Source organism: Mesorhizobium sp. ES1-1 (assembly GCF_020164785.1).
In the GTDB taxonomy this organism is placed as follows: domain Bacteria; phylum Pseudomonadota; class Alphaproteobacteria; order Rhizobiales; family Rhizobiaceae; genus Mesorhizobium.
The window spans coordinates 1-57,671 of sequence record NZ_JAIUGX010000015.1; the positions used below are offsets into that span (position 1 = coordinate 1).

The following is a 57,671-nucleotide window of genomic DNA, read 5'->3' on the forward strand; positions in this document are numbered from 1 at the left end:
CCGGTGGCACGGTAACGCTGCGACCACTTCACCACAGAGGAAACTGCAACGCCAAAGCGCGAGGCAACCGACCGACAGGTCTCCCCCTCGCCAACTGCGGCCACCGCACGCTCACGAAGATCATTTGAAAGCGCTCGCGTCATCAGATGCTGGCCTCCAATCCAGCCAGCATCTTGAATCACAAACAAGCCTCGATGGGAATCCTACGATTCTCCCAAAACAGGAAACGCTCTAGGTGGCCGCGCGTAGCGCCATGCAGACGGCCGGATGGAGGTCGAGAACTGCTTAGGCCTGAAAAGCATATCGGCTGCGCCGCTGGCGCCCGAAAATCGACCTCCCCGACGTCAGCGCCGGCAGGCAGCAGCCTGACAGCCTCGCAGCGCTAAACCAGCAGGTTCTCGATCCGGATGGGAAGATCGCGGATGCGTTTGCCGGTGGCATGATAGACCGCGCTGGCGATGGCCGCCGCGGTTCCCACATTCCCCAGTTCGCCCAGACCTTTCACGCCAGCTGGATTGACCTCCATGTCCACTTCCGGAACCAGGATGACGTCCACCTTTTTGATGTCCGCGTTCACCGGCACCAGATAGTCCTGCAGGTCGCGGTTCACATACCTTGCGTGACGCTGGTCGATCTCGGTCGCTTCGTGCAATGCATGACTGATGCCCCAGATCATGCCGCCCATCAGCTGGCTGCGTGCGGTGCGCGTATTCATGATCCGCCCCGCCGCAAAGGCACCGACGATCCTCGGAACGCGGATTTCTCGGGTGTAGCTGTTGATGCGAACTTCGACGAATTCGGCGCCGAAGGCATATTTGACGGAATCCTTGTCCTCTTCTCCGCCGTGGAACTCGGGCTGTCCGGCATAAAGCTTCTTCAGCGCCTGCCCGGTCGAACCCTTGGGCGCGAACTCGGCATATTCCTCGATGGCGCCGACCTGCATCGACTTGAACACGTCGGCGATGGCTGCGGATTTTCCACCGGCTGCCACAACCTTCCCGTCCTGCATGTCGAGCTTCTCGTTGCCCGAACCTGACAATGGCCCGCCTTCGGCTACGGCCGCTGCGAACAGCTTGGCACGCACCGCATCGGCGGCCTTCAGCACCGCCGAGCAGACACTTGCCGTCGAAATCGATCCACCCGAAACCGGCGCAGGCGGCAAGGCGCTGTCTCCCATTTCGACACTGACCTTGTCGATGTCGACCGCCAGCCGCTCGGCAGCCATCTGCGCTGCCACGGTGCGCACCCCGGTGCCGATTTCGTGAGAGCCGCATTGGACGCGGACCTGGCCGTCATCGGTCAGGCGGATGCGAGCCGCGCATGGCGCGACGCTGCTGGGATAAATGGCAGTCGCGCATCCCATGCCGACAAGCCAATCGCCATCGCGCATCGAACCGACGGCAGCGTCCCGCCGCGACCAGCCAAAGGCTTCGGCTGCCTGGTCGTAACATTTCAGTAGCGAGCGGCTGGAGAATGGTCTGCCGCCGATCGGTTCCTTTTTCGGCTCGTTGACGCGCCTGAACTCCACCGGGTCCATTCCCAATGCCACCGCCATCTCGTCCATGGCGTTTTCGAGCGCATAGACATAGGGCGTTTCGGGCGGCGAGCGCATGTAGCCCGGCGTGTTGCGGTCGGCGTGCACGATCGAGACGTGGGTCAGCACGGAGCCATAATCGTACATCCGCCCGGTCGCCGACGTGCCGCCGACGACATAGGGATCCGGGCGCGACGTCACTTCCCATCCTTCATGACCGAACGCGGAGATTTTGCCGTTTCTGTCAGCCCCCATCCTGATTCGGTGGCGGGTTTCCGCCCGATAGGTCTGCGTACCGAAGGACTGCATGCGGCTGACCACGCAACGGACTGGCCTGCCGACACGGCGCGCCGCGAGCGCGACGATCGCGGTCCGCGCCGTCATCGGGCCCTTCGAGCCAAAGGCGCCCCCGACATAAGAGCTGATGATGCGTACATTGGCGGGATCGATCTTGAGCTGACGCGCGAGTTCAACCTTCCAGCCAGTAACGTTCTGGCACGGCTCGTGGACGGTGAGCTGGTCGCCCTGCCACATCGCCGTCGTCGAAAAGAGTTCAATCGGATTGTGATGCTGGGTAGGCGTCGAGTATTTCTGGTCGATCTTAACCGCTGCGGCTTCAAAGGCGGCATCGAAATCGCCAGCCTTGACGTCTTCCTTGAACATCGGGCTCTTGCCGGCGGCGGCCTCGGTCTCAGCGCCCTTGGAGTCGAAGCTCGCGCTAGGTGTTTCCTCGGCATAGTCGGCACGGATCAGCATGGCGGCCTCCTCGGCCGCTTCGAACGTGTCGGCCACGACCAAGGCGATGATCTGACCGTCGTGGAAGATTTTCGTGTCATGCAGCGGGCCGATCGAACTCGCGCCCGTGTTGCCGAATTTCGGCTTGTCGATCGAGCCGACGTCGCCGGCGCTGATGATGTCGAGCACGCCCGGCACCGCCCGGGCACGGTCCAGATGGAGCGCCCTAATCGACCCTCGGGCGATCGTGCTGGTGGCCAGAACGCCATAAGCGACGTTGGCGGCGGCAAAATCGGCCGGATACGGAGCCTGGCCCGTCACCTTCAGCCTTGCATCGACGCGTGGAAGCGGAGCTCCCATGTTTTCCTTCGGGGCGGGGGCGGCTTCGTTCATGGTCAGACCTTCATGTCGCGGGTTTCGAGCAGGGCACGCACCAGCGTGCTCTTGCCGAGCGGGATCTTGAACGCATTGTGCTCGCGCGGCCTCGCATCGGCGAAGGCCGCCTCGGCGGCAGCGTGAGCGGCGCCTTCGTTCAGCACCTTGCCGAGCAGAGCCTCCTCTGCCTTCTTCGCTCTCCACGGCACGGTGGCGACGCCGCCAAGCGCGATACGCGCGTGCCTGACCGTGCCGCCATCCATATCCAGTGCGACCGCAGCCGAGGCCAGGGCAAAGGCGTAGGATTCGCGGTCCCGGATCTTCAGGTAACGCGAGCGTCCGCTCCAGGGGCCGAGCGGCACCTCGATAGCGACGATGATGTCGGCGGGGCCAAGCACCGTCTCGATGTTCGGGGTATCGCCGGGCAGACGATGCAAATCCGCAAACGCAATCTTTCGCGAACCGTGCTGACCCTCGACAACGACGCTTGCGTCAAGTGCTATCAGCGCCTGGGCGAAGTCTCCGTGATAGGTTGCGATGCATTGATCGCTGCCGCCAAGTACGGCGTGCTGACGATTGAAGCCGTCCATCGCCGCGCATCCGGATCCGGGCTCGCGCTTGTTGCAGGCCCATGATGTCTCGCGGAAATATTCGCACCGCGTGCGCTGCAGGACGTTGCCGCCAAGGGTGGCCATGTTGCGGATCTGGCCGCTGGCCGCCAGGACAAGGCTCTCGGCGACGAGCGGGCAACGGCGTCGGACTTCTTCATGGGCGGCGGCGTCGCTCATGCGCACCAACGCACCGAAAACGATGCGCTTGTCATCGACCTGGATCCGGCGCAGGCCGGCGTCGTCCAGCCCGTTGAGATCGACCAGCCGTTCAGGCTGCGCGACTCCGAGCTTCATGTAATCGGCGAGGTTGGTGCCACCGCCGATGAACTGCGCGGGCGACTGGGTGGGCGGCACAAGTGGCTTGGCGAGATGCGAGGCCGCGGCGACTGCCGCCTGCACGTTTACAGGCCTTTCATAGGTGAACGGACGCATGTCAGGCCTTTCCTGTTTCGTCGCGGGCCTGGACAATGGCCGCCACAATATTCGGATAGGCGGCGCATCGGCACAGATTGCCACTCATGAACTCGCGGATCTCATCCTCCGATCCGGCATGGCCTTCGTTGACGCAGCCGATGGCCGACATGATCTGCCCAGGCGTGCAGTAGCCACACTGGAAAGCGTCATTGTCGACGAAGGCCTGCTGCATGGGATGCAGATTGCCATCGCTGGAAGCCAGGCCCTCAACGGTGGTGATCTCCCGGTCCTGCGTCAGCACGGCGAAGCTCAGGCAGGAAAGGACCCGCTTGCCGTCGACCAGCACGGTGCAGGCACCGCATTGACCGTGGTCGCAGCCCTTCTTGGTGCCGGTGAGGCCGATATGATCCCGCAAGGCATCCAGGAGGCTGGTGCGATTGTCGAGCGCCAGTTTATGGGACTGCCGGTTGACCCGAAGCGACACTTCGGACAGATCGCGTGGTCCATCCTGTTTGGCCGGTGCGGCTTCGCTCTGCGCAACCTGCGTCAGAAGGGGTGCCGCGGCGACGGCCGAAATCGACCCCGACATGAAGCCTCGTCGGCTCACCTTTTGTGTCGCCTGGGGCGCTGGGTCTGGCATGGCTGGCTCCGTCGCTGGCTGAAAACCTAGCTGCGAAACCCTTGTGCCGAGCCAAGGTTCCAAATTGTCGACGTCGACCCGGAAACGTGAACGCGGCAGCACGTTCTCCCAGCCAGCTCCTAGCTGGCCGCCGTCCAGGCGCCGCGCTCGCGGTGCTGTTGTTAGAAGCCGGAGCTAAGACCCGAGCCGTGCCGGACCGGCAGCGGTCCTGTCATAGGGGCCTCTGAGGTTCAGCCTCTCGGCAAGCAGGCAGAACCGGTCGATCAAAAGGACGAGTTCTTCCCCCTGCTCGGCGACAATCTGCGCGCGGTCGGTTGGGGCCGAGTGAGAGAGAAGGTCCCACAACCGGTCCTGGCGATGACAGATCTCCGCGAATTCGGAGCATTCGCTCGCGGTCAATCTCAAAAGGTCGTCCGCCGTCACCGATCCGATCCCGGGGGGCGTCTTCCCCCCACGCAGGAGATAGTCCGGCGGTACCGTGCCTTTTGCGTTGGTGACCAATTTGCGGCAGATGACATCGAATATCTGGTCGACGGCCTGCATGGCGCCGGCGACGCGCGACGGGTGATCCGTGTCGGCCGCGGCATGGGGCAAAAGTTCGAGCTTGCCGGCGTGCTTCTCGACAAGGTCGAGATAGGGCAGCATCGGCCCGGACAGGCGCCCGGTCGCGGCATCCTTGAAGAGGTCCGCATCGATTGCCGCATGACGGACGCGGCCGCTGGACAGCGCGTCATCGAGCGCCGAAACGTCGACCAGTTCGCCGCGATCGTAGTTCACGAGAACCGCGCACTTTGTCAGCCGCGACAACACCTCCGCGCCAACGAGGCCGGCATTGGCGTAGCGGCCGGTTTGCGCGTCCTGCTTGCCCAGACCGACATGGACCGTCAGCACATCGGCGCCTTCTGCCGCGTCATGGAGGTCTGGTGCATAGGCAAAGCCCTCGGCTTCGATCCAGTCGCGGTGGCGGGGTCGTGCATGGATTGCCACGCTCATGCCGAAAGCGCGGGCGAGCTTGGCCACTTCGCGGCCTATATTGCCGAAGCCGATGATAGCGATCTTCTTGCCTTCGAGCTTCTCGGTGGGGAAATTGCGCAGGTCCCTGCCGGTGTCGAATTCACCTCGCGCGACTCGGTCGTGCAGCGTGTCGACCGGCAGGTCCGGCAACACTTTGAGAATGGCCTTCATTACCATCTGCGCCGTGGCGCGGCTGTTGATGCCTGGCGTGTTCATAAGCACCGCGGTGCCGCCGTCGCCGCTGCCGCCACCCCAGGAGCGCGAGCCCATATTGCCGGTGCCGGCACCGATCCGCACGCCGGCAAGCGGAAAGACCGTCTCGTCGGGCAGGAAGGTCGCGGCGGCGATGACGGCATCATAGCGCCCATCGCTGGCGGCTTCGATCAGCTCTTCACGGGTGCTGAGATCGGGCTGGTAGAAGAAATGCACCCGGCCGGGTTCCAGGGCCGTCTTGTCGACAAGTGCCGCTGCATGAAAGCGGCCGCCCTTGGCTTCGATATGAGCGCGCACTTCACTTGGGTCAGGTTTGCCGTCAGGGCCTATGCGCAGGCCGACCAGATCGCAGATCAGCACGGCGTAGACGCGTTGCGGATCGATCGGCTCCTCGGCCTGTGCGTTGGTGTCTGCAGTCACGTCGTTTCCCTCGTGCAAGAACGGCAGCGCCGCTGCGGCGGCAGCGTAATCAGAACCTATCCGCCCGGAAAGGCGTCAGATCGATCGCCGGCGGCAAACCCGCGGCAAGTTGCGACACGATCTTGCCGGTGACCGCCCCGCCGATAAGGCCCTGATGGCCGTGGCCGAAGGCATAGATGACGTTCTTTGCCCGTGATGACCGGTCGATGACGGGGATGCTGTCGGGCGTGCCCGGGCGATGGCCCATCCAGCGCGACACTTCGCCCACCTGGAGTTTTCTGAACATGGGCCGGGCCTGCTTCAGGAGAACATCCGCCCGGCTCATATTGGCGGGCGCCTTCAGGCCGGCGAACTCGACATTGCCGGCGATCCGCAAACCATCTTCCATCGGCGAGGCGACGAATTTGCGATCGGCGGAGATGGTCTGGATGCGCAGGCCGGTATCGGCGCCCTTGACCATGATGTGGTAGCCGCGCTCGCTCTCCAGCGGGATGCGGTCGCCAAGCTTGCGGGCGAGCTCGCCCGACCAGGCGCCGGCGCATAACACTACGGTCTCCACCGGCAGGCGACCGCCATCTTCAAGCCGCAGCGCCGAGGGGCCCTGGGGGCCCATGTCGAAGCCCGTAACTCTTGCCCTGGTGAAGCGCGCGCCCTGGCGCGCCGCATGTTCGGCGAGCCTGGCGACAAGACGGCCCGGATTAGGGCACTGCCCCTGCTCGGGCAGATAGACAGCACTCTTGAAGATCGGCGCCAGCGCCGGTTCGAGCTGCCGGATCTCGTCGGCACCGAGGATGTCCACCTTGACGCCGTGCTCGCGACGAAGCCCGAGGCCGTAGGCGCCCTTCGACGGACCGTCGGCGGTTTCATGAACGAAGAGCTGGCCACGCTTCTGCAACAGGTCTTCGCAGCCGGCAGCCTTGATCAGCGGCTCGTAGCACTCGAATGTATAGCGGTGCAGCGAGCGCATCGCCGCCGATATTTCCTCGACGCGCGGCCGTCGGCTGGCGGCGAGGAAACGCAGCAGCCAGGGCAGCGCATGCGGCAGATAGGCGAGCCGCACGATCAGCGGGCCTTCCGGATCCATCAGCCATTTCGGCACGTTGCGCAGCACGCCCGGCATCGAATTGGGAATACAGGATCCCGGACAGATGCCGCCGGCATTGCCGAAGGAACACTGCTCCTCCGAGCCGGGCAGCGCAGGATCGACCACCTCCACGGCAAACCCTTGCTCGAGCAGGTAGTTCGCGGTGCAGACGCCGATGATGCCGGCGCCGATCACCGTCACCTTGCCGCGCGGCGCGCTTGTCGATGTCATGGCGATCGGTCGGTGGTCAGGGCGCGATGGCGCTCGGCGTGCCGGCGCGGAACGCCGGAAGCGAGCGCGACACCATCTGCTGCAACATGCGGAAGTCGGAAAGATAGGCCATGAAGCGGTAGCCCAGCTTGCGCATGTCGACGCCATAGGCGACCGAACCGCAATGGATGCCCGGAATGACGCCGGCTTCCTTGCACTTGGCCGCGATGTATTCGATCGCCTCGTAGACGGCGGGATAGCGCGGGTCGAAACCGGGCGCCTCGCCCATGGTCACCGCGAGGTCCGAGGGACCGACGAAGATGGCATCGAGATTGGGTGTCTTGAGGATGTCCTCGAGATTCTTGACCGCCTGCTCGCTCTCGATCATCGCCATGGTGATGATGGTGTCGTTGGCATGCTGGAAGTAGTCCGCGCCTGCATAGAGCGAGGCGCGAAGCGGGCCGACGCTGCGGCCGCCCTTGGGGAAATAGCGGCAGGCCTTGACGAAGGCATCGGCTTCCTCGGCGGTGTTGACCATCGGGCAGATCACGCCATAGGCGCCGGCGTCGAGCACTTTGCCGATGATCGCAGGGTCGTTCCATGGCACGCGCACCATAGGGGTCGTGTCGGTCGTCGAGATCGCCTGAAGCATCGGCACGGCGTCGACATAATCGGTCGCGCCGTGCTGGAGATCGATCGTCAGCGCATCCCAGCCCTGCTGGGCCATCAGCTCCGCCGAGATCGACGAGGGAATGCCGAGCCAGCCCGTCACGACTTCGCCACCGGCCGCCCAGATGTCTTTCACCTTGTTCTTACGCATGGAATTCAGGTCCTTTGCTACTGTCGGGAATTCAAGATCAGGTCAGACGCTTTTTCAGCGATGGCGATGGTCGTGATGTTGGTATTGGCGGCAATGATGGTCGGCATGATCGAGGCGTCGACGACGCGCAGACCCTGAACGCCGCGCACCCGGCACTCGCCATCGAGAACCGCCAAGGGGTCGTTGTCGTTGCCCATCTTGCAGGTGCCCGAGACATGCCAGCCCGACCAGACGGATTGCTTGACCCAATCGGCGATCAGCTCGTCGTCCCTCAGCATCGCGTGGATACGGTCGGTGGTGCCGAACTTGCGCCTGAGCAGGGTCTCGCGGAAAAAGGGCGCATAGTCGAACAGATAGGCGGCGGTCGCGGTCTTGAGCCAATTCGACGGCTTGCGCACGCTGAGCGCGCGCGCCTCGTCGCTGTAGCCGGCCAGGAACCAGGTGTTGACGTGCTGGCGCACGTCAGGCGCTTCCATGATCTTGCAGATGCGTTTGAAGCCATCGACCAGGCGCATCAGGTCGCGGCCGTCGGATGCCAGGTTCAGGTCGACGATCGGTTCGTCGGTCTGGACCGCCGTCTTCAAGGTGACAGTGCCGCGCGAGTAGGATTTGTTGACGCAGACATTGAGTGCGCCCATCGCCTTGCCAAGCGGATGCCATCCGGCCCGGTTGACCGGCATCAAAAGCATGTCCCCGGGGTGGCAGTCGGCGTGATTGGAAGAATATCTGACGCCGAGGAAAATGTGGCGTCGCTGCCCCGGCCGCAGCCGCGCGGATTTCTTGAAATGCGCGCCGACGGCCAAATGCGGGTGATCGGTCAGGTTTTCACCGACGCCTGGGCGATCAGCGATCACACGGATACCAAGCCGTTTCAATTGGGCCGCGGGCCCGATGCCAGCGCGAAGCAGGATGGCCGGCGAATGCAGCGCGCCGGCCGAAACGATGGTCTCGTTGGCATGATAGACCTCGGTCTTGCCAGCGATCGTGACCTCGACACCGGTGATGCGGGTTCCTTCGCTCACCAGCCCCTCGACGAAGGCGTCGGCGAAAATATGCAGGTTCTTGCGCGCCCGCGCACCGGCGTGGAGATAGCCGGTGGCCGTCGACACGCGACGGTCGTTCTCGTTCGACAGTGGCAGCGGGAACGAGCCATCCTCAAAACTGCCATTGTAGTCGGGTCGATAGGGATACTCGACTTCCGTCTGCTTCAGCACGGATTTGGTGAACCCGGCCCAGTCCTGCGGAAACACCCGCCGGATCGGAATCCGGCCGCCCTTATTGTGAAGATCGCCATCGAAGTCGAGGTCGCGCTCCAGCTTCTTGAGGTAGGGCAGCATGCCGTCCCATCCCCAGCCCGCGAGACCGAGCGCCTGCCATTCGTCGTAGTCGTGCGGCAGGCCGCGCACCGCGAATTGGCCATTGATGCTCGAGCCGCCGCCCATCACCTTGGCCTGCTCGAGCTTGGCGGTCTTGACCGGCTGCGTGTTTTGCCTCGGCGAGCGGTTGAAGACGCGCAGCTCCGTCCAATGATATTTCGGGTCGAAGTAGGACAGGCCCGGATAGCTGTCCGAAATCACCTCCGGAACGGCGTCCGGTGGCGTGTCGGGTCCGGCTTCGAAAAGCGCGACCTGCTTGACCCCGTTTTCCGAGAGACGGCTAGCAAGCACGGCTCCGGCCGAGCCGCCGCCAACAATGATGTAGTCGAATTGCATGTGCTTGCGCTCGTTCAGGCGTAATTGGCCCAGATGGCCTTCTGGCGAAGGAACGCCTCGATGCCGGCCCGTCCCATATCCTTGCCGAAGCCGGAGCCCTTGTAGCCGCCGGCCGGATAGGTGAACTCCGGACCGCGCCCATGCTGGTTGATCCAGACCATGCCGGCCTCGATCGAATCCGCCGCCTTGAGCGCCTTCTTCAAATCCGTGGTGTGGACGCTTGCGGCGAGCCCGTAGACCGGATGCGCCGCCTGGGCCAGACCATCCTCGAGGTCGGCAAAAGTGCGCACGGTCAGGACCGGGCCAAAGAACTCCTCCTTGAAGCCGATATTGTCGTCGGCAACATTTTCCAGGATTGTCGGCGCGAAAAAGCTGCCTTCGTTGCGGCCTTCCAGCACCGTCCCGCCGGTCACCACCGAGGCGCCCTCGCTAACGCTGGCGCGGACCATCGTATCGATACGCTCGAGCTGCTTGCGGCTGATGATCGGCGCGAAGGTCGTCGTTTCGTCCCAGGTCGGTCCCGCCTTGATCGCCCTGGTGCGAGCGATGACGCGGTCGACCAACTGATCGGCGATCTTGTCCTCGACGATCAGCCGCGAACCGGCCGTGCAGACCTGGCCGGCATTGTCCATGAACGCGGCCGCGACACGTCCGGCCACTACATCGATATCGCCGGCGTCGGCCAGCACCAGCTGCGGGCTCTTGCCGCCGAGTTCGAGCGTGACCGGCTTGATGCCGGATTGCGCGGCCAGCGTCATGATTGCGGCCCCGGTCTGCGTCGAGCCGGTGAAGGAGATTTTCAGGATATCGGGATGGCGCACGATCGCCGCTCCCGTCGTGTGGCCATAACCGTTGACGACGTTGAACAAGCCGGCCGGAACGCCGGCTTGAGCCGCCAGCTCCGCCAAGGCCAGGAGGCTATGCGGAGTCAGTTCCGACGTCTTCATCACGACCGCATTGCCTGCGGCAAGGGCCGGCGCGAACTTCCAGGCCGCCGTGATCATCGGGAAGTTCCAGGGAACGATCGCGCCGACGATGCCGTAGGGCTCATGCTTGACGATGCTGAGCGCGTTCGCCTCGGTCGCGGTGACCGTGCCTTCGATCTTGTCGCAGAATTCGGCGTAGTAACGCACGACGCCGGCGGTGCGCACAGCGTCGCGCCCGATCGTCATCGAGATCAGCCGGCTCGAGCCCATCGCTTCCAACTGGCCGAGATAGGTCGCGTTCTCTTCGATCAGCGCCGCGAAGCGCATGAGCGCGGCGGTGCGATCGCGTGGGGCGATCTTCGCCCAGCGGCTCTGCGCCAGCGCCTTTTTGGCGGCATCGACGGCTTGCTGAATCGCTGCTTCGCCGCCATCGGTGATCACACCCATCGGCTGGAGATCGGAGGGACGGAGAACCTCGATCTCCGCCCCTGGCAGTTCAACGAATTGCCCGCCAATGTGATGGCCCTTGGGAATGGCGACCGTGGCCGGATCGAAACTCAGTGTCATTATCTCTTCCTTTTGCGACCGGCTCGAAGGGGGCCGCATTCGACGATGTGCGCTTGGCTGTTTTGCGTGAAGCGACGTGCCGTCAGCACGCCTTGTCGGCTTCTCGCGCCTCGAGGAACGGGCGAAGCAGATCCGCCGATTCATGGAAGCGTCCGACGAAACTCTTCAGACGCGGATGTTCTGGATGCAAAAGCACCTTGGACGGCGGCCCTTGTTCGGCGACCACGCCCTGATCGAGGAAAACCACCCGGTCGGCGACCTCGAAGGCAAAGCCCAACTCGTGCGTCACGATCACCATGGTCATGCCGCTCTTGGCCAGGTCGACCATCGCCTTCATGACCTCGCCGACCAATTCGGGATCGAGCGCCGAGGTCGGCTCGTCGAACAGCATCACCTTCGGCTGCATGGCCATGGCCCTGGCGATAGCCACACGCTGTTGCTGGCCGCCGGACAGCTGGCGCGGATATTTTTCCACGTGCTGTGCCAGACCCATGAGATCAAGCAGCCTCAATGCGGTCTGACGCACCTGTTCCTTCGGCTCTTTCTTGACGACGACGGGGCCTTCCATGACGTTTTCGAGCGCCGTCATGTGCGGGAACAAGTTGAACTGCTGGAACACCATGCCGGTCTTCGAGCGGATCCGGTTGACCTCCTGGTTGGGTATATCGGAGCCGGCCTTGCCGTCAGCCTTCCTGTTGAACAGAACCTCGTCGCCGATGACGATGCTGCCGCTGGTAGGAGTATTCAGCAGGTTGATGCAGCGCAGCAGCGACGTCTTGCCCGATCCGCTGGCGCCGATCAGCACGACCACCTCGCCTTCGATGACCGAGAGATCGATGCCGTTCAAAACGCGCTTGTCGCCGAACTTGAGGCAGATGCCATCGAGGCGAAGGACCGGTTTGTCGCTTTTCTCTCCAGCGGAGGCACTCGCATGGGTGATGCTCATTTTACGCTGGCCCCGCTGCGTTCGAGTTTCCGGGACAGCAGCGTCAGCGGCACCAGGATGACCAGGAAGATGACGCCGACAGCGGTGTAAACTTCCATCGGCCGATAGGTGAAGCTGCTGATGTAGCTCGCTTGATAGAGAAGGTCGGGGACCGTGATCATCGACAGCAGCGTGGTGTTCTTCATCTGGATGATCGACTGCCCGGCGAGCGGCGGGATCATCTTGCGGAAAGCCTGCGGCAGGATGATGCGGCGCATGCGCTGGCCATAGGACATGCCAATGGCGGTCGCCGCATCCGTCTGGCCAGGATCGACAGACTGGACGCCGGCGCGCAGGATTTCGGCGTAGAACGAGCCAACGTAACAGCTGAGGCCGATGAAGCCGGCCCAGAACTTCGTGACGTTGATACCGGCGAAGATCGGGAAGGCGTAGTAGACCCACAGCAGCGTCACGAGCAGCGGAATGTTGCGGAAGAACTCGACATAAATCTGGCCGAGGATGACCAGGGGCTTGAACGTGCTCAGCTGGATGAGCCCGATGAAAAGGCCGATCAGCATGCCCGCGCCGATCGTGATCACGGTGAAATAGAGCGTCATCAGGAGGCCCTGCCAGAGCAACCCGATATTGTTGGTTATGACTGTGTAGTCGAATAGCATTTTGCCCTCACTGGTTCGATGCACGTCCAGTGGTGGCCTGACCGCCGCAACAGGCGGCGGTCAGGCTGTTTCGATCAGAAGCTGAAGCCTGCCGGAAGGATCGACAGGTCGATGCCGCGGGCTTCCCAAGCGCGGGCAAGCTTGCCCTGGGCCAGACCGAGCGAACGCTCCTGCAGGATCCAATTGGTCAGGAAGTTAATGAAGCCGGCATTGCCAGGCTTGCGGGCGACGGCGAGCGTGGCGGGGTTGCGCAGGATCGGCTCGGGCAACGACACATTGCCGATCTTCTGGTTGGTGATCTGCAGCGCGTCGAAAACGGAGAAGACGACGCCATCGGCGCGACCGGCCTGAAGTTCCATCAGCGCCAGACCACGGTCTTCCACCGGGGTGATCTTGGCCTTGGGCAGCAAGGCTTCGGCAACGACCTGCATAGTGCTACCCTTCTGCACGACGACGGTCTTGTCCGAAGAATTGAGCTCGGCCCAGGTCTTGACCGGCTTGCCTGGAGGCGTCAGCACCGCCCAGGCGTCGGTGAATAGCGGCTCCCAGAGATAGTCGACGACGAGACCGCGCTTCGGGTTCGGATTGACGCCGATGGCGATGTCGATCTTGTTGGACTGGAAGTCGGCGGCGAGGTTACCCCAGGTCGTCTCGACAGGCTCGAGCTTGACTCCGAGAGCGGTCGCGATCTCGCCGAGGAATTCGTAGTAGAAGCCGCTCCACTGGCCTGTCGCCGGATCCTTGATATAGCCTGGTTCCTCGCCGGTCATGACCGGCACCTTCAGCACGCCGCTGGCGCGGATCTGATCAATGACGGCGGATGGGCTATCGTCCGCCGAGGCGGTGACCGGCGCGGTGAGCAGGCCGAGGCCGATGGTCAAAGCGGCCATGAACGTACGCATTACAGTGAATTTCATGTCATTCCCCTTTTCTGAGTTTTGGTGATTATCGGGCTAGAAATCCCTTCGAGAGAGGGTCGCTCGTCTCGAAGTAGATCGTCTGGGTCGAGGTTATGAATGCCGAGCCTTCGATCTCGATGATCATCGCCCCGCGGCCATCCTCGAGGCGCCGCTGCAGGCGCGCCTTGAACGGGATGCCGAAGATGTTCTTGGCTTCGTAGATCTGGTCGGGGGCGATCAGGCCCTTCTGCAGCAGATATGTCAGACGCGCCGAAGTGCCGGTGCCGCAAGGCGAGCGGTCGAACTTGTTGGATTCCAGCACGAGAAAATGCGTTGCGGAATGCTCGCTGTCGGCGTCGTAAAAAAGCACGCTCGGAGCGGCCGCGCCTGCTAGCAGCGGCAGGTCCATTGTCGATGCCTTGATCGCATCCTTGATCTTGGCGCCGGCACGCATGAGCGCGGATGCATTGTCCGGCACCAGTTCAAGCCTGAGTGGAGCGGCATCCACCAATGCGTACCACATGCCGGCATAGACGATTGCCGCATCGACGTTGCCGAGGCCTTCGACGGACACTGTGAGGTGTTCCAGTCCGACATAGCTCGGAACGTTGGCGATCCGCACGCGGTCGAGGGAACCGTCCTCGTTCCAGACCAGACCGACAGTCACGACCCCGGCCGGTGTTTCCAGGGTGAAGCTGTCGCCGGTTTCGGCAGATATCTGGCCCGTGAACGCCAGCGTCCGTGCAAAACCGATCGTGCCGTGGCCGCACATGTCGAGATAGACGTAGGATGAGATGAAGAAGGCGCCGTAGTCGGCAAGATCCGACGCTACGGGGACGAGGCCAACCATCGCCGAATGGCCGCGTGGCTCATGCAGCAGCGCGGGGCGTAGATGGTCGAATTGCTGCCGGAAATGGTCGCGCTTGTCCCGCACGCTCGAACCGGAAAGGTTGGGGATCCCACTCAGGATGACGCGCGTCGGGTGCCCTGCGGTATGGGAATCGATCACGCTGAAGGCTGAGGAGAAGCTGGACACGACCTAACCCTCTCCGAAGGCGTCGCGAATGCCGGCCCGCATGCTCTGCCAGATTTCCCGAATGAGGTTTTCGGTCATCGCCTTGGCGCTTTCGCCGTCCCCGGCCATGATCGCGTCATAGATCCGGCCCGTATCGTCCAGCGAGAGCTGGATGATTTTCGGATCCTGTTCGTAGGCGTGATAGCGATAGCGCAAGGCCTGCTTTTCCAGGCCTCCGAGCAGTCGCGTGAGGGTCTTGTTGCCTGCCAGCGTATAGGTCAGGAAGGAGCCTCGCACGTCGACGATGAAGAACTGCCGCGCATCGTTGCGAGCCTGAGCCTGCTTCAGCTCCGACAGCAGGCTCTTGAATTCGGCCTTCTTTTCGATGTCGGCGGATTCGGCGGCCTGCTTGGCGACCAGGCCTTCCAGCTCGATGCGACAGGTATAGACCTCATCGAAGTCGCGCTGCGACATGGGCGAAACCCAGATGCCGCGTCTGGCTTCACGCGTCACCAGTCCGTCGCGTTCGAGCAGCCTCAGCGCCTCGCGCACCGGCGACCGGCTCACGCCGTAACGCGCGGCGACCATTTCCTCGGTCAATCTCTCCTGCGACTTGAGGCGACCGAAGATGATCTCCTCCTCCAGCATCTCAGCGAGATTTTCCGGAATGGCGACAGACAATTTTTGAATGCGCGCTAAAAGCATGTCGACACCATATTGTATACAATGTACAGGTCAAGCCATCGCGGACATTTCTTTTGGCGAGCAATATGCCGCTGGCTTCCGCGGGCCAACAACTGTGAAGGGTCCGGACATGTATCCAGAAAAGATCGAGCTGCTGATCGACGGCGTGTGGTGCCAGGGAGCAGACGGCAAGAGCGAAGACCTGCTCAACCCCGCCACCGAAGAAGTGCTGGCAAGCGTGCCGCATGCCACGGAAGCCGATCTCGACCGCGCTCTCGCAGCCTCCGTCAAAGGGTTCAAGCTGTGGAAGGCGATGACCGCCATGCAGCGCTGGGCTATTATGAGCAAGGCCGCCGACTTCATCGAACAGCGCAAGGAAACCATTGCCCGCACTCTGACGATGGAGAACGGCAAGGCGCTGGCCGAAGCAGTCGGCGAGGTGCAGTTCGCAGCCGACGCGACCCGCTGGTATGCCGAGGAAGGCAAACGTGCCTATGGACGCATCGTCCCTGCGCGGTTGCCGGGCGTGCGGCAGATGGTCTTTAAGGAACCGGTGGGGCCGGTCATCGCCTTCGCAGCCTGGAATTTTCCGGCGAGCAACGTGATCCGCAAGATCTCGGGCGCGCTCAGCGCCGGCTGCTCGATTATCCTGAAGCCGGCGGAGGAAACGCCGGGAACCGCGGTCGCTATCGCCCGCTGCTTCCAGGATGCCGGGCTTCCAGCAGGCGTGCTCAACATTGTCTTCGGGGAGCCGGCGCGGATCTCCTCCTATCTCATCGCCTCGCCCATTCCGAAGAAGGTCTCGCTGACCGGCTCGACGGCGGTTGGGAAGCTGTTGCAGAAGCAGGCTGCCGATACGCTCAAGCGCTGCACGATGGAACTTGGCGGCCACGCGCCCGTCATCGTCCATGAGGACGCCGACCTCGAGAGGACGCTCGACACGGTCGTCGCCTTCAAGTTCCGCAATGCCGGCCAGGTGTGCACCTCACCGACGCGCTTCTATGTGCATGAGGCGGTCTATGATCGCTTCGTCGACGGCTTTGCTTCACGCGCGGAAAAGCTCAGGATCGGCGACGGTCTCGATAGCACGGTCCAGATGGGGCCGATGATCGCGGCTCGGCGGCTCGACGCCATGGACGCTTTCGTCAGCGACGCGACGGCACAAGGCGCGAGCGTCGTCACCGGCGGCAAGCGCATCGGCAATAAGGGCTATTTCTACGCGCCGACATTGCTGCGGGACGTGCCGGACACGGCGCGCATTATGCTCGAGGAGCCGTTCGGGCCGATCGCGCCGACAACCGCATTCTCTACCTTCGACGACATGATCGAGCGGGCGAATTCGCTGCCTTATGGACTGGCTTCCTTTGTCTTCACCCGCAATCTCAGCCTGGCGCAGAAGACCGAAGCGGAACTTGAGGCGGGTATGGTTGGCGTCAACCACATGATGGTCTCCACGCCCGAAACGCCGTTCGGCGGCGTCAATGAATCCGGCTATGGCTCGGAGAGCGGCATTGAAGGCCTCGACGCCTATCTGCGGACCAAGTTCGTGACAGAGATGCCATGAGCCGGAACACTGGAAATCTTGCGGAAGGATGGGCTTGCCATTCGCGTCGGCCCATTTGAACTCGGCCGCGCCCGGCCTGCACCATATGTGCTTTGATGTCTGGGTTCGCAGCGCGGGTTGGGATCGTCATTGCGTGGACCTGCGTGCGTCCACTTCATATGAGCTTCTAACTCCGCTCCCCGTGGGCTCGTGATGCCCTGAACCGCCGAACCCGCATGTGGGTCCCGCAACTGGCGTCGCTACACCAGCGGCGATGGCCTCCACGTGAAGAATCAAGGAACAGCCACCCGCAATAGGGGCCGAGACATTCGCGCACGGGGCGTCTGAGCTTGCTTGTCACCAGGAGTTCGGCAGCTTCCAGGGCGACGCGGTCGGCGATGGTGTTCAAGTCACCATCGTCCTTCCACCCCCAGAAGAACTGAGCGCCCGCATGGCAAAGACGCCGGTTTGAAAGGGCTCGGGAGGCCGCCCGGGTGAGATCCGCGCCTTGGGGGGCCGGTGCCGGCTCTCCGGCCGCTTCCGCCTGGAACACGGCGTAGATGGATTCCCGAAGCGCCTTGGCCTCTGCCAGTGCTGCGTCCAGCTCCGCAGCTGCGGATGCCTTGGCCAGACCCGCGCCGACCTCGCTTGTGATCAACCCGACTCGTATCGCCCATTCGATCAGGTCGTCATAGGTCCGCAAGAGATCGGGACCCCATCGATCGCGGCGCGCGTCGACCGTATTGACGAAGTCGAGGACTGGACTGCCCCCCACCAGCCGCATGGTCGTGACCGTTTTTTCGTCGCTCATCTGCGGAGAATGGGTTTGGGGAACTTAAAACGCAAGGCCAAGTTGTAACGTCTTATTGCTATTTTACCCGTTACAATTAGTTTGGGGCCGTGATGACGCAATATCGCAACCTAATCTCGTTTCTTGCCCTCTGCGTGATCTGGGGTAGCACCTGGATCGCCATAAAAGCAGGCATCAGCGCGGTACCGCCCCTCTTGTTTGCCGGGACCCGTTTCACTGCCGCCGGCGCGATCCTGCTTCTCGCGTCATCATTCATTGCGCCCCTGCCCCGAGTTGCCGCGGGCGAGTTGGCCCGGCTTGGGATCGTCAGCATGCTGATGATCCCTCTGTGTTATGGGCCGTTGTTTTGGGGCATGTTGTACGTCAACTCGGGCACCGCGGCGGTCCTTGAAATGTCGTTGACGCCCATTGCCCTTCTGGGCTTTGCGCTCGTGCTGCGCCAGGAGCCATACAGCTGGCATCGGCTCCTTGGAATTTTTCTGGGCGTTGCGGGTCTGGTCATCTTGTTTGGGCCTGACGCATTCGGGGCTTCGGCGCAGCATGCGACCGGTGATCCGGCCTTGCAGCTTCTGGGCGGTATGTGTGTCGCTTCGGCGGCCATCACCTATGCCTGGGGATCGGTACTGGCGAAGCCTCTGCTGAGTAAATTCCCTTCGAACTTCATCGCAGGGACAACCATGCTTGCCGGTGGGCTCGTCCTGATCGCCAGTTCCCTCCTGCTGGAGTCCGGCGCCGGCGAAGCTCTTGCTGGCCGGTGGGGCGCGGCCGCGTGGAGCGGCTGGCTGTTCCTGGTGCTGTTTGGATCTCTCATCGGATACACGCTCTACATGCGGTTGCTGCGTGAAATCGGGGCGTCCCGCGCCGGAGCCTATGCTTTTGTCTCACCGATCGTGGCGCTGTTGCTCGGCGTGGTTATCGGAAACGAGACCGTTAGCGCTCCTGCCATCGCCGGAATGGCCGTGATGCTGGCCGGCGCTTATCTGGCAACGAAAGGCAAGGACGTGGTCTCACACGACTCTGTGCAGACGGCCGACCACGGATAACCGTCATCGTGACAGGGTGGCAAGGAATCTGTCCCTTGATCAAATCGTGGGGGATCGACGGACCCGCTCGGCCAGTACCGCCAGATTGCGATAGGCAGCGGGTCGCGGGAACCTCGCTCCCGTTTGCCTGTACATTCGGCAGCCCTAGATCACTGAGATACGACCGCCGGAACACGTTGGTGCCGGCGATTGATGCTGGGAGAAATGTGATGCCGATAATCGAAAGCGCGAAAGCGGCTATCGAACAGGTCACCGGCTGGCAGCGGCCATCTGACGACGAACTGGACCGCCTGGTGCGCCCGCGCAAGGCCAACGCTTTCCGCTTCGGCGATGAAGGCCTGATCCCCAACCACCCGCATTGGGGCCTGATCGTCTACCGTGGCGCCGTGAAATTGCCCGGAGAGTTTGACCCGGCGGCAGTCTTCGAGGACCTGTTCGGCCGCAATGGCTGGGGAAGCTCCTGGCGAGACGGCATCTACGATTACGTCCACTATCACTCCCGCATCCACGAAGTGCTCGGTATTGCCCGCGGATCGGGTAAGGTTCGGTTCGGCGGGAAGCGTGGGCGCACATTCACCCTTAAGGCTGGAGACGTAGCCGTGCTGCCTTCCGGCACGGGCCACCAGCGGCTTTCTGCGACCGGCGATTTCCTGGTGGTCGGCGCCTACCCGCCTGGCGGCACCTATGACGAATGCACCGGAAGCGAGGAGCATGCGAGCGCGGTCAAGACGATTCCCAAGGTCGCAAGACCGCGCATGGACCCTGTCTATGGGAAAAACGGCCCGCTTCTCGACCTTTGGAAAGCATAGCGGTAAAGCGAAGGCAAAGATGAGCGCAGCGACCCAATTTCTTCTGCCCGTCGACACAGCCCCGATGGAAGCCAAACTCGCCGATGCGATCCCTGTCGAGGGCACCGGCTGGCAGTATGAGCCCAAGTGGGACGGCTTTCGCTGCCTCGCTTTCAAAGCGGGCGATTCGGTGGACATTCGAGCCAAGTCAGGAAAGCCGTTGGGGCGCTATTTTCCAGAACTGCTCGATCTTCTACGCAGTGTTCCGGCGCCACGCTTCGTCATTGATGGCGAAATCCTGATCGAACGCTCCGGGGAATATTCCTTCGACGCCTTGCAGATGCGGTTGCACCCGGCCGAAAGCCGCATTCGCAAGCTGGCGGTGGAGACGCCCGCCAAGATGGTGCTCTTCGACATATTGGCCGATGCCGATGGGGAAATTCTCGTCGACAAGCCACTGTCGACCAGACGGAACGCTTTGGAAGCTTTCGTCACAAGCGCGGCAACCCCAGGCGTCGAACTGTCTCCCGCCACGCTGGACCGAAAGCAGGCTCAAACCTGGTTGAAGGGCGCCGGAGGCAAGACGGACGGCATTGTCGCCAAGCGCACTGACGATCCCTACCTTCCCGGCGAGCGCGCCATGATAAAGGTCAAGCGGATGCGCACGGCAGACTGCGTCGTCGGCGGCTTCCGTTACCTAGCTGACCGGCCTGAGGTCGGCTCCCTACTGCTTGGTCTCTATAATGAGGACGGCAAGCTCGACCATGTCGGCTTCACCTCGACGATCGCCAATGCCGACCGTGGAGCGCTAACCGATCGGCTGAAGGCCCTGCGCGAGCCGCCAGGCTTCACCGGAAATGCGCCGGGCGGGCCCAGCCGATGGAGCACCGAGCGAAGCGGTGAATGGGAACCGCTGCGTCCGGAATTGGTGGTTGAGGTGCGGTTCGACCATGTTACGGGGCAGCGCTTCCGGCACGGCACGAAGTTCTTGCGATGGCGGCCGGACAAGGCGCCGCGACAATGCCGGTTTGACCAGTTGAACTAGGCGTTTGGTTCGCTGGACGTACGCGACGTTGCCGCTGGCGCGACGTCCTCGCTCACTCGGCCGCGTCTCATCGAGAGGCTTGATCTCCATTGGCAATGCTGTTCACCAATCCCAGCGCGACGGCGAGCCGCTCCGGTCCTGGTATCGTCGCAAGCTTAAAGATGAAGCGTCCGTTGTTTTGCGTGCAATCGGACCGTTTCTCCAGACGAGCGCACACGACCGGGTCCGCATTCGCGAACTCGATCGCGATCGCAACGGGTCCGGCTGCAATTCTGATGATACCGGCGGCGGCCGCTGAGAGCTTCAGTCGCGTAAGATCGAGCAAGATGGTCGCTTCCGGCGGCGGCCGGCCGAACCGGTCTTCGAGTTCATCGGCGAAAGCATCGATCTCGGCGGGCGCCTCGAAGCGCTGCAGTCGAGAATAGAGATTCAACCTGACCACCGGCTCAGGCACATACTCGCTCGGCAGGGTGCCCGAGAATTCCAGGTCGATGGCCGGCCGAAGCATCGAGCGGTCCTTTCCGCGCGTCTTGTCGACAGCAAGCGCCAACAATTTTTGATAGAGGCTCAGCCCGATCAGCTTCATATGGCCTGCTTGTTCTTCGCCAACCAGATCGCCCGCACCCCGAAGGTCGAGATCGCGGCTGCTGATTGCGAGGCCCGAGCCCAGCCGGTCGAATGCGAGGAGGGTCGACAGCCGTGATCGCGTTTCGGGGGAGATGTCCTTGCCCGGCTCGGTCAGCAGATAGGCGTGACCCTGCGCCCTTCCCCTGCCGACCCGGCCTCGCAGCTGGTGCAGTTGAGCTAAACCAAATCGATCGGCACGGAAAATCACGATCGTATTGGCGCGCGGCACATCGAGCCCGTTCTCGATAATGTTGGTCGACAGGAGTATGTCGGCATCGCCGTTGGCAAAGGCGATCATCGCCTCGTCCATCTCCGCGGCCTTCATGTCACCGTGCGCCACGAGCAGGGAGAGCTCCGGCACGAGCCGTCGCAATTCCGCTGCCGTCCGTTCGATGTCCTCGATGCGTGGGACCACGCAAAAGCTCTGGCCAGCCCGCCGATGTTCGCGGATCAGCGCCACCTTCAACGAGGCCGCATCGAACGGAGCGAGTTCGGTCCGGACGGGTCGCCGCCGCGCCGGCGGCGAGGCCAGAAGGCTGGCCTCCTGAACGCCCACCATGGCTGCTGCTAGCGTGCGCGGTATCGGCGTCGCGCTCATCGACAGCACATGCAGGCGAGGCGCAAGGGTGCGAAGTTGCTGCTTGAGTTTGACGCCGAAACGATGTTCCTCGTCAATGACCAGCAAGGCCAGGTCGTTGAAGGCTACGTCTTTCGCGGCTATGGCGTGCGTCGCAACGACAATTCCGATCGTGCCGTCGGCAAGACCCGCCTTGACCTTCTTTGCCTCGGCGTTGCCGACGACGCGTGAAAGAAGAGCCACGCTCACTCCCATGTCTTCAAACCGGCGAGAGAACGTCTCAAAGTGCTGGCGCGCCAGCACCGTTGTCGGTGCCACGACGGCGACCTGGCCGCCGTTCAAAGCGACGGTCGCCGCAGCGCGCAGCGCCACTTCAGTCTTGCCAAAACCAACATCGCCGCAGATCAGCCTGTTCATGGCTTTTCCGGACGACAGATCATCGATTACGGAGGCGATCGCCGCGGCCTGATCGACCGTTTCAGGGTATGGAAACCTGGCGGCGAAGCGAGCGTAGGCAGCTCGCGGCGGCTTTACGATGCGTGCTCCACCCTCATCGCGTTCGTTTGCCAGCCTCACGAGGTGGCGCGCAGCCTCGTCGATCTCGTCATTCAGCTGTGCTCGGCGTTTAGCCCAGCCATCGCCGTTCAGCTTATCGAGCGTGACGGCTTGTTCGTCCGCGCCGTAGCGCCAGATGCGCCCGAATTCCTCGACGGGCGCTAACAGCGTAGCCCCGTCACGGAATTCAAGGCGCACGGTGTCGGTGGCGACGTTTCCCACCTCCACAATTTCGAGTGCCCGCAAGACCGCAATGCCATGATCTTCGTGCAGGACGACATCGCCGATCCGCAATTCGGGTTCCCCGGCCAGCGTCGTTCCTTCGCGGTCCGTCTCGTTCAGGCGCGTCCCGAAGACATTGGCGGTGGCCACCACGGCAATTTCGGAGGTTCGATCGACGAAGCCGCTATCGATATCGAGATCGATGCTCGAGATACTGCCGGGTTTGCCATTGAGCGCCTTCGTCCAGCTTTCAGCCGTTTGGGGCGTTTTCTTCACGCCACGCGTCGCGGCTTTCACAAGGCGATCAAGTTCCGAAGTTGTGCCGGCCAGTACGATGCGCAGCCCTTCTTGCGCTCTATCGGCCACGAACTCGGCCGCCGCCCTTGAAGGGTTGACCTCGACGATGAAGTTCGGCGTAGGCGATACACCGCTCATGTCCAATTCAGAGCGACGATGCCCGATTGCTTCATCCAAAGAGGAGCGGCTCAAATAAAACCGCTCCTCGGTTGGCTTCCGCCCCATCTGCTTGTCGCGAGCATGGCGGGCGTCATCGATCAATGTCATGGCAGCACCGAAACGCTCGTCGACCCCGGCACCCAGAACAATCCGCGTGTTCGGCAGAAGCTCGAAAACGCTGCTCAATTCGACGCCTGCTGCCAACAAGCGCGCTTCCATGCCCTGGGTTTTGGGCGGATCGTCATTCACCACCGCATCTGGCAAACACTCCGTGGAGGGCGCGACCACAATCTGGTCAACAAGCTGTTCCGTGCGCTGGCTCAGGGGATCGTAAGCGCCGATGCTGGCAATGACCCCGTCCTCCACCAGAACCCGGTATGGCTGCGGCGCGCCGGGGGAGAAGATATCCAGCCCCTGCCCAAGCAAGGCGAACTCGCCGGGCTCGTCGACACGATCGTCCATCAGATAGCCGCAGCGCTCCAAATGAACTTGAAACGCCTTGATATCCATCGATTGGCCTATCTTCAGGGTGGCGAACCCGCTCGCGATCATATCCAGGGGCGCAATGCGTTGAAGCGCTGCTTCCGGTGACATGACGACCAGCCTGACGGGGGCATTGATCTGCTCGGCCATGGCAACCAGCGCGGCGGCGCGTCTGCCCATGCTTTCACGCGATGGCTGGATCCGATCATAGGGCAAACAGTCCCAGGGCGGCAGCAGGATGACCTGGGCCTCCGGTGTGAAGCCCTTGAAAGCGGCCGAAACCTCCTCCGCCTGGCTTTCGCTCCTTGCGATGAACATCAACCCGTCGGAGCCGGCCTCCTGTACAGGACCGATCAGCCTCGCGGCTATGGCTGCGGCGGGTGTGCGAGGGACTGCTTCTGGTCGCTCGGCTGAGGGGACACCAGTTCCCGAAAGCGTGGTCAAACCGATCAAGTCGATAGGCGATCCGGCCGATTTTTTCCGCTTCATGACATCTCGTTCGGTTGTGACCGGGGCCTCAACCAGCGTCGGAAGGATGTGTTCCTTAAGATCTGAAACCGCGCGCTTTCCGACGCGACTTCGTGGGTGTTTTCATCTGACAGATGGGAAGGCGCGCAGGCTCCTCGGGTCGTGAGGCGCTCAAGCTAAAGCGCGCAACAAGGGTCAATCAAACATGGTGCACTTCTCATGCAAACGCCGTTGCTTGGCTTTTCAGACGCAGTCACCGCCGAGTTCCAAGTGCGTTAGATTGATCCAATAGCGTACGCCCGTTGGTATGATGTCGTCATTGAAGTTGTAGTGCGGCGTGTGGAGCTGGTGAAACGTTCCGTCTGGCTCTATACCGTTGCCTATCCACAAGAACGCGCCGGGACGAACATCCATCATATTGGCGAAATCCTCGCCGGCGCAGGACAGGTCGAGCCTGTCGTTGTAGTTCTGTTCGCCGACGGTTGCCCTTGCCGCGGCCGACGCAGACTTGAACGGTTCCTCTGCGCTGACCACCACGCTCGTCGACCGGTTGAACTTGAACTCGGCCTGGCAGCCCCAGGTCCGGGCCGTCTGGTCCGCCACTTCGCGCATGCGGCGCTCGATCAGATCGCGCGTCTCGGGCCGAAAGCTCCGCGTCGTTCCGCCAATGACCAGTTCGGACGGGATCACGCTCGGCGCCACCGCCGAACCGCCGTGGATATAGCCGACGCTGATGACGCCTGTCTCGAGCGGAGCCAGCGATCGGCCGACGATCCCCTGCAATGACAAGACAAATTGCGCTTGCGCGTAGGTAATGTCCGTCGCCTGATGGGGCGCCACGCCGCCATGCCCGCCCACGCCCTTGAAGATGACTTGCCAAAAATCGGCAGCCGCCATCGATGGGCCCAGACGTCCGGCCATGGTCCCTACGGGGGCGCCCGGCTGGTTGTGCAGGCCATAGATCGCGTCGCAGGGAAAGCGCTCGAAGATGCCGTCGGCTAGCATGGCGTCCGCACCGCCCCGCCCTTCCTCGGCAGGCTGAAAGATAAGGTTGAGCGTCCCGCCGAAATCCCGGTTCTCCGCAAGATAAAGCGCGGCGCCAAGCAGCATCGTGGTGTGGCCGTCATGGCCGCAGGCATGCATGCACCCGCTCGATTTCGAAGCATAGGGGAGGCCGGTCGCCTCAAGGATCGGCAGGGCATCCATGTCGGCCCGCAGGCCGATCGAACGTTGTCCGGGGAGTCTTCCCTTGATGACCCCGATCACGCCGGTGCGCCCGACATTCTGCGTCACCTCTATGCCGGCCTGCCGAAGCATATCGGCGACGATGCGCGAGGTCCGCTCCTCTTCGAAGCCAAGTTCTGGATGGGCGTGGAGATCCCGGCGCAGCTCGGTCAGCCACGCGACATTGTCGTTCAGCCATTTGGCGAAATCCGTGCCCATGGTAACTCCTTTCGATCACTCCGGGATCGTCGGCCGATCCGTCGTCTGGCTCATGGAGTTGCCTTTCTCGACAGCCTCGAGGAAGGCGGCCAGCCTGGCATTGAATGCGGCCGGCATCGTCAGGAACGGGGCGTGGCCGGCTCCGACCACATCGGCCGGCTCGCCCGTCCACTGGGTCAGCTTCAGTTCGCGGAAATACTGATGATTGAGGAAGGGGTCCTTCGAGCCGTTCAAGATCGCGAAGGGCACGGCGGCCGCCCGCAGGAAGCGCATCTGCCGCGGCCAGTCGACGATCTGCAGCTTGCCAAGCGTATAGGCGCGGGCGCGGCCGTCGGTGCGCATGACGGCGCGATGCAGATGCTTTGTCGCGCGGTCCCTGGGGCCAGTCGTCGAGGTCGCGAAGTCGCGCACCTCGCTCGGCGACAGGAAGCGCCGGCTGGCCAAGGCAAAATGGCTTGTCGCATCGTAGGCTTTGCCGACATCCTCGGGCACGACACGCAAAGGCGGCGTCCCCGAAACCGAGAGCGCCCGGATCGGATAGCCGCGCGCGGCGAGCTCGATTGCGATGTAGCCGCCGAGAGACCAGCCGAACACGAGCGGGTTGGTGACGCCCAGGGCCTGCAGCACGTCTTCCGCCACATCGGCGAAGGCCTCCACCGAATAGTCCTGCTCCGGATCGGCATTGTCGGACACACCGTGGCCGGGCAAATCGAATGAAATGACGCGGTATCGGTCTCGAAAGGCCTTGAACTGTTCGGCAAATGCCTCCTTGGCGGACGAATTGCCGTGGATGAAGAGGAGCGCCGGTCCGTTGCCGCCGCCGTCGGCGACCGCGACCCTGCCGTGGCGCGTGGAAATGATGCGTTCCTGACCGCCGGTCAGCGCCTCCCGCGCCGCCTTGCCCGAGCGGCGGCGCAGTGTTGCGATCGCCTGCGTGCGGACGACGTCGAATGCTTCGCGCGCCGTCTGCAGCAAGGCCCACAGACCGCCCGGATAGAAGATCAGGATGACGATCAGCAGAAGCGACATGATGATGTTGCGCCAGGCACCGTATTCGGCCAACGCCTCCGAGACGATCGTCACGAAGAAGGCGGCCAGAATTGGCCCCCAGATCGTCCCGGCGCCGCCGAGCAGCAGCATGCTGAGCAGCAAGCCGAGCAGGCCTAGCCCGAAATTGTCGGGCGAGGCGACGCGCATGTAGGAACCGTAAAGGCCGCCGGCGACACCGCTGATCGCCGCGCTGACGGTAAGGGTGAACAGCCGCGTGCGCGTCTCCGACATGCCGCGCGAGATCGCGTAGTATTTGTGGTCGCGCATCGCCACGATCGCGCGACCCCAGCGCGAGCGCGTGATCCTGTAGAGCAGGATCGTCGACGCGACGAGCATGGCCAGCGCGAGATAGTAGTAGCCGATCTTGCCGTCGCGGCTCATGCGATAGCCGAACAGTTCCAGCCCCGGCAGGCTTACCATGCCGGACGTGCCGCCGGTGATCTGCGACTGGCTGATGACGATCTGATAGAGCACCTGCGAGGCCGCGATCGTCACAAGGATGATATAGATGCCCGACAATCGCATGATGGGGAGCGTGATCAAAGCTGCCACAAGCCCGGCCGCGCCGCCCGCGACGACCAGGCCGAGCCACGGCGAGAGCCCGAGCGTCTTGGCCACGAGACCATAGGCGTAGATGCCGACGGCAAAGAGCGCGACATGGGAGAAATTGAACAGGCCGCCATAACCGAGGCTGAGGTCCCAGCTCGAAGCAACGATCGCGAAGATGAAGGCCAGGACCAGGAGATGGCGCAGATAGTTTCCGTCGAAAACCAGCGGCAGCAGCGCGAGCGCTGCCAGCGCGACCAGCGTCGGGATGAGGCCCGAGGAGCGGGCGAAGGACGGGCTGTAGCGCATCAGACCGATTTCCTGTGCTTGCCGAACAGCCCTTCCGGCTTGACCACCAGAACGACGATCATGATGGCGAAGAGCACGGTTGGGCTCCAGTAGAGGCCAACCGCATAGGTCATGAAGGCCTCCAGCAGGCCGACGATGAAGGCGGCGTAGATCGGCCCGGTGAACCGCGCAATGCCGCCGAAGATCACGACGATCAGCGCCTTCATCAAGGGGTCGGAACCCATCAGCGGATTCATGAAACGGATGGAGCCGATCAGCACGCCTGCGATCGCCGCGAGCGCGGCAGACAGGCCGAAGGCCACCGCATAGAGCCGCACGACGTCGATGCCCATCAGCTGGGCCGCCTCGCGGTTCTGTGCCACGGCGCGCATGGCCCGGCCAAGCGGCGCGCGCTGCAGGAAGATGCCGAGCGCGGCAAGGATAACCAGGGAAACGATAACCGCCGCAGCCTCGTTGCGCGACATGACGAGGCCGAAAAACTGCAGGTCGCCGGTCAGCACTGCCGAGAGCTGCTTGTTGCGTGGCCCCCAGGCAATCGAGATCAGGTTCTCCAGGATCGTTGCACCGGCCAGCGTCGTGATGACGGATTTCACCACGATGTCGGCACTGCGTTCGAACGGCTTTATCAGCAGGTAGTAGACCGCCATGCCGATAAAGAACATGCCGACCACCGAGACCAGTGCGCCGACCAGCAGGCCACCGCCCAGCGCCTCGGGGCTGGCAACCTGCCAGGCGATGTAGGCACCGAGCGCGATGAAGGTGCCGTGCGCGAAGTTGAAGATGCCGAGCGTGGTCCAGACCAGCGCGAGGCCGGTCGCCATCAGCGCGTAGAGCGCGCCGAGTACGACGCCGCCGAGCAGGATCAGCGTTAGCGTGTCGAAGGTCACCGGTGCTCCTCGCCGAACATGAGTTTCATGATTTCCTCGTGGGTCGGCATGTCGGCCTTTTCGATGCGCCGCGAGATGCGTCCGTGGTCGAACAGATAAAGCGTGTCGATCAGCGACTCGAGGAAGGCGATGTCCTGGTCGACGACGATCAGCGGCACGCCGGACTGGCGGATCGTCAGGATCGCAGCCGCGAGTTCGCCGCGCAGTTTTGGCGATAGGCCAAGCGTCGGCTCGTCGAGGATGAGCAGCTTGGGTGCCGCCATCAAGCCGACACTGATCGCTACCATCTGGCGCTCGCCGCCCGACAGGAAGCGGATCTTGGAACCCAGCCGCTCCTGCACGCGCGGAAACAGCTTGAAGACGTAATCGAGCGTCTCGGAAGCGGAGGCGCGTCCGGAGGACGCATAAGGCGCGATCGACAGCGTTTCCGCCACTGTCATGTCGGGGAACAGGAGATTGCCCTGGGGCACGTGGATCAACCCTGCGCGGGCAACGGACTTGGGGTCCATGCGGCGTCGCGTCACCGCATCGTAATTGAAGTTGCGCCAGCGGCGGCTGCCGCGCGGCCCGGGCCGGTTGAGCTGGACACCCTCGAAGAAGATGTCTCCGTCCCACGGGTCGATGATGCCGCTCAGGGTGCGCAGGAAGGTCGTTTTGCCATGGCCGTTCGGTCCGAACAGGCCAACGCTGCCGCCATGCGCGAGCTGAAGGTCGATCTTGCGGAAAATCTGCAGTGGCTCGTAGCCACCGTCGAGGCCGCGTACGTCGAGAAGAAGCGGTTGCGTCATTTCGACTGTCCCAGATAGGCCTCGATCACCTTAGGATCGGCCACCACGTCATTGGGCAAGCCCTGGGCAATGACCTTGCCCTGGTCCAGCACCACCAGGCGATCGCACACCGTCATGAGCAGCGGCAGCACATGTTCGATGAGCAGGATCGCGATGCCGGCGCCACGCAGCTTCAGGATCAGCGCCTTCATGTGCTCGATTTCGGCAGGCGTCAGGCTGGAGGCCGGCTCGTCGAGAAGCAGCACGCGTGGCGACATGGCCAGCGCGCTGGCCATCATCAGCGTCTTGCGAAAGAAGATCGGCAGCGTCGCCGTCGGCGCGTTGTGCAGCGTCTGGGGGAAGCCGACGGTGTCGAGCGCAAGGACCGCGGCGGCTTCATTGTCCTTGGGTCGCCCACGGCGGCCATTGTGCTCGACCGAGACAAGCACGTTGTCGATGGCGCTCAGCGAGGGAAAGATGCTCTCACGCTGGAAGGTGCGCGCGAGGCCCGAGCGGGAGAGTTCCTCCGGCGCGACATCCTGGATCTCCTTGCCTTCGAAAATAACGCGGCCGCTGTCCGGCCCGAACGGGATGCCGGTCACGATGTTGAAGAGCGTGCTCTTGCCGCTGCCATTGGGGCCGGCGATGCCGAGGATCTCGTCGGCGTCAAGCGTGAAGCTGACGCCGCCGACCGCGCGCAGGCCGCCGAAGGACTTGGTGAGATTGTCTGCCTGGAGGATCATATCTGCCATAGGAGAAGGACACTCAATCCGGAGAACGCGCGACCGCTCAAGGGTGACGCCGCGGCCCGTCTCCGGGCCGCGGCCAATAGCGGTCGCCTCGCTCACCGCTGTTCGATTACTGCTTGATCCAAGGCGGCAGCTTGATTTCGCCGGTGGAATATTTCGTCGGCGAGATCAGCGTGCGTTTGCCATCCCATATCTGCCAGAACGTCACCGGGATGTGGTTGTCGTCCTGCAAGGCGAGGTGGGTCGCGGGGTCGAACGCGACCGGGCCCGGGGCGGCGTCATACGTTACCTCGCCGATCGCCTTGCCAATCGCGTCGTGATCGGTCGGGTCGCCCACCTTCTCGAGGGCCTTGAAGTAGATAGTGGCTTCCTCGTAGAGCGCCGAACCATAGACGCCGGGCTTCACACCGTATTTGTCGCTGAGCTTCTTGTTCACTTCCTGGCCGCGCGGCCAATTGGGCGAGTCGATCGCGCCGCCGATCAGGTTGTAGAGAACGCCGTTCGACTTCTCCTTTGTCAGCTCGACGAATTCCGGAACGGATGGCGCATATTGCAGGAAGACCAGGCTTTGCGTCGGCTGGTCGAGGAACTGTTGCAGGAACAGCGCGGAGTTGGCCGGCTGATAGTCGGTGTTGACGATGAGCGCGGGCGGATCCTGGCGCACCTTGGCGAGGCTGGCGCGCCAATCATTGACAGGCCCGAACGGCACCATCTCGTCGACAGTCAAGGTCCAGCCAGCGGCCGCGAACGAGCTCTTCATGCCCTCGGAGATCGCCTTGGAGTAGGGATTGTCCGAAGAGATCATCGCGATCTTCTTGTTGGAAGCCTTGAACGTGCCCTTCGATATCAGGCCTTCGACCAGCGGCAATACGTCGGTCTCGTAGCCCTTGTAGGAGGGCGATAGCGACCAGCAGCAATTATAGTTGCCGGGGTCCTTCGAGACGATCTCGGCGAATGGACCTGACGGGCCCGACGAAAGGTAGGGCAGGTTTGCGTCGGCGAAGAGATCGACTTCGAACAGCGAGAGGCTGGCGTAACCGGTCAGCACGACCTCGATGCCGTCCGTATTGATCAGGCGCTGGGCAGCGCTGCTGACATTGTCGGGCGAGCCGTCCTTGACGTCGGCGGAGACGATCTCGAATGTGTGGCCGGCCACGCCGCCCTTGGCATTCTGCTCCTCGACCGCCAGTTCCACGCCGCGCACGAAGTCGGCGCCATCGGCCGCCGACGGGCCGGTCAGCGGCGCGAGCACGCCGATCTTGACGACGTCGGCCGCGGCCGCGTTAAAGCCTGCGAACAAGGCAGTAAGGCTGACGGCACCCGCCGCCAGGTAGTGTTTCAATGCATGCGACTGCATGTGTCAGTTCCCCTCTATGGTTCTAGGTTGAACGCGTTTCTCCGGCCGGTTTGGCCGGATTGCAAAAGATCGCCGAACGGTCTCGGCTAAACTGGTCGTTCGCCAAGACGAGGATTTGCCATGACGACGCCCCTTTCCGAGATCGAGCTTCTGGACCGCCTGGTCGGCTTCGACACAGTGAGCAGCCGCTCCAATCTCGAACTGATCGACTTCGTGCGATCGTATCTCGACGGGCTGGGCGTTGCGAGCACATTGCTGCCGGATGCGACCGGCCAGAAGGCAAATCTTCTCGCCACGATCGGCCCAGCCGACGTGCCTGGCTATGTGTTGAGCGGCCATACCGACGTCGTGCCGGTCGAGGGTCAGCAATGGTCGCGCGATCCCTTCCGCATGTGGGAGAATGACGGCAGGCTCTACGGACGCGGCACGACCGACATGAAGGGATTCGTTGCCTGCATGCTGGCGCGCGTGCCGGCCATGCTCGCGGCGCCGCTTGCGACGCCCATCCACCTGGCGCTGTCCTATGACGAGGAGGTTGGCTGCCTCGGGGCTTACGGCCTTGTCGACCACATGACCAAGTCCTTGCCGGAACAACTCGCGGTCTTTGTGGGCGAGCCCACAGACATGGGGGTGATCGGCAGCCACAAGGGCAGCACCGGCCTGCTGACGACGATCGCCGGCAAGGCCTGCCATTCCTCGCGACCGGATCTCGGCGTCAATGCCATCTTCCACGCCGTCGACCTGATCGGCGCGTTGCGCGGCTATGCCGAGGAACTGGCTGCCGCCCCGGAGGCCCAATCGCCGTTCGAACTGCCCTATACAAGCGTCAGCGTCGGCGTGATCCAGGGCGGCACGGCCCGCAACGCCATCCCGGGCGACGTGCGCTTCCAATGGGACATCCGCGCAACGAAGGCCGGTATGGTCGAAAAGCTCGTTGAGCGCTTCCGCGCCTTTTGTGACGATACGGTCCTGCCGGTCATGAAGGCTGGATTTCCCGACTCCACGATCACGACCGAATACGCCTATGACGTGCCGCCGCTGGTGCCGAGCGAGGGTTCGCTCGCCGAAACCCTGGCCAAGCGCTTCGCGAAAACCAACCAGGTTGGCGCGGTCAACTATGGCTCGGAGGCGGGGATCTTCCAGCGCGCCGGAATGCCGACAATCATCTGCGGCCCTGGGCGCGACAGCGAGGCTCACATCACCGATGAGTGGATCGCCGTGGAGCAACTGCATCGCTGCACAGCCTTCATCGATGACCTGATCGGACATGCGAGAAAGACGTGATCGCGGCAGCATCCCGGCGCGGCCGATCATAGTCGATAGAACCGCTTTGCGTTGTCGTGAAAGAGCTTCGCCTGATCTTCCACCGGCAAGCTCGAGGCAATGGTCTTGAACGTGTCGTAGATCTGATCGTAACTCATCTGGATCTTGGACACCGGGTAGTCGGTGCCGAACATGCTGCGTTCCGCACCGAAGCAGTCTATGCAGTGCATCGCCACATCACGGATGCTCTCCAGGGTCCAGTCATGGTCATAGGCACCAGGGTTGGAGATCTTGATCGCGATGTTGGGGCAGGCTGCAATCAGCCTCAGCCCGTCGCGCCAACGCTGCATGCCCTCGGCGTCGCGATCGATCGGGCTGCCGCAGTGGTTGATGATGATCTGGAGATCCGGCAGCGAGTCGGCGATCTCGCGCACGATGCCGGCCTGATAGGGATACATCATCAGTTCGAGGTTCAGCCCGTGCGCCTGAACAAGCGCGATGTCGCGCCGCCAATCGGCGTTTCGCCCGAGTTCCGGATCGGTGACGAAGCACTTTTTCGGATCGGGATGCCAGCTCAGGATTCCCCGAATGCCGGTCACGCGATCGAAGGCCGCCTGTTCGGCGATCACCCGCCCCGCACTGCCCGTCCCGAGAGATGCCCCGGCGACATAGCGCAGCGCAACGCCTTTCGACTTGTCGAGCGTCTCCAGCCAGCGCGTCTCCCCGACCGGATCACCGGACCAGAGTGCCTCGATATGGACGGTCGCAACGACATTGTGGCCAGCTGCGTCCCTGGCGTAGTCATCCGGCAGATAGTCGTGGGCGATCTTCTCCAGGCCGGCAATGGCTTGTACCGTCGGATCGGATGGCACCAGCCACGCATGCTTGCCCATGGAAAGATCCCACAGGTGGTGATGCGGATCGATGATCGGTCCCGAATACATGTCACCTGGCCCCTTGTTCCAGCATAGCGTCGCGGTGCGCCAAATCGACCGCCGTAATCACCCTGTCGGCCGCTCCCGCCTGGCCAGTGTGCATGGCCTTCGCACTTGCGGTATTGTGAAATCCGGACATCGCGTCGTGATCGGTTACCGCGCCGGCCTGTTTGATTTGCCCGGCTCAGACAAGGCCGCGACGCCAGCGAAGCGGAGTCATGCCCGTCACCTTCCGGAAAGAGGTGGTGAAATGACTCTGGTCGGCAAAGCCGCAGGAAAGCGCGATTTCGGCCAGTGAGAGTTTCTGCTTGCCAAGCAGGTCCTTGGAGCGGCCGACGCGCTTGGCCACGATCCAGTCATGCGGCGTCTTGCCGGTGGCCTGCCGGAACATGCGCGAGAAGTGCCGCACGCTCCAGCCGGTGATGTCAGCCAGTTCCAGAAGCGGGATGTCGCGATGCAGATGCGCGTCGACATAGTCCTCGAGCTTGCGCCACTCGCGCAGCGAAAACAGGCCGGGCGGAAGTGTCGGCGCAAGCGTGCCGGCACGCAGCGCCAGGTGACAGACAAGCGCTTCCACCAGCCGGTCCGCAAGCAGGCGGCTGATCGGCTGCTCCTCGCCGCTGTTTTCCCACAGCCGTCGCAGAACCGCCGCGACGAAGGGATCGTTGCCGGATGAGCCGCCAAGCGGCGCGAAGGTTGTGGCCAAGTCTGCCGGGCAATCCGGCCCCAACAGCTGACGCACCAGCGCCACGGGTATAGCCAGTATGATCAGCCGGCGATCGCCGCCCGTGCGCCAGCGGCTGTCGGTCCCCGGCGGGACGATGATCAGATCGCCGGTGCATGACTGCCCGGAGACCCAGCCGGCCCCCATGTTCCAGTCATAGCTGCACGATGCATCGAGTGGCGTCGAGACGACCAGTTCATCAACGGCCGGATCGGCGAATTCATGCCGGCCCTGGTCGACCAGGATCAGGCTGGAACGCATGCTGCCGTGGACATGCCTGTGCTGCTGGGGGAAGACACCGTAAGCCGACCGCAAGTAAAAGTCGGCATAGGTCCGGTAAGCGGGATCAACCTGCGCTGTCTGGGGTCTCAAATCTGGCTTCCGTGCAACGCTGCGAGGTTCAACAAGGCATCCATCAAGCTATCAAACCGTCCCGCCGATCATTGATCAAGCCTGCGGGCCGCAACAGCCAGTCGCCGCACCCCCTCACGCAGCCGATCGGGCGCATTGAGGGTAAAATTGATGCGAATGGCGCGACGATCCTCGCCGGTCACGTCGAAGACGCTGCTGGGCGTGACGCAGACACCTTCCTCCAGCCCCAAACGCATCAGAGCGTCCGTATCGAGCGACGGGTTGCGCGCCGTCGCCCAGACGAACATGCCGCCTTGCGGCTTTTCCCAGACGAAGAGCGAACCAAGATGTTCCTTCATCGCATCGCACAAGGCGTCGCGGCGGGCGCGGTAGAGCGCCAGGATCTGCGGCTGCATCCGCTCGGGCAACCCGGCCTCCATGGCGTCGAGCGCGAGCCGCTGGCTGAGGCCGCTGGTGCACATGTCCGAGCCCTGTTTGGCCACGGTCAGCGCCCGTATCATCTCGGGCGCTGCGATGACCCAGCCGACACGCAACCCCGGCGCAACTTCCTTGGACAGTGTGCCCGTATAGATGACGGGTCCCCGATAGGGTTCCGCGCCGGCCTCTCCCAGCAGCTTGCCGGACAGCGAAAGCAGGCGCGGCAGCGGCGCGCCGTCATAGTAAAGGCCGCCATAAGGGTCGTCCTCCACCAGCCAGACGCCGGTCTGGTGCGCCGCTTCCACCATCGCGACGCGTTGGCCGTGGGTCACCAGCTTGCCGCTTGGATTGGAGAAGTTGGGCACCGTGTAGACGAAGTTGGCACCCTCGAATGCCGTTGGATAGTCCAGCATATTGCTGCCCGGCGTGAACGGGCGATAGCGCGGCGCGCGCGGCCGCCAGGCATCGATCGCGCCCAGATAGGTTGGAGCATGCGCGGCGATCACGCTGCCTTGCTCGAGCAGCACCTTGCCGATGAGGTCGAGCGCCTGCATTCCAGCCGTGGTGACGATGACGTTTTCGCGCGTCAGCCGCACATGTTCGTCGCTGAAACGCTCGGCCAAACGGTCGCGCAACGCCGGCAAACCGTCGATCTGGCTGTAGCCGAGCACTTCCGTTCCATGCTTGCGAAGCGCGCCGGCGGCGAGGCCGGCCAGTTCCTCGGCCGGATAGGTCGCCGGCTCGGGCAAGCCGCCGGCGAGGTTGATGATGTCGGCCCTTTCCGCCACCGACAGGAAGGTCTTGGTGACATCGTTGGTCGTTGACAGCCACGCCGCAAAGGGCGGCCGGGCGGCGCCCGGCGCCTTTGCCTGGTCGTTCATCGCCGGAGCGAGATCGCTTGCCACTACGTCGATCCTCTCAGACCAGTGGATCGGGCGCGGCACTCTGCGGCCGGCCTTCCTGCAGGATCATGCGTCCGTCGGACGCCGCCACCCGGCGAAATTCCGACACGCGCTGGTACTCCGGATCATTGTACCAAGCCTCGGCCGACGCCCGATCGGGGAATTCGAGTATCACCATGCGCTGCGTGAAGAGTTCGCCTTCCGAGGTCGTGACCGGCTCGCCACGCGTCAGGAACCTGCCGCCGTAGCGTGCGAGGGTGCCGGGCGTCACCGCCGTGTATTTCTTGTAGGTCTCGGCGTCGTGCACAGTCATCGTGCAGATCATGTAGGCTGCCAATGCTCCATCCTCCTCCGCGCTGCGAGGTGTCGAGCTTAGGACGGGTGTGAGAGCGTTTTGCACCAAATGGCATCGTCTTATTGAGTTTTATTAGAGTTCGTCTCTATGATCAGGGCGAAACCTGGTGAAATCGGCTATGACCATTCTGGATGCTCTCGACCACAAGATCCTGCGCGAATTGCAGGTGGACGCGCGTATCTCGACGGTCGATCTGGCCGCGCGCGTGGGCTTGTCTCCAACGCCCTGCGCGCGCCGCGTAAAACGCCTGGAGGACAGCGGTGTGATCCAGGGCTACGCCGCGAAGATCAACCCCTCGGCGATGGGTCTGGCGATCTGCGTCGTCGTCTCGGTGCGTCTGGGCAAGCAAGGCCCTGAAGGCGCCGGCGAATTCCTGCGCGAGGTCGCCAAGCGGCCGGAGATCACCGAATGCCTGCTGGTGACAGGCAGTATCGACTATCTTCTGCGTGTCTGGGTCAAGGACATCGCCGCGCTCCGCAACTTCATCAGCAACGTCCTGCAATCGATCCCATCCGTAGCCGAGACCTCCACGATGGTGGTGCTGAACCTTGACCAGCCATAGGCCGACGGGGTCGATCTCTGTGCATTGAGTTGACTGCGGTCGGGGTCTTCAGCGCGAGCTTGCGGAGAAAGCACAGGGATTGGAAACTCATGCGACATCAAAGCCACTGTGGCGCTCGACGCCCACAACGTTGACAGCAATTCCCAGCGGGTTCAGTCTTTCCCTCGGGTGATAAGGAGCGACAACACGCCGGCAATCGCGATGCCGGCAAAGGGAGGACATCATGTACAGGCTTGTAACCGCAATTTTGACGGGCGCGGCTTTATTCTGTGTGTCGTTACTGCCCGCTACCGCGCAAAACTCAACTGGCTGGATCGGCACCTGGACCGCGAGCCCGCAGCCAGCCTGGCAGGCCGACTTTCCCATTCCGCTCGGCTTTCCCAGCAATTATTTCCGCAGCACGATCCGGCAAGTCGCGCGTATTAGCATAGGCGGCAGAAAGGTGCGCATCGTCCTCTCCAACGAGTACGGCACACAACCGCTTAAGGTCGGGGCCGCCCATGTCGCCATCACCACCGACGGGGCGGCAATCAAGCCCGAATCCGACCGCGCCCTGACCTTCGGCGGCGAAAGCTCCATCACCATTCCGCCTGGTGCCCCCGCCATCAGCGATCCCGTCGACCTGACTGTGGCGCCGCTTTCCGAACTCTCCGTCAGCCTGTATTTCCCCGAAAGCGCGGCCGCCACGACCATGCATTGGGACGGCCACCAAACGGCGTATGTGGCCGCCGGCGACAAGACTGGTGAGGCGGAGCTGAAGCCGGACTCGACGCAGACGCAGCGCGTGTTCCTGTCTGGTATCATGGTGGACGCGGCCGAAGGCGCGCGTGCCCTGGTTCTTTTCGGCGACTCGATCACGGACGGCGATGGCTCCACCATCGACGGCAACGACCGCTGGCCTGATTGGCTTGCCAAGCGGCTTCAGGAGGCCGGCGGGACGCCTGTGGCCGTGCTCAACCAGGGCATTTCCGGCGCAAAGATCCTGTCGGACAGGATGGGCGTCAACGCGCTTGCCCGCTTTGACCGCGATGTCCTCAACCAGGCGCACGCCGACACGGTCGTGCTGATGATGGGCATCAACGATCTTGGCTGGCCAGGAACCGGCCTGGCGCCGTCCGACGCCGAGCCCACTGCCGAGCAGATCATCGCCGGCTACAAACAGTTGATCGAACGCGCCCACACCGACGGCCTGCGCATCGTGGGCGCCACGCTGACACCATTCGGCGAAGCCTTCGCTGGCTCTCCGTTCGAGGGCTACTACACCGCGGACAAGGAGAAGATCCGTCTGGCCCTCAACGACTTCATCCGGTCCGGCGCGTTCGACGCCGTCATCGACTTCGACAAGGCGGTTGTCGACCCGGCGAAGCCCGGCCACATCAAGGCGGAATTCGACAAGGGCGATCACCTGCACCCCAATGCGGCAGGCTACAAAGCGATGGCGGAAGCTATCGACCTCGGCGTGCTTGCCCATCAATAATCGGATAACCGCCCGTATGGGAGCCAAGCGGGTCGACGGCGTGGTGGGACCAACACCACGCCGCACTCGCGACAGGGACTTCACTTCACGGACGGATCCGTCAGATGGTAGCTCTCACGGGACGAACGCGCGGTTGTTAGGACTTTGGACAGAACTGCCAATCCGTTCCCTCATCGATCATTTGCTCGATTCGGGCGGGTAGCTCACCCGATCTGTCTCGACTGTCAGCCAGTAAGAGAGATGGCGCACCCGACAGGATTCGAACCTGTGACCTCTGCCTTCGGAGCAATTATTAGCAGTCTATCCGAAATGTGCGATGGACTACGCTACAGTGCGATAAAACACTGAAATAACTTTACTTTCCAGCGCATCACGACGGAAAAACGTAACCGGCTCTACGCTGTGGTTTTCCCCCAAGTGCTTACGTGGTGCTTACGCGAGAGCCCGACTGGAAAGGATAGATTCCATGCCAAAGATATCGAAACGGCTTGTTGAGAGTGCCATAATCAAACCCAACGACTACGTCATCTGGGACGATGACCTACCCGGTTTCGGGCTGAGAGTCTTCGCGTCTGGCAAGCGCAGCTATGTGATCCAATATCGATGCAACGGATCTTCCCGGCGTTTCACCATTGGCCTTCACGGTATCTGGACGCCTGAGACTGCACGACGCGAGGCGAAAGCACAACTCGGGCGCGTGGCTCAAGGCGACGATCCGGCTGAAGAAAAGCTGGAGGACCGAAATGCCATGACGATCAAGGAGCTTTGCGAACGCTATATTGGCGATCTCCATGCCGGACTCATCCAAGGTAAACGCGGTCGACCCAAGAAGCCAGCGACAATCACTACCGATATCGGCAGAATCAATGGCCATATCATCCCAATCCTCGGCAAGAAGCGCGTGCGCGATCTGAGTAAGGCTGATGTGACGAAGATGATGAACGACATCCTGATCGGGAAAACGCGCGCGGTCATGAAGACCAAGAACCTTCGCGGCAAATCCATTCTTCGCGGCGGACCAGGGGCGGCAAGTCGTACTGTCGGCTTACTCGGCGGGATTCTTACCTATGCGAATGACGCCGGGATTGTGGATCGAAATGTTGCCCATGGCATCAAGAAACCAAAGGATCAGGTTCGAAACCGGCGCCTAAGCACCGCTGAATATCGGGATATGGGTGAGGCGCTGAAGCGTGCGGCAACAGACCCCGATCTTGCTATGATGGCCGACATCGTGCGTCAGATTGCTCTGACCGGCTGTCGGCGCAGTGAAATCATTGGTCTGCGGTGGAGCGACGTGGACCTCTCGAACAGTTGCCTACGACTGTCGGATTCAAAAGAAGGCGCGTCGATCCGTCCGATTGGCCTTCCGGTGGTCGAGTTCCTGGAGATGCAGTGCGAAGTTGCTGCGGGAGATTACGTGTTTCCAGGATCGCGGGGCGGCAAGGCGTATGGCGCCTTTCCCAACAAGTGGAAGAAGATCTTCGCCGGGACTGCACTTGAGACGATCACAGCCCATGTCCTTCGGCACAGTTTTGCGAGCATTGCCAATGATCTTGGCCTCAGTGAGATCACAATTGCAGCGCTCCTTGGCCATGCCAACAGTTCGGTGACCAGTAGATATGTCCATACGCTGGACAACACACTCGTCATGGCGGCCGACACTGTCTCGGGGTATATTCAAGGCCTACTGGACGGCAAGGAATTCAAACAAACTGCCTATGCCTTTAACAGATTTGCGAGAAAGGCATCTCTTGAGCAGTTTCTTCAGAACGCCATCGAGTAGTTATCCCGGGGCTGCTTAGGTTGGGTCACTATATAAGACTGAGCATAACTTGCGCTTCTGGATACAGGCATGCGATAGAGTGCCATCTAACTATTGTCTCCCAGAAGAAGAACGCAAGGATCGCTTTTTGGGGTCAAAATGGTCGTCTGCCGCTTGCCTCTGGTCACGCTGACACGGAAATTCTGCCGCGCCTGATCGTCGATCTGCTCCTTGGAGTTGAAGCGCACGATCCTGTCGCCATTGTAGGGCGGCTGCCCCTTTCGCTTGATCGGCCAGTGTTCAAAGATGATGACCTCGTCGAACTGCTTTCCCTTCGCCTTGTGCATGTTCATCACGACGACCCCGGTCTCGGGCTTCGCGTTCGTCGAGAAGTGCTCCTGAATGAAAGCCTGCCGCGTGACAGCCAGGGCATTGCGATAGCCGCCACTGTCACGCCAATCCTGGGACAGTTCCTGACGAAGTTGGGTGCCGCGCTCCAGAATGCGGAGATTGCGCAACTCTTGCCCAATCTCCTTCAGGCGCGCGCAACTCCCGTCCTCCAGAACACGCCGCACAGCGCGCCAATCCTTGCCGGGATCACCCGTCAGCACAACGGCACGGGCTTGCCCGTAGACGGCAACCATGTTGACGAGGATGCTGTTTTTGCGGATCGCCTTGCCTGCCGCCTGAGAGGCCAGCCATTCGTCGTATGCTTTGCGGATGTTCGTGGCTTCCTTGAGCGCCCCCTGTGTCGGCTCATCGCCGCCTTTGCCCTGAAAGTAGCTGCATATCAGGTCGATGAACTGACCGAAATGCTGGTCGACGCCTGGCTGCATGAGAAGGGCAATGACTTCCGCGCCGAGAATGGCCGGCTCCAGTTCAATGACCGCTGAGTGGGTCACCTCGGCCATGCCGGCAGGTGGCTGGCGGAAGGCATCGGATACCAGGCGAGTCATTTTCTTTGTCGGCACCAGAACGGCCAGTGACCAATTGACGACGCCCGCATCCACGAGACGCTTCCGCGCCTTGTAAACCGTCGTCACGAGCTTGGTCATCGCCGGATCGGGAAACGGGTCGAAGACATCTAACTTGATGCCCTTATAGGAACCCTGCCGGAATTTCCCGGTGAGCACGTCATTGCCGAACAGGGCAATCTCGGTTCCGGCGCTACGGTGATTGTCTGTGCTCAGGTCCACTTCTGTCGGCTTGAAGGCTTCCCGGAAATGGTCGAGCCGGGCAGGATCGGCACCGATCCAGTCGTAAATACGTTGCTCCGGGTCCGCCAAGGCGATCAGGCGGCAGACTTCGCCCAGCGCCTGGACAACACGCCACTGCGCCTCGTTGGTGTCCTGAAACTCATCGAGGATGATGACAGGGTACATGCTGGCGATAAGGCGCCGGATACGCGCGCTGCCATGGAGAAGGTCGCCCACATAGGGGGCATAAAGATCAAAGCACACGCGGCCGTCTTCCGTTGCAAGGCGCGCGCGTTCCGTCTCTTCTGCGGTCTTTTTTGCTGCTTTCTGCGCGTCCGTTAGATTCCGGACGGGGAAGCCCGATCGGGCGGCCGAGAGCGCGATAGCCTCACCGGGCGGCGTGAGAATGAAGAGTCGCCGCGGCAGCCCGATGAGATAGCCGTGCGCCTTAAGGATGCGCCAGAAAAAGGAATGGTAGGTTTCCACGTCGATGAGGCGCTTCTGAGCGGGCGGGATCTGCTGCTCGTACTCGATCGCCTCGACCACGCGGGAAACCGTGGCGCGGGCAAAGCTGAGGAACAGGATCTTCTGACCGGGGCGAAGGTCCCACTCGGCAATCTGCGCCGCCTTGAGGATGGAGATGGTGGTCTTGCCGGAGCCCGGCCCGCCTGTGACCAGGAGATGACCGCCCGCCTCCATGATATCCTGTTGGCCCTTAGTCAGTTCCATGTACGACCGCTTCCGGGTGCTCCTCCGCAGCGACGGGTGCGGCAGGTTGGTCACCGCCCGCAGGCGCAGGAAGACAGGCATCCTTCAACTTGACCGCCGCATACCGGAGCCATTGGGGAATCTCAGCCTCGCTGCATTGCGCGAGAAAATCGGCAATGCCCCAGCTCCCCTTCGACTTGGCGAAATAGTCCGTCAGGGCGGCAGCGGCCTGCGCCTCCGGATCGGGATATTTCTGAGCCAAGTCTTGGGGCCAGTCGATCAGCTTGGTGAACCGCTTCAAGGCGGCCTCCGTGGTGCCTTTCAGCACCATGGCCTCAAAGCCTTTTTCGTCGTGCATCAAGAGCAGATCGACCTGCGCCTCAATGAGCTCCTTGTTGGCGTCGCTCTGCTTGTCGCAGATCGCGAAAGCCCGTTTTCCGAGGTCTCGGTAGAGCTTGGCCATGCCCGGGATGTCGGTTTCACCACCGGCGTCAACAATGCAGACGCCGAGCGCCTCAAGGGATGCGTAGGAATCGGGTTTGAGCTCCGCCAGGCGGCGGCACGCGACGGGGAAGGCCGAGGTTTCTGTGGCGCCTTCCGCCACAAGAACACGACGGGCAAGCAATCCTTCGCAGAAGCGCGTACGAAACTGCTGCCGATAGCGTTTCAGCTTCACATTATCCGGGAGGATAATTGCCTTTTGTCCCAGGACCCCTTCTCCATCGCGCCCGAGCACCACAGTCTCCTCGACCGCAAACTCCTCCAAAACATAGGGGGAGTGAGACGTGAAGAGCGTCTGTGACGCAAGCTTCCGCACCTCGTGAACGATACGCTTCTGCGCGTAAGGCGGGATTGCAGTCTCTGGCTCCTCCATGGCGAAGATGACATTCTGTTTGTCTTGGGCAATCTGGGAGAGCATTGCCAGGACGAGCATGTTGATGGTGCCCGTGCCCTGTCGATAGAACGGCGCCGCATGGTCTCCGTCACCCGTAGCGATGAAGGCCGTGATCACCTTGCGCAGATGCTCGCGGGTGAGATTAGAGACCTTGAGATGGGGCTCCACGCCCCACTCTTTTGGCACGTACTTCTTCAGCGCCGTGTTGATGCTCTCGAGCACGGGCGAGATGCCCAGCTTCGGATCGCTCGCGACCGAGATGCCCGCCAGGGTGCCGAGGGTGGCCTCCCACATCTGTGGTCTGACTTCCTTGAGGCGCAGGATGATGTCGAGCAGACTGCCTCTCTCCAGGCTCAGTGCGCGTGAACCTGTGCGAAGGGAGCGCAGGTAGAGGAAGCCGCACACCTGCTTGTGTTTCCTGGAGAACGGCTCGGGCCGGTCGCTCTCGGTCAGGCTGCGGGTGAAATAGGTCTTCCCCTCGAAATCGTCCTCCTCGGCATCGTACCAGCCGAGGAACGTGACACGCAGTGCTTCGGTGATGGTGGCGGCATCCACACCGGCCGGATTCGGCTCGTCGTAGAAGGTGTCGGTCGCTCCGTCCCAAAATTCGGTGTAGTCTCCGAATTTCCCTTTTTGCTCGTCGGTGAGGTCGGCAACGGTCACCTCGATCTCGATCCTCGGTGGTTCGACGTCGGTTTCCGGTGCCGGAAGCTCCCCACCGCCGCCGTCACTAGCCGCTTCGGCCGCTGGCGCAGCAGGCGCGAGAAGATACGTCCCCCGGAAGAAATCGTGTTCATCGATAGGCGGCTGACGATTGAGCCGGTCAGGCCCAAGGACCAGATCAAGCGCTTCGAGTATGGTCGTCTTGCCGGTGTTATTGTCACCGATAAGCACACCATGCTGCGGCAGCAGCAAAGTCGCGGATTTAACGCCCCTGAAGTTATTTATCGTTATCCGACAAGCCCTCACATCTACCCCCTTTGCTTGGGCTCTCCTTGAAACCCGATGCTAAACCTCACTTCTATCTCGAGCGGCCACTGTTCACGCAAATTGACCCATCATGGTTGGACAAAGACGCGACGTCAGCGATGCTGTAGACTACAATTTTATTCATCTTTGACATAGGTCACGTAGAAACCCTTGAGCATCCGATGCTCCTGCATCCGCTCCCCCAGTGAAAAACCGTTCATCTTCCGAGGGGTCGGCTGAAAGATGTCCAGCCCACGATCCAGAACCATCTTCCATCCGGTGTCTGTGGTGATGTCGCGGGCATGGAGCGTTCCACTCCCATCAAACGCCCATGTGAAATCGACGCCCGTGCCTGTGCAGGCCTCAGCAATCCCGTCCAGACATTCTCGCTGCTCCTGGATGTTCCCATCGTCCGGAGCCGTGACAAGATGCACGGCGACCTGATCCTCGGGCTGTTTGCGCCGGATCAGCATCTCAATCAATTCCATGACGTTGCGCGCCTGATGGAACTTCCGAATATAGGGGTCTGTGATGATGATCCGCGTCGCACCATCCGTCCAGGGACCAAAGATCTTGTCGAAGCTGATGCCCTTGCGGTTTTCTGTGAAAACAACGTGGCCAGGCTTCGGGACAAACGCAGGGGCAACTGACACAACAGGTGCGGCAGAAGACGAAGCCACTACAGCCGGCGCTGCCGCAATCGGTACGGTCTCATGTTCCGCTCCACCGTCCCCCCCATCGCCGGCCGATCGGCGATGGTAGAACTGGGGAAACTCTTCTTCCTCGAGAGTGGTGACAGCGCGCTTTGCGCCATCTGATGCGATGTAGTGGAAATCCGCACTCTCAAAGGTGCTGTCGATCCGAAGAAGCTGATCCTTCACCCGCTTGCGGCATTCAATCGCAAATCGCAGCAGCTCTTCGACCTCAACTTCCGTCTCGCCTCCATTCGGGAAGATCAGCTTCAGCAGACCTGACATGGTCTTGTTGATCGCCGCACGGTCCCGGATATGGGTTTGAACCGGAATGGTGAAATAGCGATCTGGCCGGTGCGAGAAGTCTTCCGCACGCAGATGGCGCAGGATTTCGGCGAGATAGTCAACAATGAACCCATAGCCAGATGTGAACATCTCACCCCGGATGATGTCGACCTCCCATCCGGGCAGATAGGCATGCAATCGATCAATAAAGGCGCTGTCGTGGAACTGCGGCGGCAGAGCTTCGAACAGGTCCGTATTTTTCAGCATCCAAGGCACGTTATGGTCCGTGTTGCCGACGAAGGCGAAGCTGGCCTCGGCGCCCATCGGATTTACACCACGAGAGAACTGCTTGTTTGCCATGTAGTTCTTCATGATATCGACAAGCGCCTTGTTGGCCGTCTTCTCGCGGCCGGCAAATTCGTCAAAGGCCACGACATCCCAAAAGCCGACCAATCCGATCCGGCCATTGGAATTGTTCACGAAAAGCTTGGGAACCGTGATTTCGCCGCCCGAGATCAGCTGACCATGTGGTGAAAACTCGGAATAGATATGAGATTTGCCCGTGCCCTTGGGACCAAGCTCGATGAGGTTGTAGTTGCGCTCAACAAATGGGACCAGGCGCAACAGTTGCAAAAGTTTTGACCTGCGCCCGAACAATGACGGATCGAAGCCGATGCTCTGCATCAGCAGATCGATCCATTCCTCGGTGGTGAACTTGTCCCGCGTCTCGCGATAACCATCATAGTCGACACGGGCGATCTGGATCGGCTTCAGCGTGTCGATGATCCAGGGAGAGATCCGGCTGTCTTCCGAGAATTCGTACTGCACATCGGCGATGCACCAAATACCGGTAACCAGCAGTTTCGGGTGTGCCTTGACCGTGGCGCTGTCGATGGCAACCCGCTTGATTCCGAGGTTTTCGAAGACCGCCTCATAGGCATCGGTCTTCTCATTCAGCGCCACGCTGACCTGATCGATGACCTTGTAGCGGCCGCGCTCCTTGATCGTCGACTGGACTAGCCCCGCTTCGGAGCGATGGACGTAGTGCTTACGTAGGATGTCCTTGACCGTTTCGATGCCCGTCGCAATCGAGGCTTCGTCATCGGTCGCGCAATATTGGCCGAGCAGATATTCGAGCACATATGTGGGAACAATGGCGTTCCCCTTCACGGCCTTCACCAGGTCCTTACGGACCACGAAACCGGCATAATGCTCATTGATCTTGTCATCAAGGGTCGACATCGGCACCTCAGAAATCGAAATCTGTACTGATCCCGCGTTTCAGCAGCAGCGGCTGCGAAGCGTGATCCTCGAAATGGCTGGTCTTGCCGATGCGCGTTCGCAGCTTCAGGAAGACTGTCTGATTGTTATAGGCGTCTGCCGCCTTGGACAGCAGGAAGCTCCGCGACAGCTCGCGCTCACGCGGGTTCTCAGACGTGAAATCGAATTCCAACTCGGCTTCGTCAGAGATGAGTGTTCCATCGTCAGCAAAGATGGCTGCATGCACCTGCCGGGGCTGCTGCTTGTCGGTCACTGGCTCCGCCTGATAGAAGGTGACCTGGATCTGGCCCGTGGTGATCTGAGCACGGGGTGGCGGAATGATCTGCACCGAAACCTGTCCGACATCCTCCTTACGCTGCTTGCCGACACGCAGGACCGGTAGGACGATCTCCTGCAGGCTCGCCCCGCCATGGACAAAGCGGCTGCCTGATCCTTTGACCCGCAGGCGGTTGATCGAGTTCGGGATCAGAATGTCCTGCTCACCTTCCAGCCCAAGCTGTGCGGCAGAGAACTTCTTCATGCCGCCACTGCTGTTAAGGCCTCGGCCGATCACGAAGCGGCGGTTGCGTGTAACGATCTCGCCTTCCGGCTCGCTCAGCGCGAAGCCGCTCTCTTCCAGAGCCTTGTGTTGCCACAAGAAGCCGTGATCGGCGGTGATCAGGATGTTCGAGAAGTTGGCCGAGGTGAGCTTCCGCACCAGCTTCACCAGATCCTCGATGGCAGTCTCTGCCGCGGCGGGGACATTTTCCTCCGTGGCGAGCTTGTCGCCAATTGCGTCGATCTGGTTGTGATACAGATAGAGGACATCATGATCCCGGAAGAGGTCTTTACCCTCCGATGATCCCAGATTCATGAAATCCTTCGCCGCGAGAACCTTTACCCGGTCTCCAGTCCGGCCCGCAGCAAGAGCCTTTTCACGAGCGGCGGCCCCCATGGTGCTTTCACCGTTCAGCAGCACCAGATCATTGTCGTCGCGGATCGCCAGTTGCCGGTGCGGCAACAGCGCCGCCATGCCAAGCTGCGTGTAGCTCGGCAAAACCCCGATCATTGGCTTCAGTTCAGCATCGAACCGATTGAGCTTGCGGATCTCGCGTAGCGCCTCTTCGGCCACCTCATAGCGCAGCGCATCCGAGATGATGACGACGACCTTCTGATCCTTGCGCCGGTATTCAGCGGCCTGTTCCCGATAGAAATCCACCTGACGCGGAAAGCCCGGGACCGCCCAGTCCGTCAGGCGGGCAACCTGATCCTGCCAGGCATCGTTCAGCTTGAGCACGAAATTCGTAGTGTAACGGTTCTCAACCGCCTCATAGAGCGCGGACAGCAGCCCCGACTGACCGCTTTTCTGCATGTGATAGATGAACTTGCGATAGAGCTGGTCCAGTCGAAACCAGCTTGCGGAATAGCGCTTCACACCATCGGACAGGCTGGTCATCGTCAGATCAGCCTCGGCCAGCGCCTGCTGAAACTCGGTCGCATAGCCAATGGCCTGATAGACATCCGCGTAACGGCTATACCAATGGCTCTGGCGGCGATCGCGCACCCATTTCAGCACATCTGTCGCCGACAGGCTCTGCCGGGCAAGCCCCTCAACGATGGCGACAACGATCCTCCGATCCACTTCCTCGAAGTGATCATGCGGCATCAGGCTACGGAAATCGCGGGAAGCCAGATCGTCCCTGATCTTCAGCACGTCCTGATAATCGCCCGACAGCTTCTCGAACGCCTCACCCCACCGGCGCGAGGCGCTCCAGCGGCGGAACATCAACGCGGCATCAGTGTTCAGGCGGGCAGCCTCTCCCATGGCCCGCGCCCAGGCGCTGGAAAACAGCGTGATGGCGAAATCCTGAAAATCCGGCGCATCCGCCGCATAGCCATAACGCGCTGTCACTTCCTTCCAGAAGAACTCTGACAGCCCGACACGATCCACCAGCTTCAGCGCCTCATCACGGCCTTCAGCCAGCTCGGCCAGCAACGCCTCAATCACCGTATCGAGATCGCCATCCGCACCAGCGCAGACCGCCAGCATCTTGCGGCGGACATCGTTGGCGCTTTGCGAGGGCCGCTCGTGCTCGATCGCGCGCAGCGCTTCCAGCCGCTTGCCGGAACGGTAAAATTCGGCGTGATCGCGGACGGCGGCTTCATACTTCGCCGGAATGCCGAGATCAGCCACCCAGATCGCCGCTTGATCGGCGCGGAACACAGCGCTGGCCAGTTGCACATCCAGCAGCCAGTTCTCGGGCATCGGTGGCTCGGGGCCGTCCTTATAGAGCAGGAACCGCGCCTTCGGCTCCTGCCGCAGCATGCGGTATTTCAGGCCGAATTCGTTATTGGCGATCTCCACCTTGGTGACGCCGGGCAGATCAACCGCATCGAATGCCTCGCGCAGATCGCGGGCGGTGTCATACCAGAAGACGATGCGATGGCCCTGATCCTCATAGAGCCGCATCAGGCCGGAGGTGATGCGGTCAGTCATCCGCAGCCTCCAGCCCCTTGATCGGCTTTAGCGCACCGGCGAACAGTGGATAATTGCGCTTCACCCCGTCATCCAGATCGATGGCGATCTTCTGCTGCGCCATCGGATAGACGACATCGCGCTCCCATTCGGTCAGCTCGGCAAGCTGCTTGATAACCGTAGCCGTTTCCTTCTGCGCCTTTGTTTGCTGCGCGGGCGTGGCGGCAGGATCGACAGCCAGCTTTTCCAGCCGGGTGCGCTCCACCTCCAGCTTGTGAATGAACTCGCGCACATATTGGTTCAGCACGACCGAGACGGTGTCGGACCGGTAGCGGTGCATATAGATCAGCGCATTGAAGCTGCCCTTGGGGCTAGAGAACATCCAGTAAATCGGGCGCTTTTTGTAGCGGCGCACATGATAGTCGAAGAAATCCCTGGTGAACCACTTGCGCAGATCCTTGCCGAGCGCCGCCTCAACGAAGGCAAGGTTTTCGCGGAACTTCGCCTCGCCAAAGGTGACGCGCAGGAAATCGCGGGCACGGGTGACTATGTCATCGGCGAACCAGTCGGCATCCAGCACCGGGATGACATTGTCGCGGTCGGGGGCAAACGTCGGCTCCGGCACGCGCGCCAGATAGTCCTCAATCCCTTCGCCCTGATTGGCGAGGATCAGACCGGGCGCATCAAGGCTATAGCGCCCGAACATACAGCCCACGGCATAGTGGAGGAGTTCGGCCACCGTATCCTCACGCAGCCGCGCCTCGCGGTCCTCTTCCGAGCCCTTCACGCCATAGCGATAGGCCGGGTTGCAGGTGAGGGTGATTTCTTCGATCGGCACTTCGGGGGTGAGTTCGTCTGCAAGCCCATAGGCATCGATGAAGATGCGATTGTTCTCCTGCTCCAGCCGCTGCATTTCATCGGTCATGGACTGCCAGTGGGCGCGCAGGCGGGCATAGGTGGCCTCCAGCGTCCCGGCCCGGTGATCGGGTGAGAGCAGCGGGAGCTTGGTGAAATCCCAGGATGTTTCGTAGGCGTCCCAGTCTGAGCGAGACAGTTTAACCAACTGTTCGCAAATCTTACCCACTTGGGCCCCTGATGGCCGAGTGTAAGAGATCTTCTTTACTTCGTTGCTTTGCAGGGAAAGCGTTGGATTAATCAATGAAACAATTTCAGCGCAGACCTTGGAGTTCAGAAAGGGCAGAAGTTCGTGGTTTTGGTTTGAGAATAGCATTTGCCCTTTGTTTGATTCGAAAACAAAGCCCTTATCTGACCAACGAAAACTGTTAGCATCGGAAGTAAGTCCAGACCAAGTAATGCCCTCCCTGAAATAGTATCTTTCTCCAGGCAGAGACCACGACTGCCCTGAGTTTTTTCGGTGATCGCGAATCTCGATGCCCTCATCCTGAAAGAACACTACCAGTTCATTCAAGCCATACCATCTGCGAAATCCACCGCCTTTATTGTAGGGGTAATACTTTGCTTTAGTTTGTTCTAATTGCTCGTTTACCCGGTCGGTGTCGGTATCGGAGACCTCGTGCCAGTATCTGAGGAAGCGCTCGTTATCACAGGTGAACAAGCCGACTGCAGTCTCGGAAATGTCGCCAAGCTTCTCGCCTGCTCGGTATGCTTGCAGAAACTTTTGCGTTGCCCAATATGCAATTGGGTTTCCAGGAAAGGTCTCGAAGTCTCGCGAGCAGGCCGTATGCCAATTAAGTGTCCTCTGTGAAATTGTCTCTCTTGCAAGGCGCGCTTTTTCTGCCTCACTTGCCCCCTCGGTCAAGCGAAGGAAAGAGCCCTTAAAATCCGGACGATAGATCCTCTTTAGAATAAAGGCCGTCGTGGAAACGACAGCGCCGCCAATTGTGTCGAAAGCACGCTCCCCGAGGTGCGCCATTGTAAGAATTGTTCCATTGGACAGTATATCGCTTCGCATTGCCTCGTAACGAGACAGGAACATCCACGACTGCATGTTGACCATTGCCATTGACCCGTGCGGCCTTGTCATACCAAGCACACGTTCCATAAACATGGCATACAGATCATTCTTAGAGTTCGGGAAGTTGCTTTTCCCAAACCTGTTCAGTGCGTCATTCAAGCCTTTGGCTCCGCCGTACGGCGGGTTAGCCACCACCACATGATACTTCGGCGACAGCGCCTCGGCCATGCGCAGCACGGCGACGACACGCGCCTGCACCTCTTTCAGCAGCAGGTCGGAACCAAAATCCCGCGCTTCGACCACCCGCAGCGTCTCGGCCGGATCGCGCAGCTTCGGTATGATCAACGAGCCGAAGTTCTTGGCCTGCTCGAACTGCCCCAGCGTCTCGCGCAGTTCATCGGTGAACAGATCCTTGCCCACCACGGCGGCCACATCCTGCATCTCGGCGGGCGTGAAGGTTACGTTCTGAAGAACGACGATACCGGGCCTTTCCTCCATCCGCAGGAACCGCCGTCGCCCCAGCCTTGCGGACGCCTTCATCGAAAGCGCAAAGGCCGCCAAGGCACCCGCGCGATCGTCAATCTCGATGCCGGTCAGGTTATGCTTGAGGATCAGGCCGGGGATCTCGGCCGAGTCATGGCCTTCCTCCGCATAGATTTCGTAGAGCAGGTCAAACGCATAAGTCAGCATATGGCCCGAGCCACAGGCCGGATCGCAGATGCGGATATCCTCGGGCCGGGTGATCCGCAGAAAATCCGTCTCCGGCTCTTCCGGCGCGATGTAATAATCCATCTTCGCCGCCAGCTTCGATTGCGGACGGTTCAGCAGCCACAGCCGTCCCAGCGAGTTTTCCACCAGATAGCGGACGATCCAATGCGGGGTGAATAGCTGCGTCGCGGCGGGGATATTCTCGGCCGTGATCTTCTGGTTCTTTTTCAGGCCGGCAAAAACCTGATCCTTCTTCTCGCTGATATAGAACTGGTACAGCCAGCCGATGATCTCGACATCCTGGCAGGCATCTTCCGTCATCACCTCGCGCAGGCGGGCAAGGATGCTGTCCGGCGACAGAAGATCGTCGGGTATGAGCAGCTCGGTATAATCCTCGGCCCGGTCGAGCATATCGGCGCGCTCAAACATATAGGGCATCGCGCCGTGCCATTCGTTGCAGGCATGGATCAGCAGCAGGCGATAGGCCTCCGCCTGCCCATCATGGGCGGGGCGGGTGCCGTTCAGATATTCGACAATCTCAGGCCGGGCACGATCCGGCAGGTTGCCAGCCATCGCCTCCGCCAATATCTCGGGCCGGGTGGCGCCATCCGCAGGCGATACCACGCGCGGGTTGGTCAGGCCCGTGACGTCCATAAAGCGCAGCGCGGTGAAGCGGTTGAACCATGTGTAGGCGGCCTGCTCGATCACCTGCCCGCGGTTATTGTTGGCAGCGGCCTCCAGTTTCGCAATCGCCTTAGGATGTTCGCGGCGAGCCGCTGCGCCTTCGGCCAGCACCATGTTCAGCCGGGCGGTGACCTGATCGATCAGCAGGTTGCGCGCGCTTTGCGCAAATTTCTTCAGGGCGTTGGTATCCATCAGACAATCACTTTCTTGCCCGCGCCGATCTCGGCCAGCAGGGTCTTTTTCATCTCATCAAGGTAGCGGGTCACATCGTCCTCATCTTCGAGATAGGTTTTCGCGAAGGGGACGGTGATCGACTGCGCCTTGATATATTGGGGCTTGGCCGGTGCCGGTGGCACATACGGCGCGGATGGAGCTTCAGCCACGCCACCGGAAGGTTCGGGCTGGGGCGCAGGCGTCGGAGCTGGTGCAGGTGTCAGTTCAGCAATGCGCGTCAGCGTGTCTGCCAGAAGATTGGAACGCACTTCAGTCACCAGATGGCGCAAGGCCGGGATCAGGCTCTGTGCGGCAAGGCCTGATTTCCGCGATACAAGCTCTTCGCGGATGCGCGCCTGCTGTTCGGGCGGCAGAGCGCCAAACTCCGAAGTCTGGGCGACTTTTTCGGCAACCTCGTCAATCGCTGTGATGACAGCGGTGCGCTCAGCCAGAACGGTTTGCTCGATACGCTCCTTCAGGGCGTAAAAATCCGCTTTCAGTTCCTGAATTGCGGTGCCCTTGTAGCACTGCGGATCCTCAAGAACCTGACGCAGTTTGTCGGCGGCAGCACCTTCGGAATAGCCAAGGTTCTGATCCTGCTTGGTCAGGAAAGAGCGCACTTCATCGTAGATGGCTTTTTGCGGCCCGCGCATGAAGCTGCGGACTTTGTCGAAGACATCCTCTTTTGCATCAAGAAGCTGGTCTTCCTGCCCGATCGGGCCGGTGATGAACCAGGTCGCCGACTGGTCGCGCATCCCATCCAGCATGGTGCGCAGGGGATCGAGGGCGGCGGCAAAGGGATAGGCTGCAATGGCGCGACTCTCCTGCTCGACATCGCCGAGCAGCTTGCGCAGTTGCGTCTGCCACTCCGCACCCAGACTGCGCGCGTCATTGCCAGAGGCTGGAAGATCGAACAGTTCCTGAAACAGTTCGCGGGATTTGCGGATCTGGGCAGCAGTGAACTCGATCTGCGGGGAAAGCAGAATATTGCCAAGGGCATGACTGTTGCGCAGCCCCTGCACCAGCGCATCCCCTTCCAGCAAAGCACTGTCGGCCCGAGCCTCAAGCTTGCCGCGCGCGACAAGGCTCGCGGTCAGGCAGAGAACCGCGATGGCGGGCCAGCCATAAGGTTTTGCTCCGAACTTCTCGACCAAAGCTTTGACCGAGACCCGCGTCCCAAGGCGCATCTGAGCCTGAGCATGATTCAGCACGTCCTGCTCGGCTTCGGTCAGACCGCTGCCTTCGCCGCCGAAAAGCCCGCCATCGACGCGTCCGGCTCGCCCAAGATCTGCTTCGGTGTAAGTGGCGCCGCGCAGGACAGGCAGGCTGGTATAGACCTTGTCCACCAAGACCTGGAAACCTTTGACCAGCCGATCCTGTGGATCTTCGCCGCCGATCTCCAGCTCGGCACCGCGCACGAAGAGTCGAGCATCCGCGATCAGGCCGCGCAGCCGCTGCACCAGTTCCTTTTCGCGGCGCGTATTCTGGTCACGCTTTTCCGCAATGATACGATCACGACCGGGTTGGGCGTCGCCGCTGGTGACCTGACGCGCAAATTTTACGGTCTGGAGCCAGAGGACGAGATCGCGCGTAAAACGCACATCACGCCCGAGTAGGACAATCATCTCATCGCTTGCCATGCTGTTCGAACGAACCACATCCGGTGCGTCGGAATCGTCGCTGAACGGCGAGATGATATTGACGGAAAGCTCATGTTCCCGGTTCAGGCTGTGGCCGTCAAGCTTGCGGGTGAAAGCGTAATCGACGCCCGTGCCGGCATGCTTGATCTTGCCGTGACGGAGGATCGCGCCGAACGCCAGTTCATCGAGCTGCCGTTCTATCTCGGCGGGATCGACGGCGATTGCCTTGATCTCGGCCTCGACGTCCTTTTCCTCATTGGTGAGGAATTCATAGACCTCACCGTTGCGCTGAATCAGCGTCTGGCGTTCCAGAAGCGACAAAGCCTCTTCAATATTGCGACGCTGCTCCGTCTGGTCCGCCTCGAACCGGGACAGCAGGAGGATCGATATGTTGCGGGCAGTCGGTTTGAATTCCTTGACGTATTTGACAAGGAACAACACCTTCAGCACCCGCACGGCAAAATCATCGCCAAGGTTCTTTTCAGCCAGTTGGATTGACTGCTGAACCGATGATTTCAGGGCGGTGCGAATCCCCTCAAACATCAGGTCAAAGGTCGCCAGCCCCCCAACCGGCGTGTCGGCCAGCTTTTTGGCCACCTCCTGAAACACCCCCAGCATAGAGCGTTCGCCGACCGAACTGTGCTTGCCCTCAAACGCGTTATGCTGCGAGAGGCCCATGATCGCGCGCTGGAACAGGTCATACTGGTAGTTCGGGAACGGATAGCTCGCGACGAACTGGTCTTTTCCGGAGAAGTTCCTGAACTTGAAGGAATTATCGCCGAAATCGAACAGAGTGCGCAGGTTGTTTTCCTCAGCATCATAAAGATTGCCAAGGGTGATCTGACCAGCCTCGGTCTTGGCCAGCAGACGGCGCTGGATGACTTCGGCCACATCCTGAGAGTTCAGCGGCATCCGGTTGGCAAAGCGCGCCTGGATTTTCGAGAAGTCATTTTCTTGCTGCGCCGTCAGATCCCCGATGACCGAACCCATGTCCTGCTGGGCGGTGACGACAATCCAGGCCTGCCCCTTGCACTTCGTGTTCAGGCTTTCGGCAATGGTTTGCAGGTTCGTCATGAGCTTGACGTTGTCGGCGATATACTGCCCCACCTCATCGACGAAGAAATTCAGCCGGAACTTCGGCCCCTGCGCATCGATCCACGACTTCACCATATTGGCGAAATCCTCGATCGAAACCTTCGTATCCTTACGATACTGGCCAAGAATATCCTTGACCTCATCGCCCGTGACGTCGGCAAAGGCGGCGGCAATGTGCTTGCCTTCCATCAGAGCCTGTTCGCGCCCGCGCTCCCAAGGCTTTCCGGAAGATTGCGCAAAGGCCGCCTTGAAGGCATCGAGCTTGCCTCGACTGTCCAGATCACGCTCGAACTGCGCGATATGCGGGAGCTTGCCATAGTAGCCGCACATCTCGTCAAAGACCTTCTGGAAGACGGCGAGAAGCGCATCAACATCCGCCTTCGAGATCACATCCGCCTTCTGGTCGATATTGAACAAGACCGACCGGGATGGAATCGACACTGCCTTGCGCAAAGCCCCCGCCAGCATCGGGTTGCCCGCAAGCTTCCGCTCAAAGATTTCGACGGCACGCTGCCCTTCGACCTCGTCATTCTCCAGCAGAAGGGCGAGCATCTTCAGCAGGTGAGACTTACCTGACCCGAAGAAGCCAGAAATCCACACGCCGTTCGCGGTATCATAATTGTTGTAGGCGTCGAGGAATTGCTCCAGCCGAGCGCCGATCTCATTGGTGATGACATATTCATCGAGCTCGGTCAGGAGGCTGGCCTTGTCGTCAGCCTTGATCACCCCATCGATCGAACGGTCGACCGGCTTGGCAAAGATATCACGCAGAAAAGTAGCCATCGGTCAGACCTCGTAATTCATGATATTGAACGCGCGGTAGTATTTGTCGTCATGGAGTAAGCCGAACAATTCCAGCGATGCTCCTGTCGCCAGCGCGTGCGTGTATTTTCCCGGAAAGAACATGACCGTCGGGCGATCTTTCGCGGTGCTTTGCAGGTTGTTGAGTACGTTGTGCGACCGCAGGTAGGGGTAAACCTCGCCTACGCCTGACAGGAAGATCACGTCGTGCGGGACTTCTTCAATGCGCCGCGCAATCTCTGGAATGAGGTGCGCCTGCGGGTCCAGAACCCCCTGCAACAGTTCCTTGAGCTCCGCCTTTTCCGTTTCGGCTTCAACCTCAAGGATCTGCTCGAAGATGCCCCGGTCTTCGAGGATCCTGATCGAAAGGTCATAGAGATCGATATCAAGTACGCGCACACCGGCGTGGCTCAGCCGGGCGATCAGATCCTCGCGATCCTCGCCCAGGCTCAGTCCGTCTTCGGCATCAAAAGCGCAGATAAAGAAGGGAACCTCGTTTCCCAGCCCTTGCTTTTGCAAGAACCGATCGCTGGAAACTACCCTGAATAGGTGCTCGGCGCGGGCGCGCCGATCAGTTTTCGTGCCCACCATTACCCCCCAATTCCGGGAAAGACGTGCAAGTCCGCCGGATTACTCTCCTCAATCAGCCGCTTCATGCGCCCCGATAACCAAATCGGCTGAATTCTACCCTCGACGCTTATCAAACCAACTTCACGTAGTATCCGAAACAAGACCTGACGCAATTTTGCGCAGGTTGAAGCTGAAAGAGCGGCGAGGCCGGGATCGCTTTCAGCCTTCTCCGCGAAAAAGCGGTCAAAAACCTCATGGCCCAGGTCGAGCCGCCATGATTGGTAGCGTTCGCTGATCACCTCGACTGCGAATTCGTGGACAAAACGATAGGTCCGGCAGACCGCCAGCCACATCATCGCCTGCTGCTCGACGCGGTCAGCCTCTACCGACAGGTAATGACGTTCGGCATCGGAGAGATGGCCTATCCGGTCGTACACTTCACGAAGCGCGCGGGTTTGCGAGGCCAGTTTGGGTAAGGATGACGCGCCCTGGGCCAGCAAGCGCTCACGAGCAGACGCCCAACTCTCACCGGGCCGATAGTCTTGCGCAATCGCGAGGCTCTCATTGAGCATGAGCCCGCCCACACTGAAGGACATCCGGTATTTCGGTACGGCAGACATCATCGGGGCACGGCCCCGCTTGCTACGTCGGCCTCATCGAACTCATGCTGCGCACGCTCAAGAGCGGCGGCAACCTCCTGTTCGTCTGCTGCAACGATATGCTGGGTCCGGGGATCTCGCGTCCGCGCTCCCTCAAGAAGTCCCAACCGCTTGAGCACATAAAACAGCATGGCGTAGCGAACTGTCAGCACAGCGCGCCCGTCCGCCATGTTGTAATCCTTTGCGACCACCGCCTGCTGACCGACCGACAGATCAGGATGCGGCACAAGGGTGATATCGAAGGTTTCCTGCCACAGCCGGTCCTGTGCCGCAGCAGCACCTGGCTCGCCGAACTCGCCGAATCCAAGGACACGCGAGAGCAGGAAATCCTTGAAGCGCTCCGTTTCATGGCACCAGGCCCGCACATGCCAGCGCAGACCATCAAAGCCGAAGGCATGCGGGGTAATACGCCGCCATGCCGGATCGGGCCGATCGCGGTTCATGGACTGGTAGTGAAGGTCCAGCGACCTTTCCTCCCGCACTGCCGCCAGAACCGAACGCAGAACTTCGGTATCGACCTTACGGCGCAGAGTCAGAGCGATATCCATGTCAGGCGGGGCAGCGAGCCAGTTCGCCCCCGCGTCGGCGAAACCTTCCGCCATCGATCGAAGCCGCATGAGATAGGCGTCCGGGTCCGGATCTAGAAACACCGGCTGAAATTCCGGGCCGGCTACGTAGCGGCGAGCGCTTTTATCATAGACCGCATTCTGCGGCGCACGCTCCTGATAATGGGTCAAGTCCTTTGACGCCTGCGGAACGGAGACGCCAAACGTATCGATCAGGTCAGAGCGATTGACACCCCCCTCCCAGAACAGGCGGAATTCGATGAACTCCAACCGCCTCTCGACACCCCATTTCAGCATTGCTCGTCCCGCCGCACTTGAAAGGATAAAAAGTATATGGGACACCTTGTG

Annotated in this window: 43 protein-coding genes and 1 tRNA gene; 8 read left to right on the plus strand and 36 right to left on the minus strand. The window is 61.4% G+C overall.

The features are described 5' to 3' along the window. From LB513_RS22495 to LB513_RS22560, 14 genes are all read right to left on the minus strand, one after another. Window positions 1–143: helix-turn-helix domain-containing protein (locus LB513_RS22495; protein WP_411962737.1), on the minus strand; the 143-nt coding region annotated here is incomplete at its 3' end. A 239-nt stretch (window positions 144–382) separates the two neighbouring features. After that, entirely contained in the window at window positions 383–2,662 is a 2,280-nt protein-coding gene (locus LB513_RS22500) for a xanthine dehydrogenase family protein molybdopterin-binding subunit (protein WP_224665734.1), read from the minus strand. A gap of 2 nt (window positions 2,663–2,664) precedes the next feature. Beyond that, window positions 2,665–3,687, minus strand: a complete 1,023-nt coding sequence (locus tag LB513_RS22505) for an FAD binding domain-containing protein (RefSeq protein ID WP_224665735.1) — start codon at window positions 3,685–3,687, stop codon at window positions 2,665–2,667. Between the two features lies 1 nt (window position 3,688). Further along, complete coding sequence (locus tag LB513_RS22510) at window positions 3,689–4,258, minus strand: (2Fe-2S)-binding protein (RefSeq protein WP_224665736.1); 570 nt, start codon at window positions 4,256–4,258, stop codon at window positions 3,689–3,691. A 225-nt stretch (window positions 4,259–4,483) separates the two neighbouring features. Further along, window positions 4,484–5,956 carry an NAD(P)-dependent oxidoreductase gene (locus tag LB513_RS22515; protein ID WP_224665737.1) on the minus strand — a complete coding sequence of 491 codons (1,473 nt, stop codon included), beginning with the start codon at window positions 5,954–5,956 and terminating at the stop codon, window positions 4,484–4,486. A 49-nt stretch (window positions 5,957–6,005) separates the two neighbouring features. Beyond that, window positions 6,006–7,271, minus strand: a complete 1,266-nt coding sequence (locus tag LB513_RS22520) for an NAD(P)/FAD-dependent oxidoreductase (protein WP_224665738.1) — start codon at window positions 7,269–7,271, stop codon at window positions 6,006–6,008. Between the two features lie 16 nt (window positions 7,272–7,287). Further along, the gene (locus tag LB513_RS22525) at window positions 7,288–8,070 is read right to left on the minus strand and encodes an HpcH/HpaI aldolase family protein (RefSeq protein WP_224665739.1); all 783 of its coding nucleotides are present in this window, start codon (window positions 8,068–8,070) and stop codon (window positions 7,288–7,290) included. A gap of 17 nt (window positions 8,071–8,087) precedes the next feature. After that, the gene (locus tag LB513_RS22530; protein ID WP_224665740.1) at window positions 8,088–9,782 is read right to left on the minus strand and encodes a GMC family oxidoreductase; all 1,695 of its coding nucleotides are present in this window, start codon (window positions 9,780–9,782) and stop codon (window positions 8,088–8,090) included. A 14-nt stretch (window positions 9,783–9,796) separates the two neighbouring features. Then, complete coding sequence (locus LB513_RS22535) at window positions 9,797–11,275, minus strand: aldehyde dehydrogenase family protein (protein WP_224665741.1); 1,479 nt, start codon at window positions 11,273–11,275, stop codon at window positions 9,797–9,799. A gap of 82 nt (window positions 11,276–11,357) precedes the next feature. After that, window positions 11,358–12,221: an amino acid ABC transporter ATP-binding protein gene (locus LB513_RS22540; RefSeq protein WP_224665742.1), complete on the minus strand. Its 864-nt coding sequence runs from the start codon at window positions 12,219–12,221 to the stop codon at window positions 11,358–11,360. After that, complete coding sequence (locus LB513_RS22545) at window positions 12,218–12,877, minus strand: amino acid ABC transporter permease (protein ID WP_224665743.1); 660 nt, start codon at window positions 12,875–12,877, stop codon at window positions 12,218–12,220. The genes LB513_RS22540 and LB513_RS22545 overlap by 4 nt, the downstream gene beginning before the upstream one ends. A gap of 74 nt (window positions 12,878–12,951) precedes the next feature. Next, window positions 12,952–13,794 carry a transporter substrate-binding domain-containing protein gene (locus LB513_RS22550; protein WP_224665744.1) on the minus strand — a complete coding sequence of 281 codons (843 nt, stop codon included), beginning with the start codon at window positions 13,792–13,794 and terminating at the stop codon, window positions 12,952–12,954. Window positions 13,795–13,822: 28 nt separating this feature from the next. Continuing rightward, complete coding sequence (locus LB513_RS22555) at window positions 13,823–14,812, minus strand: proline racemase family protein (protein ID WP_224665745.1); 990 nt, start codon at window positions 14,810–14,812, stop codon at window positions 13,823–13,825. Between the two features lie 3 nt (window positions 14,813–14,815). Continuing rightward, window positions 14,816–15,496 (minus strand): GntR family transcriptional regulator, encoded by a 681-nt coding sequence (locus LB513_RS22560; RefSeq protein ID WP_224665746.1) that lies wholly within the window; start codon window positions 15,494–15,496, stop codon window positions 14,816–14,818. Between the two features lie 109 nt (window positions 15,497–15,605). Between LB513_RS22560 and LB513_RS22565 the strand changes: the two genes are divergently transcribed. Further along, window positions 15,606–17,039 carry an NAD-dependent succinate-semialdehyde dehydrogenase gene (locus LB513_RS22565; RefSeq protein WP_224665747.1) on the plus strand — a complete coding sequence of 478 codons (1,434 nt, stop codon included), beginning with the start codon at window positions 15,606–15,608 and terminating at the stop codon, window positions 17,037–17,039. 166 nt (window positions 17,040–17,205) lie between these two features. Here LB513_RS22565 and LB513_RS22570 read toward each other — a convergent pair whose 3' ends face one another. Further along, the gene (locus LB513_RS22570; RefSeq protein WP_224665748.1) at window positions 17,206–17,829 is read right to left on the minus strand and encodes a CGNR zinc finger domain-containing protein; all 624 of its coding nucleotides are present in this window, start codon (window positions 17,827–17,829) and stop codon (window positions 17,206–17,208) included. Window positions 17,830–17,921: 92 nt separating this feature from the next. On the opposite strand from LB513_RS22570, the gene LB513_RS22575 reads away from it, so the two are divergent. The 3 genes from LB513_RS22575 (at window position 17,922) to LB513_RS22585 (ending at window position 20,705) form a co-directional block, all read left to right on the plus strand. Continuing rightward, complete coding sequence (locus LB513_RS22575; RefSeq protein ID WP_224665749.1) at window positions 17,922–18,872, plus strand: DMT family transporter; 951 nt, start codon at window positions 17,922–17,924, stop codon at window positions 18,870–18,872. A 209-nt stretch (window positions 18,873–19,081) separates the two neighbouring features. Continuing rightward, window positions 19,082–19,681, plus strand: a complete 600-nt coding sequence (locus LB513_RS22580) for a cupin domain-containing protein (RefSeq protein ID WP_224665750.1) — start codon at window positions 19,082–19,084, stop codon at window positions 19,679–19,681. Window positions 19,682–19,700: 19 nt separating this feature from the next. After that, window positions 19,701–20,705 (plus strand): ATP-dependent DNA ligase, encoded by a 1,005-nt coding sequence (locus LB513_RS22585; RefSeq protein WP_224665751.1) that lies wholly within the window; start codon window positions 19,701–19,703, stop codon window positions 20,703–20,705. Window positions 20,706–20,772: 67 nt separating this feature from the next. On the opposite strand, the gene LB513_RS22590 is transcribed toward LB513_RS22585, so the two are convergent. The 7 genes from LB513_RS22590 to LB513_RS22620 all read right to left on the minus strand — a co-directional run bounded on the left by LB513_RS22590 (window position 20,773) and on the right by LB513_RS22620 (window position 31,201). After that, entirely contained in the window at window positions 20,773–24,114 is a 3,342-nt protein-coding gene (locus tag LB513_RS22590; RefSeq protein ID WP_224665752.1) for a DEAD/DEAH box helicase, read from the minus strand. Window positions 24,115–24,336: 222 nt separating this feature from the next. Then, window positions 24,337–25,536 (minus strand): M20 aminoacylase family protein, encoded by a 1,200-nt coding sequence (locus tag LB513_RS22595; protein ID WP_224665753.1) that lies wholly within the window; start codon window positions 25,534–25,536, stop codon window positions 24,337–24,339. 15 nt (window positions 25,537–25,551) lie between these two features. Next, window positions 25,552–27,441: an alpha/beta fold hydrolase gene (locus LB513_RS22600; RefSeq protein WP_224665754.1), complete on the minus strand. Its 1,890-nt coding sequence runs from the start codon at window positions 27,439–27,441 to the stop codon at window positions 25,552–25,554. Next, window positions 27,441–28,328: a branched-chain amino acid ABC transporter permease gene (locus LB513_RS22605; RefSeq protein ID WP_224665755.1), complete on the minus strand. Its 888-nt coding sequence runs from the start codon at window positions 28,326–28,328 to the stop codon at window positions 27,441–27,443. The genes LB513_RS22600 and LB513_RS22605 overlap by 1 nt, the downstream gene beginning before the upstream one ends. Next, a complete protein-coding gene (locus LB513_RS22610; RefSeq protein WP_224665756.1) occupies window positions 28,325–29,116 on the minus strand; it encodes an ABC transporter ATP-binding protein in 792 nt (263 codons plus the stop codon). Before LB513_RS22610 ends, LB513_RS22605 begins: the two co-directional genes overlap by 4 nt. Continuing rightward, complete coding sequence (locus tag LB513_RS22615; protein WP_224665757.1) at window positions 29,113–29,847, minus strand: ABC transporter ATP-binding protein; 735 nt, start codon at window positions 29,845–29,847, stop codon at window positions 29,113–29,115. Before LB513_RS22615 ends, LB513_RS22610 begins: the two co-directional genes overlap by 4 nt. 106 nt (window positions 29,848–29,953) lie before the next feature. After that, entirely contained in the window at window positions 29,954–31,201 is a 1,248-nt protein-coding gene (locus LB513_RS22620; RefSeq protein ID WP_224665758.1) for an ABC transporter substrate-binding protein, read from the minus strand. A 120-nt stretch (window positions 31,202–31,321) separates the two neighbouring features. Between LB513_RS22620 and argE the strand changes: the two genes are divergently transcribed. Continuing rightward, a complete protein-coding gene (gene argE, locus LB513_RS22625; protein WP_224665759.1) occupies window positions 31,322–32,485 on the plus strand; it encodes an acetylornithine deacetylase in 1,164 nt (387 codons plus the stop codon). Window positions 32,486–32,511: 26 nt separating this feature from the next. Here the strand turns inward: argE and LB513_RS22630 are convergent, their stop codons facing one another. The 4 genes from LB513_RS22630 to LB513_RS22645 all read right to left on the minus strand — a co-directional run bounded on the left by LB513_RS22630 (window position 32,512) and on the right by LB513_RS22645 (window position 36,151). Beyond that, window positions 32,512–33,408 (minus strand): amidohydrolase family protein, encoded by an 897-nt coding sequence (locus LB513_RS22630; RefSeq protein WP_224665760.1) that lies wholly within the window; start codon window positions 33,406–33,408, stop codon window positions 32,512–32,514. A 175-nt stretch (window positions 33,409–33,583) separates the two neighbouring features. Beyond that, window positions 33,584–34,495 (minus strand): helix-turn-helix domain-containing protein, encoded by a 912-nt coding sequence (locus LB513_RS22635; protein WP_224665761.1) that lies wholly within the window; start codon window positions 34,493–34,495, stop codon window positions 33,584–33,586. Between the two features lie 68 nt (window positions 34,496–34,563). Further along, window positions 34,564–35,817 (minus strand): PLP-dependent aminotransferase family protein, encoded by a 1,254-nt coding sequence (locus LB513_RS22640; protein ID WP_224665762.1) that lies wholly within the window; start codon window positions 35,815–35,817, stop codon window positions 34,564–34,566. Between the two features lie 13 nt (window positions 35,818–35,830). Beyond that, the gene (locus tag LB513_RS22645; protein ID WP_224665763.1) at window positions 35,831–36,151 is read right to left on the minus strand and encodes a DUF1330 domain-containing protein; all 321 of its coding nucleotides are present in this window, start codon (window positions 36,149–36,151) and stop codon (window positions 35,831–35,833) included. Window positions 36,152–36,287: 136 nt separating this feature from the next. Between LB513_RS22645 and LB513_RS22650 the strand changes: the two genes are divergently transcribed. Together LB513_RS22650 and LB513_RS22655 are read left to right on the plus strand one after the other, a co-directional pair. Then, window positions 36,288–36,731 (plus strand): Lrp/AsnC family transcriptional regulator, encoded by a 444-nt coding sequence (locus tag LB513_RS22650; protein ID WP_224665764.1) that lies wholly within the window; start codon window positions 36,288–36,290, stop codon window positions 36,729–36,731. Window positions 36,732–36,954: 223 nt separating this feature from the next. Beyond that, a complete protein-coding gene (locus LB513_RS22655) occupies window positions 36,955–38,208 on the plus strand; it encodes an SGNH/GDSL hydrolase family protein (protein WP_224665765.1) in 1,254 nt (417 codons plus the stop codon). A gap of 241 nt (window positions 38,209–38,449) precedes the next feature. On the opposite strand, the gene LB513_RS22660 is transcribed toward LB513_RS22655, so the two are convergent. Further along, window positions 38,450–38,543: transfer RNA gene (locus LB513_RS22660), tRNA-OTHER, on the minus strand. 131 nt (window positions 38,544–38,674) lie between these two features. Here LB513_RS22660 and LB513_RS22665 point away from each other — a divergent pair. Next, window positions 38,675–39,991: a tyrosine-type recombinase/integrase gene (locus tag LB513_RS22665; RefSeq protein WP_092958052.1), complete on the plus strand. Its 1,317-nt coding sequence runs from the start codon at window positions 38,675–38,677 to the stop codon at window positions 39,989–39,991. Window positions 39,992–40,077: 86 nt separating this feature from the next. Here LB513_RS22665 and LB513_RS22670 read toward each other — a convergent pair whose 3' ends face one another. The 9 genes from LB513_RS22670 to LB513_RS22710 form a co-directional block, all read right to left on the minus strand. Further along, window positions 40,078–41,895: an ATP-dependent helicase gene (locus LB513_RS22670; RefSeq protein ID WP_092958050.1), complete on the minus strand. Its 1,818-nt coding sequence runs from the start codon at window positions 41,893–41,895 to the stop codon at window positions 40,078–40,080. Then, window positions 41,882–43,738 carry an ATP-dependent nuclease gene (locus LB513_RS22675; RefSeq protein ID WP_092958130.1) on the minus strand — a complete coding sequence of 619 codons (1,857 nt, stop codon included), beginning with the start codon at window positions 43,736–43,738 and terminating at the stop codon, window positions 41,882–41,884. The genes LB513_RS22670 and LB513_RS22675 overlap by 14 nt, the downstream gene beginning before the upstream one ends. 137 nt (window positions 43,739–43,875) lie before the next feature. Beyond that, the gene (gene brxL / locus LB513_RS22680) at window positions 43,876–45,957 is read right to left on the minus strand and encodes a BREX system Lon protease-like protein BrxL (RefSeq protein WP_092958048.1); all 2,082 of its coding nucleotides are present in this window, start codon (window positions 45,955–45,957) and stop codon (window positions 43,876–43,878) included. Between the two features lie 7 nt (window positions 45,958–45,964). Continuing rightward, on the minus strand, window positions 45,965–48,472 hold the full coding sequence (pglZ, locus tag LB513_RS22685; RefSeq protein WP_092958046.1) for a BREX-1 system phosphatase PglZ type A: 2,508 nt from the start codon (window positions 48,470–48,472) through the stop codon (window positions 45,965–45,967). Continuing rightward, window positions 48,465–51,971: a BREX-1 system adenine-specific DNA-methyltransferase PglX gene (gene pglX, locus LB513_RS22690; protein ID WP_092958044.1), complete on the minus strand. Its 3,507-nt coding sequence runs from the start codon at window positions 51,969–51,971 to the stop codon at window positions 48,465–48,467. Before pglX ends, pglZ begins: the two co-directional genes overlap by 8 nt. Continuing rightward, window positions 51,971–55,510 carry a BREX system P-loop protein BrxC gene (gene brxC / locus LB513_RS22695; RefSeq protein ID WP_092958042.1) on the minus strand — a complete coding sequence of 1,180 codons (3,540 nt, stop codon included), beginning with the start codon at window positions 55,508–55,510 and terminating at the stop codon, window positions 51,971–51,973. Before brxC ends, pglX begins: the two co-directional genes overlap by 1 nt. Window positions 55,511–55,513: 3 nt before the next feature. Next, window positions 55,514–56,119: a DUF1788 domain-containing protein gene (locus LB513_RS22700; RefSeq protein WP_092958039.1), complete on the minus strand. Its 606-nt coding sequence runs from the start codon at window positions 56,117–56,119 to the stop codon at window positions 55,514–55,516. Continuing rightward, the gene (locus LB513_RS22705) at window positions 56,119–56,721 is read right to left on the minus strand and encodes a DUF1819 family protein (RefSeq protein ID WP_092958037.1); all 603 of its coding nucleotides are present in this window, start codon (window positions 56,719–56,721) and stop codon (window positions 56,119–56,121) included. The genes LB513_RS22700 and LB513_RS22705 overlap by 1 nt, the downstream gene beginning before the upstream one ends. Continuing rightward, on the minus strand, window positions 56,718–57,620 hold the full coding sequence (locus LB513_RS22710; protein ID WP_092958035.1) for a WYL domain-containing protein: 903 nt from the start codon (window positions 57,618–57,620) through the stop codon (window positions 56,718–56,720). Before LB513_RS22710 ends, LB513_RS22705 begins: the two co-directional genes overlap by 4 nt. Window positions 57,621–57,671: the final 51 nt, after the last annotated feature.

Coding starts and splice junctions, on each gene's coding strand:
- LB513_RS22500 (WP_224665734.1), bottom strand. CDS start 2,662: ATGAACGAAGCCGCCCCCGCCCCGAAGGAAAACATGGGAGCTCCGCTT.
- LB513_RS22505 (WP_224665735.1), bottom strand. CDS start 3,687: ATGCGTCCGTTCACCTATGAAAGGCCTGTAAACGTGCAGGCGGCAGTC.
- LB513_RS22510 (WP_224665736.1), bottom strand. CDS start 4,258: ATGTCGGGGTCGATTTCGGCCGTCGCCGCGGCACCCCTTCTGACGCAG.
- LB513_RS22520 (WP_224665738.1), bottom strand. CDS start 7,271: ATGACATCGACAAGCGCGCCGCGCGGCAAGGTGACGGTGATCGGCGCC.
- LB513_RS22525 (WP_224665739.1), bottom strand. CDS start 8,070: ATGCGTAAGAACAAGGTGAAAGACATCTGGGCGGCCGGTGGCGAAGTC.
- LB513_RS22530 (WP_224665740.1), bottom strand. CDS start 9,782: ATGCAATTCGACTACATCATTGTTGGCGGCGGCTCGGCCGGAGCCGTG.
- LB513_RS22535 (WP_224665741.1), bottom strand. CDS start 11,275: ATGACACTGAGTTTCGATCCGGCCACGGTCGCCATTCCCAAGGGCCAT.
- LB513_RS22540 (WP_224665742.1), bottom strand. CDS start 12,221: ATGAGCATCACCCATGCGAGTGCCTCCGCTGGAGAGAAAAGCGACAAA.
- LB513_RS22545 (WP_224665743.1), bottom strand. CDS start 12,877: ATGCTATTCGACTACACAGTCATAACCAACAATATCGGGTTGCTCTGG.
- LB513_RS22550 (WP_224665744.1), bottom strand. CDS start 13,794: ATGAAATTCACTGTAATGCGTACGTTCATGGCCGCTTTGACCATCGGC.
- LB513_RS22560 (WP_224665746.1), bottom strand. CDS start 15,496: ATGCTTTTAGCGCGCATTCAAAAATTGTCTGTCGCCATTCCGGAAAAT.
- LB513_RS22565 (WP_224665747.1), top strand. CDS start 15,606: ATGTATCCAGAAAAGATCGAGCTGCTGATCGACGGCGTGTGGTGCCAG.
- LB513_RS22570 (WP_224665748.1), bottom strand. CDS start 17,829: ATGAGCGACGAAAAAACGGTCACGACCATGCGGCTGGTGGGGGGCAGT.
- LB513_RS22575 (WP_224665749.1), top strand. CDS start 17,922: ATGACGCAATATCGCAACCTAATCTCGTTTCTTGCCCTCTGCGTGATC.
- LB513_RS22580 (WP_224665750.1), top strand. CDS start 19,082: ATGCCGATAATCGAAAGCGCGAAAGCGGCTATCGAACAGGTCACCGGC.
- LB513_RS22585 (WP_224665751.1), top strand. CDS start 19,701: ATGAGCGCAGCGACCCAATTTCTTCTGCCCGTCGACACAGCCCCGATG.
- LB513_RS22590 (WP_224665752.1), bottom strand. CDS start 24,114: ATGAAGCGGAAAAAATCGGCCGGATCGCCTATCGACTTGATCGGTTTG.
- LB513_RS22595 (WP_224665753.1), bottom strand. CDS start 25,536: ATGGGCACGGATTTCGCCAAATGGCTGAACGACAATGTCGCGTGGCTG.
- LB513_RS22600 (WP_224665754.1), bottom strand. CDS start 27,441: ATGCGCTACAGCCCGTCCTTCGCCCGCTCCTCGGGCCTCATCCCGACG.
- LB513_RS22610 (WP_224665756.1), bottom strand. CDS start 29,116: ATGACGCAACCGCTTCTTCTCGACGTACGCGGCCTCGACGGTGGCTAC.
- LB513_RS22615 (WP_224665757.1), bottom strand. CDS start 29,847: ATGGCAGATATGATCCTCCAGGCAGACAATCTCACCAAGTCCTTCGGC.
- LB513_RS22620 (WP_224665758.1), bottom strand. CDS start 31,201: ATGCAGTCGCATGCATTGAAACACTACCTGGCGGCGGGTGCCGTCAGC.
- argE (WP_224665759.1), top strand. CDS start 31,322: ATGACGACGCCCCTTTCCGAGATCGAGCTTCTGGACCGCCTGGTCGGC.
- LB513_RS22630 (WP_224665760.1), bottom strand. CDS start 33,408: ATGTATTCGGGACCGATCATCGATCCGCATCACCACCTGTGGGATCTT.
- LB513_RS22650 (WP_224665764.1), top strand. CDS start 36,288: ATGACCATTCTGGATGCTCTCGACCACAAGATCCTGCGCGAATTGCAG.
- LB513_RS22655 (WP_224665765.1), top strand. CDS start 36,955: ATGTACAGGCTTGTAACCGCAATTTTGACGGGCGCGGCTTTATTCTGT.
- LB513_RS22665 (WP_092958052.1), top strand. CDS start 38,675: ATGCCAAAGATATCGAAACGGCTTGTTGAGAGTGCCATAATCAAACCC.
- LB513_RS22670 (WP_092958050.1), bottom strand. CDS start 41,895: ATGGAACTGACTAAGGGCCAACAGGATATCATGGAGGCGGGCGGTCAT.
- brxL (WP_092958048.1), bottom strand. CDS start 45,957: ATGTCGACCCTTGATGACAAGATCAATGAGCATTATGCCGGTTTCGTG.
- pglZ (WP_092958046.1), bottom strand. CDS start 48,472: ATGACTGACCGCATCACCTCCGGCCTGATGCGGCTCTATGAGGATCAG.
- pglX (WP_092958044.1), bottom strand. CDS start 51,971: ATGGATACCAACGCCCTGAAGAAATTTGCGCAAAGCGCGCGCAACCTG.
- brxC (WP_092958042.1), bottom strand. CDS start 55,510: ATGGCTACTTTTCTGCGTGATATCTTTGCCAAGCCGGTCGACCGTTCG.
- LB513_RS22700 (WP_092958039.1), bottom strand. CDS start 56,119: ATGGTGGGCACGAAAACTGATCGGCGCGCCCGCGCCGAGCACCTATTC.
- LB513_RS22705 (WP_092958037.1), bottom strand. CDS start 56,721: ATGATGTCTGCCGTACCGAAATACCGGATGTCCTTCAGTGTGGGCGGG.
- LB513_RS22710 (WP_092958035.1), bottom strand. CDS start 57,620: ATGCTGAAATGGGGTGTCGAGAGGCGGTTGGAGTTCATCGAATTCCGC.